Origin of the sequence: Micromonospora humidisoli (assembly GCF_016900955.1) — a bacterium.
GTDB classification, from domain to species: domain Bacteria; phylum Actinomycetota; class Actinomycetes; order Mycobacteriales; family Micromonosporaceae; genus Micromonospora; species Micromonospora wenchangensis.
Genome location: NZ_JAFEUO010000004.1, coordinates 1 through 57,671, shown reverse-complemented (window position 1 = coordinate 57,671; position 57,671 = coordinate 1). Strand labels below are relative to the sequence as shown.

The 57,671-nt window shown below is 73.5% G+C and carries 47 protein-coding genes and 2 pseudogenes (1 of these 49 running past the window's edge); 33 read left to right on the top strand and 16 right to left on the bottom strand.

The window, feature by feature from the left end:
• From JQN84_RS15125 to JQN84_RS15115, 3 genes are all read left to right on the top strand, one after another.
• Positions 1-660 carry the 3' portion of an ABC transporter ATP-binding protein gene (locus JQN84_RS15125; protein ID WP_204959040.1) on the top strand. It extends 1,125 nt beyond the left edge of the window, so only the last 660 of its 1,785 coding nucleotides appear in the window; its start codon lies beyond the left edge, outside the window; its stop codon occupies positions 658-660.
• Positions 661-827: 167 nt separating this feature from the next.
• Entirely contained in the window at positions 828-2,093 is a 1,266-nt protein-coding gene (locus JQN84_RS15120) for a glycosyltransferase (protein WP_204959039.1), read from the top strand.
• A 103-nt stretch (positions 2,094-2,196) separates the two neighbouring features.
• A complete protein-coding gene (locus JQN84_RS15115; RefSeq protein WP_204959038.1) occupies positions 2,197-2,949 on the top strand; it encodes a VOC family protein in 753 nt (250 codons plus the stop codon).
• A 517-nt stretch (positions 2,950-3,466) separates the two neighbouring features.
• Here the strand turns inward: JQN84_RS15115 and JQN84_RS15110 are convergent.
• The 4 genes from JQN84_RS15110 to JQN84_RS15095 form a co-directional block, all read right to left on the bottom strand.
• Entirely contained in the window at positions 3,467-4,132 is a 666-nt protein-coding gene (locus JQN84_RS15110; protein ID WP_204959037.1) for a helix-turn-helix transcriptional regulator, read from the bottom strand.
• Between the two features lie 409 nt (positions 4,133-4,541).
• Entirely contained in the window at positions 4,542-5,255 is a 714-nt protein-coding gene (locus JQN84_RS15105; RefSeq protein WP_204959036.1) for a cyclase family protein, read from the bottom strand.
• Positions 5,252-6,493 carry an argininosuccinate synthase domain-containing protein gene (locus JQN84_RS15100; RefSeq protein WP_204959035.1) on the bottom strand — a complete coding sequence of 414 codons (1,242 nt, stop codon included), beginning with the start codon at positions 6,491-6,493 and terminating at the stop codon, positions 5,252-5,254. Before JQN84_RS15100 ends, JQN84_RS15105 begins: the two co-directional genes overlap by 4 nt.
• A gap of 10 nt (positions 6,494-6,503) precedes the next feature.
• Positions 6,504-7,580 carry a TauD/TfdA family dioxygenase gene (locus JQN84_RS15095; RefSeq protein ID WP_204959034.1) on the bottom strand — a complete coding sequence of 359 codons (1,077 nt, stop codon included), beginning with the start codon at positions 7,578-7,580 and terminating at the stop codon, positions 6,504-6,506.
• A gap of 282 nt (positions 7,581-7,862) precedes the next feature.
• On the opposite strand from JQN84_RS15095, the gene JQN84_RS15090 reads away from it, so the two are divergent.
• The gene (locus JQN84_RS15090; protein ID WP_204959033.1) at positions 7,863-8,708 is read left to right on the top strand and encodes a phytanoyl-CoA dioxygenase family protein; all 846 of its coding nucleotides are present in this window, start codon (positions 7,863-7,865) and stop codon (positions 8,706-8,708) included.
• A 150-nt stretch (positions 8,709-8,858) separates the two neighbouring features.
• On the opposite strand, the gene JQN84_RS15085 is transcribed toward JQN84_RS15090, so the two are convergent.
• Positions 8,859-9,956, bottom strand: a complete 1,098-nt coding sequence (locus JQN84_RS15085; protein ID WP_204959032.1) for an alcohol dehydrogenase catalytic domain-containing protein — start codon at positions 9,954-9,956, stop codon at positions 8,859-8,861.
• Between the two features lie 396 nt (positions 9,957-10,352).
• On the opposite strand from JQN84_RS15085, the gene JQN84_RS15080 reads away from it, so the two are divergent.
• Together JQN84_RS15080 and JQN84_RS15075 are read left to right on the top strand one after the other, a co-directional pair.
• The gene (locus JQN84_RS15080; RefSeq protein WP_204959031.1) at positions 10,353-11,777 is read left to right on the top strand and encodes an amidase family protein; all 1,425 of its coding nucleotides are present in this window, start codon (positions 10,353-10,355) and stop codon (positions 11,775-11,777) included.
• A gap of 13 nt (positions 11,778-11,790) precedes the next feature.
• Complete coding sequence (locus JQN84_RS15075) at positions 11,791-13,149, top strand: preATP grasp domain-containing protein (RefSeq protein ID WP_204959030.1); 1,359 nt, start codon at positions 11,791-11,793, stop codon at positions 13,147-13,149.
• 157 nt (positions 13,150-13,306) lie between these two features.
• On the opposite strand, the gene JQN84_RS15070 is transcribed toward JQN84_RS15075, so the two are convergent.
• Together JQN84_RS15070 and JQN84_RS15065 are read right to left on the bottom strand one after the other, a co-directional pair.
• A complete protein-coding gene (locus tag JQN84_RS15070) occupies positions 13,307-15,223 on the bottom strand; it encodes a PhoX family protein (RefSeq protein WP_204959029.1) in 1,917 nt (638 codons plus the stop codon).
• 43 nt (positions 15,224-15,266) lie between these two features.
• On the bottom strand, positions 15,267-16,661 hold the full coding sequence (locus JQN84_RS15065; protein ID WP_239485552.1) for an aldehyde dehydrogenase family protein: 1,395 nt from the start codon (positions 16,659-16,661) through the stop codon (positions 15,267-15,269).
• A 245-nt stretch (positions 16,662-16,906) separates the two neighbouring features.
• On the opposite strand from JQN84_RS15065, the gene JQN84_RS15060 reads away from it, so the two are divergent.
• The 7 genes from JQN84_RS15060 to JQN84_RS15030 all read left to right on the top strand — a co-directional run bounded on the left by JQN84_RS15060 (position 16,907) and on the right by JQN84_RS15030 (position 23,176).
• Entirely contained in the window at positions 16,907-17,842 is a 936-nt protein-coding gene (locus JQN84_RS15060; RefSeq protein WP_204959027.1) for a 3-oxoacyl-[acyl-carrier-protein] synthase III C-terminal domain-containing protein, read from the top strand.
• Positions 17,843-17,863: 21 nt separating this feature from the next.
• Positions 17,864-19,258 (top strand): preATP grasp domain-containing protein, encoded by a 1,395-nt coding sequence (locus tag JQN84_RS15055; RefSeq protein WP_204959026.1) that lies wholly within the window; start codon positions 17,864-17,866, stop codon positions 19,256-19,258.
• A gap of 120 nt (positions 19,259-19,378) precedes the next feature.
• Complete coding sequence (locus JQN84_RS15050; RefSeq protein ID WP_204959025.1) at positions 19,379-19,669, top strand: acyl carrier protein; 291 nt, start codon at positions 19,379-19,381, stop codon at positions 19,667-19,669.
• Positions 19,669-20,541 (top strand): hypothetical protein, encoded by an 873-nt coding sequence (locus JQN84_RS15045; protein ID WP_204959024.1) that lies wholly within the window; start codon positions 19,669-19,671, stop codon positions 20,539-20,541. The genes JQN84_RS15050 and JQN84_RS15045 overlap by 1 nt, the downstream gene beginning before the upstream one ends.
• The gene (locus JQN84_RS15040) at positions 20,538-21,218 is read left to right on the top strand and encodes an acyl-CoA/acyl-ACP dehydrogenase (RefSeq protein WP_204959023.1); all 681 of its coding nucleotides are present in this window, start codon (positions 20,538-20,540) and stop codon (positions 21,216-21,218) included. Before JQN84_RS15045 ends, JQN84_RS15040 begins: the two co-directional genes overlap by 4 nt.
• Before the next feature lie 6 nt (positions 21,219-21,224).
• Positions 21,225-22,418, top strand: coding sequence for an acyl-CoA dehydrogenase family protein (locus JQN84_RS15035; RefSeq protein WP_204959022.1), 1,194 nt, complete (start codon positions 21,225-21,227; stop codon positions 22,416-22,418).
• A complete protein-coding gene (locus JQN84_RS15030; RefSeq protein WP_204959021.1) occupies positions 22,415-23,176 on the top strand; it encodes a 4'-phosphopantetheinyl transferase family protein in 762 nt (253 codons plus the stop codon). The genes JQN84_RS15035 and JQN84_RS15030 overlap by 4 nt, the downstream gene beginning before the upstream one ends.
• Positions 23,177-23,241: 65 nt before the next feature.
• On the opposite strand, the gene JQN84_RS15025 is transcribed toward JQN84_RS15030, so the two are convergent.
• On the bottom strand, positions 23,242-24,534 hold the full coding sequence (locus JQN84_RS15025) for a type III PLP-dependent enzyme (RefSeq protein WP_204959020.1): 1,293 nt from the start codon (positions 24,532-24,534) through the stop codon (positions 23,242-23,244).
• Between the two features lie 305 nt (positions 24,535-24,839).
• On the opposite strand from JQN84_RS15025, the gene JQN84_RS15020 reads away from it, so the two are divergent.
• The 8 genes from JQN84_RS15020 to JQN84_RS14985 are packed head-to-tail and all read left to right on the top strand — an operon-like array spanning position 24,840 to position 33,389.
• Entirely contained in the window at positions 24,840-25,142 is a 303-nt protein-coding gene (locus tag JQN84_RS15020; protein WP_204959019.1) for an acyl carrier protein, read from the top strand.
• Positions 25,143-25,155: 13 nt separating this feature from the next.
• Positions 25,156-26,622, top strand: coding sequence for a class I adenylate-forming enzyme family protein (locus JQN84_RS15015; RefSeq protein WP_204959018.1), 1,467 nt, complete (start codon positions 25,156-25,158; stop codon positions 26,620-26,622).
• 1 nt (position 26,623) lies between these two features.
• Complete coding sequence (locus tag JQN84_RS15010) at positions 26,624-27,967, top strand: nucleotide sugar dehydrogenase (protein ID WP_204959017.1); 1,344 nt, start codon at positions 26,624-26,626, stop codon at positions 27,965-27,967.
• Positions 27,960-28,955 carry an NAD-dependent epimerase/dehydratase family protein gene (locus tag JQN84_RS15005; RefSeq protein ID WP_204959016.1) on the top strand — a complete coding sequence of 332 codons (996 nt, stop codon included), beginning with the start codon at positions 27,960-27,962 and terminating at the stop codon, positions 28,953-28,955. Before JQN84_RS15010 ends, JQN84_RS15005 begins: the two co-directional genes overlap by 8 nt.
• Positions 28,952-30,829, top strand: coding sequence for a beta-galactosidase trimerization domain-containing protein (locus tag JQN84_RS15000; protein ID WP_204959015.1), 1,878 nt, complete (start codon positions 28,952-28,954; stop codon positions 30,827-30,829). Before JQN84_RS15005 ends, JQN84_RS15000 begins: the two co-directional genes overlap by 4 nt.
• 49 nt (positions 30,830-30,878) lie before the next feature.
• Entirely contained in the window at positions 30,879-31,922 is a 1,044-nt protein-coding gene (locus JQN84_RS14995) for a methyltransferase (protein ID WP_204959014.1), read from the top strand.
• Positions 31,923-31,929: 7 nt separating this feature from the next.
• Entirely contained in the window at positions 31,930-32,883 is a 954-nt protein-coding gene (locus JQN84_RS14990) for a transglutaminase domain-containing protein (protein ID WP_204959013.1), read from the top strand.
• Positions 32,884-32,933: 50 nt separating this feature from the next.
• Positions 32,934-33,389 (top strand): MaoC family dehydratase, encoded by a 456-nt coding sequence (locus tag JQN84_RS14985; protein ID WP_204959012.1) that lies wholly within the window; start codon positions 32,934-32,936, stop codon positions 33,387-33,389.
• 53 nt (positions 33,390-33,442) lie between these two features.
• Here the strand turns inward: JQN84_RS14985 and JQN84_RS14980 are convergent, their stop codons facing one another.
• The 6 genes from JQN84_RS14980 to JQN84_RS14955 all read right to left on the bottom strand — a co-directional run bounded on the left by JQN84_RS14980 (position 33,443) and on the right by JQN84_RS14955 (position 38,806).
• Positions 33,443-33,718, bottom strand: a complete 276-nt coding sequence (locus tag JQN84_RS14980; protein ID WP_204959011.1) for an acyl carrier protein — start codon at positions 33,716-33,718, stop codon at positions 33,443-33,445.
• 80 nt (positions 33,719-33,798) lie between these two features.
• On the bottom strand, positions 33,799-34,959 hold the full coding sequence (locus tag JQN84_RS14975) for a DegT/DnrJ/EryC1/StrS family aminotransferase (RefSeq protein WP_204959010.1): 1,161 nt from the start codon (positions 34,957-34,959) through the stop codon (positions 33,799-33,801).
• Between the two features lie 42 nt (positions 34,960-35,001).
• Positions 35,002-36,099: a glycosyltransferase family 4 protein gene (locus JQN84_RS14970; RefSeq protein WP_204959009.1), complete on the bottom strand. Its 1,098-nt coding sequence runs from the start codon at positions 36,097-36,099 to the stop codon at positions 35,002-35,004.
• On the bottom strand, positions 36,096-36,899 hold the full coding sequence (locus tag JQN84_RS14965) for a sugar phosphate nucleotidyltransferase (RefSeq protein ID WP_204959008.1): 804 nt from the start codon (positions 36,897-36,899) through the stop codon (positions 36,096-36,098). Before JQN84_RS14965 ends, JQN84_RS14970 begins: the two co-directional genes overlap by 4 nt.
• A gap of 72 nt (positions 36,900-36,971) precedes the next feature.
• Positions 36,972-37,874: a YobF C-terminal domain-containing protein gene (locus JQN84_RS14960; RefSeq protein WP_204959007.1), complete on the bottom strand. Its 903-nt coding sequence runs from the start codon at positions 37,872-37,874 to the stop codon at positions 36,972-36,974.
• Between the two features lie 17 nt (positions 37,875-37,891).
• Positions 37,892-38,806 carry a class I SAM-dependent methyltransferase gene (locus tag JQN84_RS14955; protein ID WP_204959006.1) on the bottom strand — a complete coding sequence of 305 codons (915 nt, stop codon included), beginning with the start codon at positions 38,804-38,806 and terminating at the stop codon, positions 37,892-37,894.
• Between the two features lie 166 nt (positions 38,807-38,972).
• Between JQN84_RS14955 and JQN84_RS14950 the strand changes: the two genes are divergently transcribed.
• The 3 genes from JQN84_RS14950 (at position 38,973) to JQN84_RS14940 (ending at position 43,782) form a co-directional block, all read left to right on the top strand.
• The gene (locus JQN84_RS14950) at positions 38,973-39,749 is read left to right on the top strand and encodes a phosphotransferase (RefSeq protein ID WP_204959005.1); all 777 of its coding nucleotides are present in this window, start codon (positions 38,973-38,975) and stop codon (positions 39,747-39,749) included.
• Positions 39,750-40,081: 332 nt separating this feature from the next.
• Positions 40,082-42,010, top strand: a complete 1,929-nt coding sequence (locus JQN84_RS14945; protein ID WP_239485500.1) for an ABC transporter ATP-binding protein — start codon at positions 40,082-40,084, stop codon at positions 42,008-42,010.
• The gene (locus tag JQN84_RS14940; protein ID WP_281896040.1) at positions 42,007-43,782 is read left to right on the top strand and encodes an ABC transporter ATP-binding protein; all 1,776 of its coding nucleotides are present in this window, start codon (positions 42,007-42,009) and stop codon (positions 43,780-43,782) included. The genes JQN84_RS14945 and JQN84_RS14940 overlap by 4 nt, the downstream gene beginning before the upstream one ends.
• A 31-nt stretch (positions 43,783-43,813) precedes the next feature.
• Here the strand turns inward: JQN84_RS14940 and JQN84_RS14935 are convergent, their stop codons facing one another.
• Positions 43,814-44,686, bottom strand: coding sequence for a glycosyltransferase (locus JQN84_RS14935; RefSeq protein ID WP_204959004.1), 873 nt, complete (start codon positions 44,684-44,686; stop codon positions 43,814-43,816).
• A 280-nt stretch (positions 44,687-44,966) separates the two neighbouring features.
• Between JQN84_RS14935 and JQN84_RS14930 the strand changes: the two genes are divergently transcribed.
• The 9 genes and pseudogenes from JQN84_RS14930 (at position 44,967) to JQN84_RS14890 (ending at position 56,637) form a co-directional block, all read left to right on the top strand.
• Positions 44,967-45,437, top strand: a complete 471-nt coding sequence (locus JQN84_RS14930) for a GyrI-like domain-containing protein (protein ID WP_204959003.1) — start codon at positions 44,967-44,969, stop codon at positions 45,435-45,437.
• Positions 45,438-45,886: 449 nt separating this feature from the next.
• Positions 45,887-47,269 carry an aminotransferase family protein gene (locus JQN84_RS14925; RefSeq protein ID WP_204959002.1) on the top strand — a complete coding sequence of 461 codons (1,383 nt, stop codon included), beginning with the start codon at positions 45,887-45,889 and terminating at the stop codon, positions 47,267-47,269.
• Positions 47,270-47,289: 20 nt separating this feature from the next.
• Entirely contained in the window at positions 47,290-48,486 is a 1,197-nt protein-coding gene (locus JQN84_RS14920; RefSeq protein WP_204959598.1) for an epoxide hydrolase family protein, read from the top strand.
• Between the two features lie 50 nt (positions 48,487-48,536).
• Complete coding sequence (locus JQN84_RS14915; protein WP_204959001.1) at positions 48,537-50,171, top strand: GMC family oxidoreductase; 1,635 nt, start codon at positions 48,537-48,539, stop codon at positions 50,169-50,171.
• A 372-nt stretch (positions 50,172-50,543) separates the two neighbouring features.
• A pseudogene (locus JQN84_RS32570) lies at positions 50,544-51,521 on the top strand (FAD-dependent oxidoreductase); the annotation flags it as partial.
• Between the two features lie 384 nt (positions 51,522-51,905).
• Positions 51,906-53,204 (top strand): annotated as a pseudogene (locus JQN84_RS14905) (FAD-dependent oxidoreductase); the annotation flags it as partial.
• 398 nt (positions 53,205-53,602) lie between these two features.
• Positions 53,603-54,754: an epoxide hydrolase family protein gene (locus tag JQN84_RS14900; protein ID WP_204959000.1), complete on the top strand. Its 1,152-nt coding sequence runs from the start codon at positions 53,603-53,605 to the stop codon at positions 54,752-54,754.
• 217 nt (positions 54,755-54,971) lie between these two features.
• Positions 54,972-56,150, top strand: a complete 1,179-nt coding sequence (locus JQN84_RS14895; RefSeq protein ID WP_204959597.1) for an acyl-CoA dehydrogenase family protein — start codon at positions 54,972-54,974, stop codon at positions 56,148-56,150.
• A 64-nt stretch (positions 56,151-56,214) separates the two neighbouring features.
• Positions 56,215-56,637: an SgcJ/EcaC family oxidoreductase gene (locus tag JQN84_RS14890; protein ID WP_204958999.1), complete on the top strand. Its 423-nt coding sequence runs from the start codon at positions 56,215-56,217 to the stop codon at positions 56,635-56,637.
• Between the two features lie 732 nt (positions 56,638-57,369).
• Here the strand turns inward: JQN84_RS14890 and JQN84_RS14885 are convergent.
• A partial coding sequence (locus JQN84_RS14885; RefSeq protein ID WP_239485498.1) for a transposase family protein occupies positions 57,370-57,671 on the bottom strand: 302 nt, incomplete at its 5' end.

The following is a 57,671-nucleotide window of genomic DNA, read 5'->3' as shown; positions in this document are numbered from 1 at the left end:
GAGAACGGAGCCGGCAAGACCACCCTGGTCAAGCTGCTGTGCGGCTTCTACCAGCCGACCCGGGGCCGGCTGCTGGTCGACGGCGTGGACCTGCGCGAGCTGCCCATCGAGGCCTGGCGGCAGCGGATCGCCGCCGGCTTCCAGGACTTCGTCCGCTACGAGCTGCTCGCCCGGCAGGCGGTGGGCGTGGGCGACCTGGCCCAGATCGACGACGCCGCTGCGGTGCGGGCGGCGCTGGACCGCGCCCGGGGCGCCGACCTGCTCGACCACCTGCCGGGCGGGCTGGAGACCCCGCTCGGCAAGAGGTACGCCGACGGCGCGGAACTCTCCGGTGGACAGTGGCAGAAGCTGGCGCTCGGCCGGGCGCTGATGCGCCAGACCCCGCTGCTGCTGGTGCTCGACGAGCCCACCTCGGCGCTGGATCCGGAGGCCGAGCACGGCCTGTTCGAACGGTACGCCGAACAGTCCCGCCGGGTCGCCGCGGTGACCGGTGCGATCACCGTGCTCGTCTCGCACCGGTTCTCCACCGTCCGGATGGCGGACCGGATCATCGTCGTGCGCGACGGCCGGATCGCCGAGGTGGGCAGCCACGCCGAGCTGGTCCGCGCCGGCGGCCAGTACGCCGAGCTGTACGCGCTCCAGGCCAGGGCCTACCAGTGACGGTCCGGCGCGTGCCGGCCCGGCGCCCGGTGGGCGTCGCCGCCCGCCGCCGCGCCGCCGCCGGGGTTCTCCGCCGCCGCGGGTCGGCGCAGGACGGCAAGCTGCGAGATGTGCCGGCGGAGCCCGGTCGACAGACTGGTGACCGGTGAGCCAACTCGGAGGGTGACATGTCGACCTCAATCCGCAACGGCGCGCACCTGTCGGTGGTCATCCCCACCTTCAACCGCAGCCGGATGCTCCGGCAGACCCTGGGAAACCTGGCGCGTCAGCGGCTGCCGACGGACTCGTTCGAAGTCATCGTCGCCGACGACGGGTCGTCCGACGACACCCGTGCGGTGGTGCGGGAGGCGGCGCGGACGCTGCGCATCCGGTACCACTTCCAGCCGGACGAGGGCTACCGGGTGGGTGCGGCGCGTAACGCCGGCGCCGGGTTGGCCACGGCCCCGATCCTGGTGTTCCTGGACACCGGCGCCTTCGTCGGACCGGACTACCTGGCGGGTCACCTCGCCGCGCACGTCGGCGGGGAGCGCACGGCGGTGGCCGGCTACGTCTACGGGTACGACATCGGCGGGGTCACCACGCCCGGCCTGTCGTCGGCGGCCGCCGAGCTGCCGCCCGAGCAGGTCGTCGCCCGGTTTACCGGCGACCCGAGCTTCGCCGACACCCGTCAACCGCAGTTCGTCGACTGTGACTTCGACCTCGGGCGGCTGGCCGCACCGTGGGTGCTCTTCTGGGGGATGAACTGCTCCCTGCGCGCCGACGACTTCCGGCGGCTGGGCGGCTTCGACGAGGACTTCCGCGGCTGGGGCCTGGAGGATCTGGAGTTCGCCTACCGGATGTTCAAGGACGGCGTCGGCATCCGCCTCAGCCGGCAGGCGTGGGCGCTGCACGCCCCGCACGAGCGGGACATGGACGCGCTCATGGCCGACTGCATGGTCAACCTGCGTCGGCTGACGGCGAAGCACCCCGAGCCACCCATCGAGATCGTCTGGCGGCTGATGCAGCGCGCCAGCCCGCTGGACCTGGAGCTCAGCTACCAGGTCCTGCTCTCCTGGACGGATCGCGCGCGCCTGATCGACGTCGCCGACGAGCTGGCAACCGAGCTGCCCCGTCTGGACCTGACCGGCCGGCCGGTCGTCGTCGGCGCGGGTGGCCGGGTGCCGGCGGCCCTGCCCGCCGCGACCCTGCTGGACTTCGACGCGGGCCTGCTGGCCGGGGCGACCGCCGGCACCCCGCACGTGGGGCACCACACGATCGGCCTGCGTACCCCGTTGGACGACGACGCGGCGGACACCGTGGTCCTCACCTCCCGGCTGGCCGGGCTCTGGCCCCGCTGGGGTGAGGCCCTGCTGGCGGAGGCGCACCGCATCGGCCGGTCCGTCCACCTGACCGACGCGCTCGCCCGGCGGACCGGTGCCGCCGCACCGGGTTGAGCCGTCCCGGCCCGCCCCCGCGCAGCGTGGTGCGGCGAGAGCCTTCCGCGTTCGTGTTATAGACGCAGCAGAGGACCACAGGGAACGTCACGAGGAGGAGCACATGGCACGACTTCGGCTCGGCAGCATCCTGCTTGGCACCACCGATCCCGAACGCCTGCGCGCCTGGTACGTCGCCGCCTTCTCCCCGACGGTGACGCCGTCGGGGTTTCTCGACTTCGGCGGGTTCGACATGCTGGTGGACGGTCGTGACGACATCGCCGGCAAGAACGCCGAACCGGGTCGCATGATCCTCAACTTCGAGGTCGACGACGCCCGCGCGGTCGCCGCCCACCTCGACACCATGGGGGTGGTGTGGCTCGCGCCCCTGGAGGAACGCGAGGACGGGCTGTTCGGCACGCTGCTCGACCCGGACGGCAACTACGTCCAGGTCATCCAGCTCAGCGAGGAGTACCTCGCGGCACAGCAGGGTGACCGGCCGCCGGCGGGTGAGGCGTTGGCGCTCTCGCCGGCGTTCAACGGATTCTCCGTCGACGACATCCCGGCGGCGAGGAGGTTCTACGGCGAGACGTTGGGCCTCGACGTCTACGAGGAGTACGGCATGCTCCACCTGCGGCTGGCCGGCGGTCGAGAGGTGCTCGTGTACCCCAAGCCCGAGCACCAGCCCGCCACCTACACGATACTCAACTTCCCGGTCGACGACATCGAGCAGGCGGTGGACATGCTGGTCGGCCGGGGCGTGCGGTTCGAGGCGTACGACCACGTCGACGCCAAGGGGATCTACCGGGGCGAGGGCCCTCCGATCGCCTGGTTCCGCGACCCGGCCGGCAACATCCTGTCCGTGTTGCAGGAGTGACCCGGCGTGACCATCCGCCCGGTCGGGACGGGCGCGACGCGCGCCCGCCCCGACCGGGGTGCCGTCACTCCGCCAGGGCCTTGATGCCGTGCAGGCAGCTCCATGTTGGTGCGTGGCTCGCCGAGACGGGACGCGACGATCGTCTCCTCGTGCTCTGGAGCCTCGTCGATGACCAGGCTCAGCCCGGAGCGGCCGGGGTCGATCCGCACCGAATGGCCCAGCCGGGTGCCGGTCGACTCGGGCGTGAGCGCGAAGAGCTTCCACCCGCTGCAACTCGGGGCTCAGCCGGGGTGGAAGGTGGCTGTCGGTCACCAGCCCCAGAGCTGTGCCGGGCTCGTCTCGACGTAGACCTCGCAGGTCAGGCTCGGTCCATCGGGATACCGCACTGTCGCTGCCACCTGTCCGCCCCCGACCCGTCCTGGTCGGCCTGACCCGGTGGTGGAGGTCGAGCCGGTTCGGCACTACCGGGTGCGGCGCGGATGGTCGCTCGGGTGTCGACCTGGCACGGCGCCGGGCGCTAGTCGCACTGCACCAGGCCGGCCCGGATGGCGTTGATCGCGGCGGTGGTCCGGTTGGGCGAGTCAAGCTTGAGCATGAGGCTCGCCACCAGCCGCTTCGCGCCGTGACTGGAGATGGACAACCGGCGGGCGATCTGCTTGTTGCTCAACCCCTTCACCAGCAGGGTGAGGGCTTCGGTCTCCCGGGCGGTCAGGTTCACCGTCCGGGTACGGGTGCCCGGCCCTGGCTCGTCGGCCCTGGCGAGCAGGGCACGGGTCAGCGCGGGCGGCATCGGCAGCTCCCCGCGACGACTGCGCCGCAGGGTGTCGCTGAGCAGGTCGGCGGTGAGGCGTTGCTGGGACACGAAGCCGTCCACCGGCATCGAGGCGAGCTGGGTGACGTTGGTGGTGGTCGCCTCGTCGACCAGCAGAATGACGTGGGTGCTGCCGCGTACCGCCCGGCCTTCGTTCTCCAGCCAGTGCGCCTCCGGCGGCGCGACGATGAGGAAGTCGATCCCACCGAACCGCGACAGCGTCTCGTAGTCCGCCCGCGACCCGCACCGGTGCACGGTCGACACTTCCGGCACACTGCCGAGCACCGCCTCGATGCCCCTGCCGAAAACCTCGTTGTCCACCAGTACCGCGACGGTCATCGTGTCGTGGTCGACCTCCAGCATGCCGTGCATGTCATTACCTCCACTGTGTCGCCAGAGATGTGCCGAGGCCGGCGGCGGACGTCGTACCCTCGTCGATCGGCTAGGCCCGATCGGCGAGGCGGCGGCGCGGGGACGCCTGGACTAGGGTGGTAGTCGCGTCGCCGAACGCGCCCGCCCCGGCCCGTGCGAGCCGCGGCGGCGGACGAGCCGGGCGTCCGCCGGCCCTCGTGCGTCCGGGTCGCCCCCGCACGTCGACCCCCGCCGGATGGCGTGAGTCGTCTCCGCCGACCTCCATCGGCTACAGACCCATCGTGCTATCGGCAGGCGGGGACGCTCACCTCCTGACTTGCGCAGTGACCGACCAGCGCCCTGCCGCGTACGCGCCGGTGGGCCGCCATCCGTCACGGATGGCGGACCACCGGCGCGTACGCGGTCCGGATCAGACGGGGTCGACCAGCGCGTACGCCCGGACCGGGAAGGTGCCCATGCCGGCCACGGCGACCGGCGCGGCGTGGAAGCGGAAACCCTCCGCCGGCAGCGCCGCCAACCCGCACAGGTGCTCGACGATCGGGATGCCGGTGGCCAGCAGGCCGGTGTGCGCCGGCCGGTGCAGGTCGGCCATGTCGTCGATGTTCACCGAGTCGATGCCGACCACCGCCGGCCCCTGCGACACGAGCCAGGAGACCGCCTCGGCGGTCAGGAACGGATGACCGGGCGCACCGTACGCCTCGGTGCCCCAGTGCCGGTCCCAGCCGGTGCGGATCAGCACGGCCCGGCCGCTGACGGCGCAGCCGGCGAACGCGTCCGCGCCGATGCCCGGCGTCGGCGTGGACCCGACGTCGACGAGCACGCCCGGCACGTCCACCAGCCGCGACAGCGGCACCTGGGACAGGTCGCCGCCGTCGGCGAAGCGATGGAACGGCGCGTCCAGGTACGTCCCGGTGTTCGCCACCAGGGTCATCCGACCGATCTGGAACTCGGTGCCCGGCGCGTACCGGGCCCGGGACTCCTCCCGCGACAGGTGGTCCTCGATGTGCGGGCCGGGCAGACCCGGGTAGGTCGTCATGCCGTGCCGCACCACGTGCGACAGGTCGACCAGCCGGGCGGCGGACCCGGCTGCGGTCGGGGACGGCTGCGGTGCCGGTGTGTTCATCGACGTTCGCTCCGATCGGGTGCGGTGCCGTCGACCGCGGTGCGGGCGGTGTCGGCGAGGGTCATCAGCTGGTGCCAGGAGCCGTACCCGTAGTCGTCCATCCAGTGGTGGAAGTCGACGCCGAGCCGGGCGTAGTGCAACCCGTGCGGCGTGGCCAGCTTCAGCACCGTCACCGCACCCCGGTACAGCCGCAGCTGCACGGTGCCGGTCAACGGCTCGTCCAGCTCGGTCAGGCACCGCCGCAGCGTACGCCCGAGGTGGCTGAACCAGCCGCCCTGCACCGCCGTGGTGGTCCACTCGGTGGAGAGCTGCGCCCGTACCGCGTGTTCGCGCGGGCCGAGGACGGCGTTGGCCAGCGCCCGGTGCGCGGTCGTGATGACCGTCGCCGCCGGTGACTCCCGGACTTCGTGGTTCTTCACCCCGAACGCGGTGTCCTCCAGCCCGGAGTACCGGCCGACGCCGTGCCGGCCGGCCAGCTCGGTGAGCCGGGGCACCAGATCGTGCAACGGCAGCGGGGCCCCGTTCAGGGCCACCGGCAGCCCAGCCGCGAAGGCCAGGGTCAGCTCGGCCGGCTCCGCGGGGCAGTCGACCGCATCCCGGGTGAGGGTGAACACCGACTCGTCGAGCCGGTTCTCCGGGGTCTCCAGGCTGCCGTTCTCGATGACCCGGGCCCACGGGTTGACGTCGACGCTGTGCACGGCGTCGGGCAGGGTGACGCCTGCCTCCGCCAGCCGGGCCTGCTTCTGCGCCCGGGTCACGTTCGAGCCCAGGAACGGCGCGACGACGTGCAGCTCCGGGTCCAGCGCGGCGACCGAGCGCCCGATCCGGGCCGTACTGTTCTGCATGTAGGTCGCGGTGTGCCCGACGGCGTCGCCGCCGACCGTCCGGGCCACCCGGACCGCCGCCCGCGCCATCAGCGGTCGGCTCAACGTGGACCCGACCGGAAACTGGCCCTGGTAGTAGGCGTCGGCGTGGATCGCGGCGGGCAGCGCCTCGGTGAAGAACTCGTCGGTGACGTCGGCTTCCTGGTATGCCGCGCCGAACCGGGCGGCCAGCTCCCGGGCCCGGCCGTCGCCGTCCGGCGCACCGATGCGGACGTTCAGCGCGGTCGTGTCGACCGGCGCGTCCCGGAGCAGGTGCAGCAGGTAGGTGCCGTCCAGACCACCGGAGTACAGCAGCACCAGGTGCCGGGGCGGTCGGGCGGTCAACTCGTCCAGCGTGGTGATGAAACGACGCATCGTGGACCCTTCATGCCGAGATGGTCGAGCCGGTGCCGCCGGACAGCGGCGCCGGCGACTGCACGGGCGACCGGTCAGCCAGGATGGCGGTCAGCGGCGCGAACACCCGCGAGCCGGCTGCCCGGACCGCCCGGGAACGCCGCAGGTCGGCCACCGCGAAGCACCGGCGCAGCCAGCGGTCCGTGCCGTCGTAGCGGGCGGTGAATCCGGTACGTCCGTGCACGGCCCGCCAGTTGTCGACCACCAGCAGGCTGCCGACGTCCAGCGCCACCGAGGTCAGCGACGCGGTCAGCACGGCGTCCAACTCGTCGAGGGCATGGCGGGCCGTCCGGGTCATCGGTTCCATGGCGTGGAAGTCGGCGGTCAGCTCCAGGTCGTCCGCCGGGCCGGACAGCACCGCCACCGGCTCGGAGTAGCCGGTGGAACCGAGCTGGGCGAAGGAACTGCTGAACTGGATCCGGAACAACGGCTGGCGCAGCACGGCCACACAGGACTCGGAGAGCCGGGACCGCACCCGCGTCGCCGCTCCGGTAAGCGTCTGACCGCTGCGGTCGTGGTCGGGGCGCAGGCACAGCAGGCTCAGGAAGTCCGGCTTGAACGGGTGGAAACCGTTCTCGGTGTGCAGCTCCAGGTAGGCCGAGCCGCTGTTCTCCTGCTGGTGTTCCGCCCCGGCGATCGGGGCGACGTCCTGCACGACCCGGCCGCGCTTCTCGTCGGCGTACCCGATGATGTTGCCCAGGTGGGACATGACCATCAGCTGGGCGGCCGTCGCGATGCCGGCCGCACGCCAGTCCGGCAGGTAGCCGTCGGTGGGTGTGGTGGGCAGCCGATCGTCGACCGGCACGTTGCGCACCAGCAGCGCGCCACCCGGGCTGCCGACGCAGCGGAAGGTCACCAGGGCTGCGACCAGGCGTTCGGGCAGCCGGCAACCGAGCAACTCCACGGTGGTCATGGTCGCCTGGGTGCCCAGGTCCGCGTTGCCGATGGCTTCGACGGCCTCGGCGCACAGGCCGCGCATCAGGGCGGCCTCGTCGTCGGTCAGGGTGACCTCGTCGAGGTCGCCGGCTTCGAACTCGGTGCTGCTCATCGGACTCACTCTCCCGGCGAGATCGTTCAGGCATCGGCGGACCGGCAGGCCCCGACGCGGCACGTTTCCACCCTGTGCGTGCCGGCCGCCCAGCGGAAGCGCAGGAGGCGCGCGCAGTCGACCTGCCCAGCTGACCAGGTCGCAATGAGGAGCAGACCCGCCGCGACGATGGAGGTTGACTAGCGGGGATACCGGGGCCCGCCACGCGGTGGCCGGGCCCCGACCAGCCGGACACCGCCGGACACCGGCGGGGTTCCGTTCGCATACGAGAAGGGAGCGCAGATGGCCGGGATCGATGCCGCGCGGCCCAGTGCAGAGCCCACGGCGCTGACCGCCGAGATGGTGGCGGACTATCACCGCGACGGGTTCCTCCTGCTGCCCGCGCACCACCTGCCCGCCGATCTGCTGGCCGAACTGGTCGAGGCCACCCCCCGGATCCTGGCCCAGGAAGGGCCGCAGCGGGTCCTGGAGCGCGACGGGGTCACCGTCCGATCGGTGTACGGACCGCACCGCACCGATCCGGTGGTGGCCCGGGTCAGCCAGTCGGCGCAGCTGGCCGGGGCGGCCCGGCAGTTGCTCGGCGACGAAGTGTACGTGCACCAGTCGAAGGTCAACCTGAAGGCGGCCTTCGCCGGCGACCAGTGGGAGTGGCACCAGGACTACATCAACTGGCGGGACCGTGACGGGATCCCCACGCCGGACCTGGTCAACGTCACGGTGTTCCTGGACGAGGTCAACGAGTTCAACGGCCCGCTGACGTTCATCCCCGGCTCGCACCGGCACGGGCTGCTGGCCGGCACCGACACCGAGGGCATGCCGGCGGGTTACGAGGACGGACCGAACTGGCTGGCGACCCTCACCGCCACCGAGAAGTTCCAGGTCGACCGGGCCGTCATCCGCCGGTTGGCCAACCAGGGCGGGCTGGTCAGCCCGAAGGGGCCGGCGGGGTCCGTGCTGATGTTCCACCCGAACGTGCTGCACGCCTCGTCGCCGAACCTGTCACCGTTCGACCGGGCGATGCTGCTGATGGTCTACAACGGTGTCCGCAACGCGCCCCGGCCGGTGGCGAGCCCGCGGCCGGACTTCCTCGCCGAGCGGGAGGTCGTCCCCATCCCCCTTGCCGCCTGAGGACGGACCGCTGATGGCCGCCACCCGCCCGTGCCCGAGCCCGGTGCGGGCGGCGGCCCCGGCTGGTGCATCGCCTGCGCCTCACCCGGGAGACCCCGGTGCCGTCCCGCCCGCCCGGTCCCCGCCCGGTCCGGCCCGAGCCGGTGGGGGTCAGGCCGGCGGGGTCGGCGGGTCGACGCAGAGCACCACCTTGAACGCCTCCTGCCGGTCGAACAGCCGGTAAGCCGACCCGGCGTCGGTCAGCGACAGCCGGTGTGTGACGATCCGGCTGGGATCCAGCCGACCGGACCGGATCAGCGCCAGCACCGGCGCCCGCATCCGGATCGGATCCCCGACGGCGAAGCGCACCGTCAGCTCCCGGGCGAAGGCGAGCCCGGTGGGGAAGGGCATGGCGGTGGAATGGTGCGCGCCCACCGCGCAGACGGTGGCGTGCGCGGCGGCGGCCCGTACCGCGCAGTCGAGCGCCGCATCGGTGCCCACCGCCTCGATGACCGCGTCCGCGCCGCGGCCACCGCCGGCGCGTACCGCCTCGTCGAGCTGCTCCGGGGCGACCGCGGTGAACCCGAAGTCGGCCGCCCGGTCTCGCCGGGCCGGCGTCGGGTCGGCGACCACCACCCGGGCGGCGCCGGCGGTCACCGCGCAGAGCCCGGCGAGCAGCCCGACCGGGCCCGCGCCGACCACGGCGACCAGGTCACCGGGGGCCACCCGCGCGCCGTGCACCGCCGCCAGCCCGGTCGTCAGCACGTCACCGACGAAGAGGGCCTGCTCGTCGGTGACGTCGTCGGGGGTGGCGGCGAGCACCACGTCGGCGAAGGGCACCCGGACGAACTCGGCCTGCCCGCCGGCCAGCGGCGTGCCCACCACGTCGGCGTACCCGAACAGGGTCACTGCCGGGCACTGGTAGTGCCAACCACGGGCGCACGCCGTGCAGCGCCCGCAGGCCACCACGTCCGAGGCGAAGACCCGGGTGCCGACGGCGAAGGGGGCCTGCGCCCCGGCCTCGTGGACGGTGCCGGCGAACTCGTGCCCGAGCACCGTGCCGGGCGCGAACCCCGGCAGCTCCCCCCGGTACGGGTGCAGGTCGGTGCCGCACACGGCGGTGCGGGTGACCCGGACGATCACGTCGCGCGGGTGCTGCAGCCGCGGCAGTTCCACCTCGTCGACACGTACCGCTCCCGGGCCGTGGTAGACGACCGCCCGCATGGTCGGGCGGCCGGGCTCCGGGGCCCGCGTTCCTGGCATGGTCATCGGCGCACCTTCGCGACTGGGCCGGGACGGGGTGCCGCGCCGGCGCTGGTGGGGTCGCTGCGATCCTGGGCCAGCCGGGCCGTCGCCGACCAACCGCCGACGGCCGCCGTTGCGCCCTGCCCCGACGGGCGGCCCACCGACCCTGCCCCGACGGGCGGCCCACCGACCCTGCCCCGACGGGCGGCCCGGGTTCCGGTCCGGCGGGCAGCCGGTCGTCCGCCGTCCGGCCCCGCTTGGCCATGGCCGATCGGGGGCTGAAGAGAGGGGTGCGCGCGCCCACGACCGGCGCGAAGACTGGGTGGGCGACGACCTGACGACGACAGCGGAACGAGGTGGCGTACGGTGCCCGATGCTGGACAGGCTGGCCCGGATCCGTGCTGGTGGTCGGCGCGGCAGGTGGCCGACGCGATCGCCGCGCGTCGCATCTCGGCCCGGGAGTGCCTCGACGCCCAGCTTGCCCGGATCGACCGGCACAACGCCGGGCTGGGGTTGGTCGTCACCATCGACGAGCGGGCGCGGGAACGCGCCCGACAGGCCGACGAGGCGACCGCCCGGGGGGAGCGGTGGGGCCCCCTGCACGGGGTGGCCGTGACGATCAAGGACTGTCTCGCCACCGCCGGCCTGCGTACCACCGGGGGCCTGGCCGACCTGCGTACCTATCAGCCCCGCGAGGACGCCACGGCGGTGGCCGCGCTGCGGGCCGCCGGGGTGGTCGTGTTCGGCAAGACCAACGTGCCGACCGGCTCGGGTGACCTGCAGTCCTACAACGAGCTGTTCGGCGTGGCCCGCAATCCGTGGCATCCGGGGTACACCACCAGCGGGTCCTCCGGTGGCGCGGCCGGTGCCGTCGCGGCCGGATTCACCCCGCTGGAGCTCGGCTCCGACGTGGCCGGCTCGATCCGGGTGCCGGCCGGCGTCTGCGGCGTGTTCGGCCACAAGCCCAGCTACCGGGCGGTGCCGATGGTCGGCCACGTGCCGCCCTACCCGTTCAAGCCCCGGGAGGCCGACATCGCCGTGGTCGGCCCGATCGCCCGCACCGTGGAGGATCTGGAGACCGCCCTGACGGCGATCGCCGTGGCGCATCCCTGGGACGCCGCGGCGTGGCGGCTGTCGCTGCCGCCGCCGCGTCCGGTGCGCCGGGTCGCGGCCTGGTTCGACGACCCGTACTGCCCGGTGGACACCGAGGTCCGGGCCGCGCTGCGGGACGCCGCCGACCGGCTCGCCGACAGCGGCGTCGTCGTCGAGGAGGCCCGCCCCTCCGGGGTACGGCTCGCCGGCAGCGACGGTGTCTTCCGGCGGTTGCTGGCGTCGGTGGCGATGCCCGAGCACTCCGCCGAGGACGTCGACGAGATCGCCGCCGGGCGGCGTTCGCCCAGCGCGGTCCTCGGCGGCGAGCACGTCGCCCAGCGGTACCGCGACTGGGTGGAGGCCGACGACCAGCGGAACCGGCTGCGGGCCCGGTGGCGGCAGTTCTTCGCCGGCTACGACGCGATCCTGCTGCCGGTGGCGCCGAACCTGGCCGCCCGGCACGACCACCGGCCGTTCGGGGAGCGCACCGTCACCGTCGACGGGGTGATCCGCCCCTACTGGGACCAGATCGTCTGGGCCGGCCTGACCGGGGTCAGCTACCTGCCGTCCACCGTGGTGCCGGTCCGCCGCGACTCGCGGGGCCTGCCGATCGGCATCGCGGTGGCCGGTGACTACCTGCAGGACCGCACGACGCTGGCGGTGGCCCGCCGGCTCGCCGCCGTCCTGCCGCCCATCGGCCACCCCGAACTGACCGCGGTGACCGCCGACGACCTGCCGGTACGGCAGCCCTGACGGGAAGGTGCGCATGACAGAGCCGATCGACGTCGTCGTGCCCAACGTGGCCGAGTTCAACACCCGCAACCCGACCGTACGGCTGGGCCCGGCCGTCACCGACGTGGTCACCCGGGTCGCCGGTCACCTCGGCGACTACGCGGTCTACTGGAGCAGCGGCCGGCGGGTGCTGGTGCTGCCGCAGGGCCACGACCCGCACTGGTACGCCGACGTGCACCGGCTGCTGGACGAGCCGACGCCGCCGGTCGTCTCGCCGGTCCCCGCCAGCGGGATGGTGGCGAGGGACCTGCTGCGCGACGGCGCGGCGCTGGCCCGGCTGCGCGCCCTGTTGACCGGCCACGACGAGGTACGGCTGGTCACCTGGGGGGCGACGCCGGAGGTCTTCCTGCTCGCGGCGGCCCTGCGCGGCTGGGGCCTGACGGTGCGCCTGGACGGGGTGCCGGAGCGGGACTACTGGGTCAGCCGGCACCTGGATTCGAAGCTGAGCTGTCTCGACCTGGCCCGGGACGTGCCCGGGGTGCGGGTGCCGTCCGGGCTGCTGGTGGTCGACGACGTCGAGCTGCGCGGCGCGGTCGAGCACCTGTTGACCCTGCACGACCAGGTCATCGTGCGCAGCCCGTACGGCGTCGGAGGCGACGGCTCGGTGGTGCTGCGCCGCGACGCCCCGGGCGTCGGGGCGCTGTGGACCGCCGTGGAGCGGGACCCCTTCCTGCGCACCTTCCCGCTGCTGGTGCAGCGGTTCGTGCCGCACCGCCCGGGAATCGGCTGCCCGGCGGTGGACCTGCGCATCGACGACGAGGGGGTCCGGGAGATCGTGCCCACCGCGATGGCGGTGGACGTCGCCCGGGTGCAGGGGGTGCACGTCGGACCCGGCTCGGTGCCCCGGGCGGAGGCGGACCGGATGACCCGGATCGGCCGGAGCATCGGGGTCGCCGCGCACGCCCGGGGCTTCCGCGGCTGGATGTGCGTGGACTTCGTCCTGGCCGACGACGGCGCCTACCACGTCACCGAGATCAACGCCCGGCGCAGCGGCGCCATGCCGGCGATCGCCCTGCTGGACCGCTGGGGGCCGGCGGAGCGCGTGGTCTTCTCCCACGACGCGGTCACCCTCGGCACCCGGGGGCCGCTGTCCTACCTCGACGACGTGCGGCCGGTGCTCGCCCGGCTCTGGGCCGACGGGGTGCGGATCTACCCGACGTCGGTACGCGGGCTGGGGTTCCGCCAGCCGGTGCTGTCGTTGCTGGCCCCGGGGGCCGACGCGGCGCACGCGCAGCAGGTCGTGGCGGACGCCGCCCGGGACCTGGCCGCCGCCGTCGGCGGTGGTGGCCGGCCCCGCCGGTCGAAGACCGCCGCCGTGCCGCCGACCGGCTGAGCCGCCCGCTCGTCCGCTGGCCGGTGGCTCGCTGCCCGGTCCACCGGTCCTGCGGCTCTGCGGTCCTGCTGCTCTGCGGTCCACCGGCTCTGCGGTCTGTCGGTGGGCGGCGTCGTGGGCCGGGGAGCGGTGTCCCCCGGCCCACGACGCCGCCGGGTCAGCGACCGATCACCCCACCGTCGCGGCGACGGATCGCCACGGTCGCCGAGCGGGGCCGCCCGTCCGGGTCGGCGTCGGGCCAGTTGCTCACCGCCCGTGGGTTCTGCGGGGTGGGCCGGTCCATGGTGGCCACCGCCTCACCCGGGTGCTGGACGTTGACGAACATGGTCCGGTGGTCCGGGGTGAAGGAGATCCCGGACATCTCGCAACCGCGCGGCCCGACCGCGAAGCGGCGTACCTCCCCGGTGACCGGGTCCGCCGCCAGCACCGCGTTGTTGCCCAGATTGACGTAGTACGTCCGGGGGTTGTTCAGCGACGAGTTGGAGATGTCGCTCTGGATCCACAACCGTCCGTCGCCGTCGAAGGCGAGCCCGTCCGGTGAACCGAACATCCCCGCCGCGTCGAGCGGCACGCTCGGGTCGAAGGCGGGGTCACCGGCCAGCAGGAAGATGTCCCACTCGAAGGTGGTGGCGGTGGCGTCGCCGTGCCGCTCGCGCCACCGCACGATGTGCCCGAACGGGTTGGGCTGCCGGGGATTGGCCGCGTTCGGGAAACCGGGGCCGTTGCTCAGCGTGGCGTACACCTCGTTGGTGTGCGGGTGCACCGCGATCCACTCCGGTCGGTCCATCGGCGTGGCGCCGACCGCGTCGGCGGCCTGCCGGGTCCGGAGCAGCACGTCGGCCTGGTCGCGCCAGCCGTTGGCCACGGTCAGCGGGCCGGTGCCGTGGGCCAGCGCCAGCCAGCGACCGGTGCCGTCGTCGTCGAACCGGGCGACGTAGAGGGTGCCGTGGTCCAGCGGGTGCCGGCCGGTGGCCCGCATCGTCCGCCAGCGGCCGGCGCTGACGAACTTGTAGATGTACTCGCCGACCTGGTCGTCGCCGGTGTAGACGACCACCCGTCCCCGGGACTCGGTCACCGTGGCGGTCTCGTGCTTGATCCGGCCCAGCGCGGTGCGCTTCACCGGCTTCGCCGTGGGGTCACGCGGGTCGATCTCCACCACCCACCCGAACCGGTTGACCTCGTGCGGGGTGGCGGCGAGGTCGAAGCGCGGATCCCCCTGGTGCCACCGGTAGCCGTAGCCTTCCCGGGTCACGCCGTAGCGGGCCTGCTCCGGCGTGGGTACCCAGCTCGGGTCGTCGGTGGCGAAGTACTCGTTCCAGTTCTCCTCGCAGGTGAGGTAGGTGCCCCACGGGGTGGCGCCGCACGAGCAGTTGTTCAGCGTCCCGCGCGGCTCGGCCCCGGTACGCAACGAGGGGTGGTCGCCGGCGACCGGGCCGGCGAAGCGTACCGGGGTGGCCATGGTGACGCGCCGGTTGAGCCGGGAGTCCACCAGCTCCCACCGCCCCCGGCGCAGCGCCACCTCCACCACGCTGACCCCGTGCGCCGCCAACGACTTGGCGACCTTCTCCGCCGTCATCACCGCGTCCCCGTCGGGGAAGAGCAGCAGCTGGTCGGCGTACTCGTGGTTGAGGACCAGCAGGCCACGGTCGGGGCCCAGGGGGAAGAACCGCATGCCGTCGTGGCTCATGCCGATCTGCTGGGCCTGCTCGGCCGCGGTGTTGGCGGCGTCCCGACGCCAGGCCGGCCCGTTCGCGCGGATCGGGGTGCCCCAGGGGATGAGCACCTGCGCGGTGTAGCCGTCGGGAACGGTGAGGGTGTCCGCCGAGCTGATCTCGACCGGCTGGAAACCCAGTAGCCGCCGACGCTGCCGCGCCCCGCCGGCGGCTGCCGCCTCGCCGCCGGCCGCGCCAGCGCCCAGGAAGCCGGCCGCCGCCACCACGCCGCCGGTGAGCGCGGTCCGGCGGGAGAGCCGGACGGTGAGGACGTCGGCGAAGAGCCGGTTGCCCGACGGGTTGGCGCTGATGTCGTCCGGTTCCGGCAGCGGGCCGGGGGACGGGGTGACGGGGCGGGACATGGCTGACCTCCACGAGGATAGGCCGGCGGCGGCACCCGTCGGTTCAGGGCCGCCGCACGGTATGGGTGATCTTGATCTGGGTGTACTCCAACAGCCCCCAGTGGCCGTACTCGACGCCGACGCCGGAGTCGCGCAGGCCACCGAAGGGGACGTCATGGCGCAGGTCGCCGTGGGTGTTGACCCAGGTGGTGCCACAGTCGAGGCGGGCGGCGACGTCCCGGGCGACCGCCGGCTCGCCCCAGACCGAACCGCCCAGGGCGAAGCGGGTGCCGTTGGCGCGGGCCACCGCCTCATCGAGGTCGTCGTAGCCGATGACCGGTACCACCGGCCCGAACTGCTCGTCCTGTTCCAGGTCGGTGCCGGGCGGCAGGTCGGTGACCACGGTCGGTGGGTAGAAGTGTCCGGGCCGGGGCAGGGCCGCCCCGCCGGTCACCACCCGGCCACCGGCCCGCGCCGCGGCGTCCACCAGCCGGTGGACGTGCTCCAGTTGGGCCCGGCTGACCAGCGGGCCGAGGTCGGTCCCGGGGTCGCGCCCGTCGCCGACGGTCACCGCCGCCGCCTCGGCGCGCAGCGCCTCGGTCAGCTCGGCGACCTGGCCCGACGGCGCGTACACCCGCTTGATGGCTGCGCAGAACTGTCCGCTGTTGACGGTCGCCCGGCGGAAGATGTCCCCGGCGACCCGGCCGACCTCCGTGCCGGGCAGCAGGATGCACGGATCGTTGCCGCCGAGCTCCAGGACCACCCGCTTGAACGAGTCCGCCGCGCAGCGCGCGATGGCCCGGCCGGAGCGGATCGACCCGGTGAAGGAGACCATCCGGATCGCCGGGTGCGCCACCAGCGCCGACCCGAGGTCACCGTCGCCGCTGACCGTGCTGAACACCCCCGGCGGCAGCACCTCGGCCAGCAGCTGACCCATCCGCAGACTGGCCAGCGGCGTGACCGGCGACGGTTTGAGCACGACGGTGTTACCGGCCAGCAGCGCCGGCGCGATCTTCGTGACGGCCAGGATGACCGGGTAGTTGCTGGGGGCGATCGCGGCCACCGGGCCCACCGGCGTCCGGTCCAGGGTGACCTCGGTGGCCTCCTCGGCGACCAGCCGCTGCCGGGACAGCGACAGCTCGGCAGTGTGGCCGAACCAGTCGGCGGCGAGCGCCACCTCCGCCCGGGCCTGACGCAACGGCTTGCCCTGCTCGGCGGTGAGTAGTTCGGCCAACTCGTCACCCGCCTGCGCCAGCACCGAACCGCAGGCCAGCAGCGCCGCCCGCCGCCGGTCCGCACTCGACCGGGACCAGGCGTCGAAGGCGTCGACCGCGCCCACGACGGCGTCGTCGAGCTGCGCGGACGTGCAGCGCGGCGCTTCGGCGAAGACGTCGGCCGTGGCCGGATCCTCCACCGGTATCCGCCCGGGGGAGCGCGTGGAACGTCCCGCGATGGTCATCGGCATGAACACGGACCCTCTCCCCACTGACCTGGCCCATCCGGTTGACGGACCAGGTCAGTCTTCGCGCCGACGCCAGGGCCCAGAACCCCCGCTTGCGGGCATGCTCGTCCGGCCAGGGTCTTGGTGCGCCCGTCGGCGGCTCCCGGGTGCGGCCGGGGCGCGGGAGGGTCGTTGGCGCAGGGCGGTCCCGACCCGGGACCGTCGGATCGTCGGACGACCGGTGACGGCGGGAGGGGGCCGAGGTGACCTCGATCGAGGCGGTGCACACCTACCTGCCACCGAACCGGGTGTCGGCGGGTGACTGCCTCGCCGCCTACGGTTTCTCGCCGGCCCAGATCCGGATGCACGAGCGCTTCTACGGCTTCCGTGAGGTCCGGCTCGACCCGCAGGGCAGCCTGGCCGATCTGCTGGTCGGCGGGGGTGCCGGGCTGGTCGCGCTGCGGGGCCGCGAGCAACTGGTCCGCTACGTCCTGCACGCCCGGACCATGCCGGTGGTGGCCCCCTACCCGGTCAACCCGGTGCGGGAGGCGGCCCGCCGGCTGGGCCTGGCCCACGCCACGACGTTCACCGTCAGCCAGCATGCCTGCGCCTCCGGTCTGCTCGCCGTGGACCTGGCCGGCACACTGCTGGCCGACGATCCCGACCCCGCCGCGTTGGCGCTGGTGCTCACCGGTGAGAAGGCGTTCACCGCCTCCGCGCAGGTCATCTCCGGCACCGGGGTGATGGGGGAGGGCTGTTCGGCGCTGCTGGTCAACGCGCACGGCCAGCGCGACCGGGTGCTCTCCTACGCGGCCGGCACCTACGGCCGGTTCTCCGCCGGGCCGTGGATGTCGGAGCAGGACGCGGCGGCCTTCCGTGACGATTACCCGGTCATGGTTGCCGAGGTGGTCCGGGCGGCTGTCGACGAGGCCGGGCTGGACCTGGACCGGATCGTGGCGATCCTGCCGCACAACGTCAACCGGGTGTCCTGGCTGCGGGTACTGCGACTGCTGAACATCCGCAGCGCCGAGCGGCTGGTCCTGGACAACCTTCCCCGTACCGGGCACTGCTTCGCCGCGGACTCCTTCGCCGCCTACGAGCTGGCCCGCGCGCAGGGCCGGCTGAAACCCGGCGACCCGTACCTGATGACGTCGGTGGGGCTCGGCGCCACTGTCTCCGCGATGGTCCTCGTCCATTGATCCCCGAGCCTGGAGCGACACGTGCACCCGCACACACTCACCGGTGACGTCCTGGCGTCGCTGCGTACCGCGCTGACCGGCGCGGCCGACCGCCCCCTCGTCCTGCTCGGCAACTTCGAGGTCGAGGAGCACTGGGCGCGGGGCGAGCCGGGCCTGCCGGGAATCGTCATGCCGGCCAGCCGGGCCATCGTCAACCGGATGGACGAGTGCGCGCTGCTGCTGGCCGGCCCGGACGACCACGTCGTGCTCAAGTCGCCCCCCGACGAGGAGTACCTGCGCTACCTCGGTGACCTGGGCGTGGCCCTGCCCCGGGTGCTGACCGTCCGGGACCAGCAGCCGCAGCGCACGGTCAGCGAGGACGCGGTGGCCGATCCGCAGCTGGTCGCCGCGCTGGGCCGGTTGGCCGGCCTCGGCGCGCGGCTGTGGCCGCACGGCGTGTCGGCGGTCGAGGAACGGCTGGCGGAGCTGGCCGGCCTGCCCCTGGCCGCACCGGCGGCGGCCGTCTGCAAGCAGGTCAACAGCAAAATCTACAGTCGGTTGCTCGCCGACGAGGTGGGGCTGCCGCAGGCCGAGGGCATGGTCTGCCGCGACGTCGACGAACTGGACCGGGCCGTCCGCCGGGCCGGCGGCTGGCTCGACACCGGACGCCCGATCGTGCTCAAGGACGCCTACGGTGTCTCCGGCCGGGGCATCATGGTCGTCCGCGACCGGCGACGCCTCGCCCAGTTGCATACCCTGATCGCGCGCCGGGCCCGGCGCAGCGGTGGCCGGGTCGGCGTGATCATGGAGGAGTGGCTGCCCAAACGCCACGACCTCAACTACCAGATGACCGTCGACCGCACCGGCGACGTGCACTTCGACGTGGTCAAGGAGGCGATCACCAGCGACGGCGTGCACCAGGGCCACCGGATGCCGGCGCGTCTGACGCCGGGGCAGCACCGGCAGGTGCGCTCCGCCGCCGAGGCGATCGGCCGCCGGCTCGCCACCGATGGGTACTTCGGGGTGGTCGGGGTGGATGCCCTGACCACCACCGACGACCGGCTCTACCCGATCGTCGAGATCAACGCGCGCAACAACATGTCCACGTACCAGGAGCGGCTGCGCCGGACCTGGTACGGCCCCGGGACGGTCGCGCTCGCCCGGCAGTACCCGCTGCGGCTGACCAGGCCGCTGCCCTTCGGTGAGCTGCGGGCGCTGCTGGACGGCGTGCTCGCCGACCGGCCGGACCGACCAGGCCTGGTGATCAACAACTTTGCCACCGTGAACGCCGCCGGGACCGCCGGCGGCGAGGGCGGCAGCTTCGGCGGCCGGCTCTACGCCATGGTGGCCGCCGAGTCGGACCGGCAGGTCGTCGCCATCGACCGGGAGGTCACCGCCCGGCTGCGGGACTGCCCCGCGACCGTCGGGCAGCCCTAGCCGCGACCCCGGCCGGCCCGCCCCGGGCCGGCCGCGCACCGCCCGGCCGGTGCCCCCCGCACCGGCCCACGCCACCGGCCCCACCCGCCCGGGGGGACCGTGACCAGACAGGGAGACGACATGAGCGACACGACCGTCGGCGGTGCCCCGCCGGCCGCCACCAGCGACATCACCGGTGTGGTGGTCGGCGCCCTCGGGCAGATGCTGGGCCGCGACCCGGCGGGCATCTCGCCGCAGCTACGCCTCTTCGAGGACCTCTCCTTCGACTCGACCAGCGTGCTGGAACTGCTCATCCAGCTGGAGGCGGAGCTGGGCGTCGAGTTCGACACCGACACCCTGGAGCCGACCGACTTCGAGACCGTCGGCGCGCTCGTCACCTACGTCACCGGCCAGGTCGAGGAGAACGCCTGATGTACGTCACCGCCCCGGGGCGTCGGTCGGCGACCGACGCCCCGGCGGGGGAACCCGCGCCGCTCGGCCTGGCTCGGGCGGTGCACCAGGTGTTCGGCCCCGGCCGGCCGTTCGGCAACGACGACCACGTCTACTACCCGGACCTGATGCGCTCCTACGGCACGACCTGCCCACCCGGCGCGTTCGAGGGGCGACGCAACTCCTTCACCGACATGGTCGTCGCGGTGCTGCCCCAACTGCGCCCCCACGCCGACCGGTTCGACCTGGCGGTGCTCGCCGCCGCCACCCCCGACTCGCAGCCGGGGTTCCCGATGTGCCACCTGAGCACCCTGGTGCCCGACGCCGGGCTCGCCTTCGCCGTGCTCGACCAGGGCCTGATCACCGCGTTCACCGCCCTGCAGGTACTGGCGAACCGGGCCCGCCGGGACGCCGCCGGCCGGCTGCTGCTCATCGCGGTCGACCAGTCGGCGCTGTTGCACGAGCTGCCGGTGCCGCAGCGGCTGCGGGTGGCGCGCGACGCGGTGGCGGCGCTGGCGTTCGACCCGGCCGCCGACGGCGGCCGGCTGTACCCGCCGCGCAGCGTCCCGACCGTCTCCCGGCCACCGGAGGCGGCCCTCGTCGAGGCGCTGGCCGAGTACGGCCCGCAGGTGCTGGTGACCGGCGCGGGCCTGGCCGGGCGGGTGCCCCCGGTACCGGCCGGCACGCGGGTGCTGGCGGCGCAGCCCGGCCAGCCGGTCACCGGAGTGTGGCGGGAGGTGGCCGCCCGGCTACCCCGGTGGCAGGTCGACGGGGCCCGCGTGCTGATCGCCGACCACGACCAGCAACGACTCGCTACCTGCCTGCTCGACGTCCCGGCGGCGGGGCAGCGGTGACCACCGCCACCGACGGCTGGACCCGGCCGTACGACACCGCCCGGTCCGGGGGCGTCGAGGCCGCCCTCACCGCCCTGTACGACCAGGTCGCCGTAGGGGCGCTGGTCGCCGGTCCCGCCGGGCAGGCGCTGGCGCCCGGCGACGTCGGCCGCGCCGCCGACCGGGTGTGGCCCGGCGGGACGCCCCTGCGGCAACTCACCGGGGTCACCGCCGTGACCCTGCCCGCGCCGGTACGCGACGCCGACCTGCTGGCCGTACGCGGCCTGCCTGGCCCGGACGGATCCGGGTGGGAGCCGTACCGGACCTGGCTGCTCGGCCTGGCCTGGCTGCGGTTGGGCAGCTCGGCGGGGCTGCTGGACCGGGCCCGCTCCCAGCTGGCCGGCCGGCGGGCCGCCGGTGGACCGTTACTGCGCCAGCAACTCGTCCAGGCCACCCTCGCCGAGGCGGTCACCGACCAGCTGACCGTCCGGGCGCTGCTGACCGACCCGGACCCGGCCGTCGACCTGGTGCAGGCACACCACCAGCTGACCGCCTCGGATCACGTGCTGCTGCCGGTGCTCGGTGCCGCCGGTTACACCGAGGACGGCCCCGGGCGGGCGGTGTACCTGTCCCACCTGCTCGCCGACGTCTACCTGCCGGCCCGCCACGAGGTGCGGCGCTCCGGCGTGCGGAGGTGACCGGCCGTGCCCGAACTCGACGACCGGCTGCGGCTGCTCCGCCGGCAGGCCCGTGGCTGGGCCGCCGAGCTGCGCCCGTACGCCCTCGACCTGGACCGCGACCCCGACGTGGTGCTACGGCTGCTGGACGCCCCAGCGGTGACCTGCGCGGCGCACCTGCAGATCCCCGCCGCGTTCAACCCGACGCCGCTGGTGCTGGCCGGTGAGCGTTTCCACCTCACCGCCGCGCGGGAACGGGTGGTGTTCTGCGAGGAGATCGCCCGCGGTGACCTGGGCATGATGCTGGCGCTGCCCGGCGCGTCGATGTCCGGGGTGCTGGTGGCCGCCATCGGTGACCGTGCCCAGCAGGAGTGGTTCTACGGCCGGCTCCTGGAGCGGCCCACCTGGACGTTCTTCGCCCTCACCGAACCCGGCGGCGGGACCGACGCCGCCGGCCTGCGCACCCGCGCCACCGAGTCGGCCGACGGCTCCGGGTGGCGCCTGACCGGTCGCAAGCGCTACATCAGCAACGCCCTGCGCGCCTCCGTCGGGGTGGTGTTCCACCGCACCGGCGACGGGCCGCTCGGCCTCGGCGCGGCGCTTGTCGACACGTCCAGCGCCGGTTTCACCGCCGTCGCGGTGCCGACCCTCGGCGTACGCGGCGCGCAGCTCGGCGCGCTCACCCTCGACGCGGTGCCGATCACCGACGGGCAACTCCTCGGTCGACACCTCTCCCCGATGCGCCGGGGCAGTTGGGGTTGGCAGCGGACGTTCAACCTGCTGCGCCCCACGGTGGCGGCGATGGCCGTGGGTCTCGCCCAGGCCGCCTGCGATTACGTCCGGGAGCACCGCCGCGCGCTGCGCCCGGCCGAGCGCGACGCGCTGGCCCGCACCCAGGGGGAGATCGAGGGGGTACGCCGGCTGACCCGACTGGCGGCCGTCGCGGTCGACTCCGACAGCGGCAGCGGGCACCTCGCCTCGGCCGCGAAGCTGCGGGCCACCCGGCTGGCCGCCGACGTCTCCCGCTGGGCGCTGCGCTGCTTCGGGCCCGGCGCCCGCCTGGACCAGCCGCTGCTGGACAAGTTCGCCCGCGACGCCGCGGCGTTGGAGTTCATGGAGGGCACCGGCAACGTCCAGCGGCTGGCGGTGGCCGCCGCGCTGGACCGGGGCGCCTTCGCCGGATATCCCCCCGGCGTCGACGGGCCGGCGGTCGACCGGTGATCGGCCCCGGGGTGGTCCACGTCTGGCGGCTGGGGCTGGCCCTGCCGCCGCCGCTGGCCCGGGTCCTCGACGAGGTCCTGACCCCGGCGGAACGCGCCCGCCGGGACAGCTACGCCGATCGGGCCGTACGGCGTCGGTTCCTGGCCGTATACGGGTCGCTGCGGGTGATCCTCGGCAGCTACCGGGGGGAGCCGCCCGCGCGGGTGCCGCTGCGTACCGGTCGCTGGGGCAAGCCGCTGCTCGGCGACGGCACGCTGCGTTTCAACATCTCGCACTCCGGCCGGTGCGCGCTGCTGGCGGTGAGCGCCGGACGTGACGTGGGCGTCGACGTCGAACAGGCCCCCGCCGGCCGGTCGGTCGAGGTGTTCTCCCGGCGCTACTTCCCGCCGGCCGAGGCGCGGCTGGTCGCCACCGCGCCGCCCGCCGACCGGGCCGCCGTCCACCTGACGCTCTGGACCCGTAAGGAGGCCTGCGTCAAGGCGGCGGGGGACCGGCTGCTCAACGGGCTCGACCTGCCGGTGGCCGGCCCGGACGGGCTGCTCGTGCACCGGCCCGGCGGCCGGATCCCGGGCCCGTGGCGGGTACGTGACCTGCGGGTTCCGCCCGGCTACCGGGGTGCTGTGGCGCTGGCCGGCACCGAGGCGTTCGACGTCGGGTACCACGTTTGCCGCCCGGTGGACCTCGCCCGCGCGGCGGCCGGTTCCCGGCCGCTGTCACTCGGCCGCCCGTTCGACCCGGGCGGACCGGTCGCTGGCTGATGCCGCCGGCGCCACCGTGGTCGGTGGCGTCCGGCGGCGTCGACCCGGTCGACCGGGGCCCGCCCTCAGCGGGCCGGCACGGACGTCCGGGCCCGCAGCGCGCCCGGCAGGTGCTGGCGGCGCATCATGTCCTCGGGCCGGTCGCGTTCGCGCACCAGATACGGCCGGCCGTCGTGGACGAGCACCTCCGCCGGGTAGCCGTGGCTGAGGAACTGCACGGGGGAGGCGGTCGGCCCGTACGCCCCGGACCGCAGCACACCGAGCAGATCGCCGGTACGCAGCGGTGGGAGCAGGACGTTCTTGCCCAGCGTGTCGTTCGGGGTGCAGAGCGGGCCGGTCACGTGCCACGGCTCCACCGCTCCGGTCGCCGCGCGCAGTAGCCGCATCGGGAAGTTGCGTTTGACGTAGGAGCCGATGCCGACGGCCGCCATGTGGTGGTGGGTGCCGCCGTCGGTGACCGCGAACCGTTGACCGAGGGAGGTCTTGAGGTAGCGGACCCGGACCACGTAGATGCCGCCCGGGGCGGTCAGGTAGCGCCCCAGCTCCATCACCAGCCGGGTGCGCGGGTGCCGGGCCCGGAACTCGCCGAGGATCGGGTTGAGCAGCCCGGCGAGGGCGTCGACGTCGAGGTCCTGCTCGTTGTCGAAGTACGCCACGCCCAGCCCACCGCCGACGTCGACCAGCTCCAGCGGAAACCCGAGCCGGGTGGAGACCCGCTCGGCCAGGTCCAGGACGCGCCGGCTGTTGTCGGCGACTACCCGGGCGTCGAGGATGCGGGTGCCCAGGTAGACGTGCACCCCCATCAGCCGGACCCCGGGGTGGCGGCTGCCCAACCCGGTCTGGCTCATCAGCTCGTCCTCGTCGATGCCGAACTGCCGGGGCCGGCCCCCCATCGTCAGGCCCGAACCCTTGACCGTGAAGTTCGGGTTGACCCGCAGCGCCACCGGTGCGACGGTGCCCGCCGCGCGGGCCAGGCTGTCGATGAGCCGCAGCTCGCCCAGGGACTCGCAGACGATCGCGTAGATCCGTTGGGCCAGGCAGGCCTGCAACTCCTCGGCGCTCTTTCCCGGGCCGAGGAAGATGATGTCCTCCGGGCGTACCCCGGCCCGGCGGGCGGTGAGCAGCTCCGTCAGGGACGACACCTCGGCGCGGGCGCCGAGGCCGGCGAGCCGGGCGCAGACCGCCACGTTGGGGTTCGCCTTCAGCGAGAAGAAGAACTCGAGCCGCCGATCCAGTGCCTCCCGGAGCCGGTCGAACTGGGCGCCCAGCACCGCCGAGTCGTACACGTACAGCGGGGTGCCGTACCGCGCCGCGAGTTCCTCGAACCGCACTCCCTGCACGCCGACGTCGTCTGTCATGCCATCGCCTCCCGGTTCTGCCGTCCCTGGTCAGTCTGGGCGCTGCACGGCGCGGGACAAGCCGCCAACGGGCGCTCCGACGGTCAGGGCGGGCAGCTACCGGAACACCGGTCGACGCACTGCGCCATACCCGTTCGCGCAGGGCACTGGGGCGCTCGGTCGCGCCTTCTGCCCGGGGCCGGCACCGGGTGAACCTTGGTGGCACGGCGGCCGGGGTGAGTCCGGCACCCGCCCGGCGGCGCGGCGTGCCCGCCCGGCCAGCGGCGTCAGCCGCATCCACCCGCCACGAGCTGATCGGGGACGACATGGGCAACGGGCTTTCCGACGTCAGCGCCACGATCGGTGAGCTGATGGGCACGGCGCTGATGCGCGGCCCGCTCGCACCGGACGAGGACTTCTTCGACTGCGGCGGCGACTCGGTCCGCGCCGTCGACGTGCTCCAGCGACTCATCGACGTCTACCGGCCAGCCGGGGGGCAGAGCGCCGAGGCGCTGCGGTCCACCCTGCTGGAGACCATCTTCGAGGACGCGACCCCGGCCGGGTTGGCGGCGGTCTGCGCCGCGCACGCGGCGGTGCCGGCCGTGATCGACGGAGGGCCGCGTCATTGACGGGACCGGCCCGGTGCCCGGCGGGCTGCTGACCGAGCTGCGCCGCCGCCGCGACGAGCGCCCCGACGCGGCGGCGCTGCGGACCGCGACGTCGACCGGCGGACACCTGGCCACCTGGGCGCAGCTGCACGACACCGCCCGCGCCGTGGCGGCCGGCGCGGCGGCCCTGCCCCGGGGCGCCCCGGTGCTGGTGATCGTGGACAACACCCCGGACAGTGTCGCGGCGCTGATCGGGTTGACCGGCGCGGGTGTGGACGTGCTGCCGGTCGAGCAGGGCAGTTCAGCGCTGACCGACCTGCTCGCGCCGGCCCGTAACCCGGGGGTGCGGACCGTCGTCGGCCCGGCCCGCGCCGCCCGCGCCGCGCCGGCGGGAGTCGACTTCCTCAGCTACGAGCGTTGCCGCGTCCATCCCGTCGGGGCCGCCGGAACCCCCGCGCACCGGGCCGGCGAGGTGCTCCAACTGACCTCCGGCTCGGCCGGCGAACCCAAGATCGTCCGCCACTCGTCGGCGAACGTGTGGCACGGCGGACACACCTACCGCCAGCTGCTCGGGCTGACCCCGGCCGACGTGGTCGTCGCCGCGGTGCCGCTGGCGCACTCGTTCGGCTTGGTCGGTGCGCTCACCGCCGCGGTCGTCTCCGGCGCCGAACTCCGTACGACGCGGCGGTTCCAGCCGGGCCGCGTCGCCGACGCGCTCGTCGCCGACGGGACCGTCCTGTTCGGCACCCCGCTGGTGTACCGGCTGCTCACCCCGGTGCTGCGCAACCGCGCGACGCCGGCCCGGCTGCGGGCCGCCGTGTCGTCGGGTGGGCCGCTGCCGGCCGAACTCGGCCACCAGGCGCGCGCCGTGCTCGGGGTGTCGGTGCGCCAGTTCTACGGCAGCACCGAAACCGGACTGATCAGCTACCAGCCCGACCCCGGCGACGAGCCCGACACGTCGGTGGGGGTGCCGGCACCCGGGGTGCACCTGCGGCTGACCCGCGCCGACCCGGACGACCCCGCCGGAACCGGCCACCTGTCGGTGCGCACGCCGACGCTGTTCCACGGCTACCTGGGCGCGTCCGGCCCGGTGAGCACCCCGGACGGCTTCTACGACACCGGCGACCTGGCCCGCGTCGACGAGGCCGGCCGGCTGCACCTGCTCGGCCGCAAGGACACCTTCGTCAACGTCGGCGGTCGCAAGGTCAACCCGACCCGGGTGGCCCGGGTCCTCGACGAGCACCCCGGGGTTCGGGAGGTCTTCGTCTTCGGCGCGACCGACGCCGACGGCGAGCAGCGGGTGCACGCGGCGGTGGTGCTCGCGCCAGGTACCGGGCCGGCGGAACTCGCCGCGCACTGCCGGGCGCGGGGTCTCGCGCCGTACGAGGTGCCACACGAACTGCACCCGCTGGCCCGGCTGCCCCGTACCGCGATGGGCAAGGTCGACCGGCAGGCCGTCATCGCCACCGTGACCACCGTTCCGATCGGAAGCGAGGCTTGAGATGACCGACCCCACACCCCCGCCGACGCGGGCTCCCGCCGACGGACCGGGCGGTCCCGTCGCCGTCATCGGGCTCGGGTACGTGGGCCTGACGCTGGCGGTGAGCCTGGCGCAGGCCGGCGTGCCCGTCGTCGGGGTGGAAGCCGACGCGGGCACCCGGGCGGCGCTGCGGGCCGGCACCCCGACCCTGTTCGAACCCGGTGTCGACGAGCTGCTCCGCAGCCTGCCGGCGGATCGGCTGACCATCACCGACACGTTGGACGGCGTCACGCCGGCCGCGGTCGTGATCTGTGTCGGCACCCCGCTCGACGACGGCACCGGCCGGCCGGACCTGCGCCACTTCACGCTGGCCGCGCAGACCGCGGCGGCCGCCGCCACCGCGGACACCCTCGTGGTGGTGCGCAGCACCGTCCCGGTCGGGACGACCCGGCGGACCCTGCTGCCCCTGCTGCGCGAGCGGGTCGACGAGCCGTTGCTGGCCTGCTGCCCCGAACGCACCATCCAGGGCCGCGCGCTGGCCGAGCTCGCCAGCCTCCCGCAGGTCGTCGGCGGGCTGGACGACCGCTCCGCCGACCGGGCCCGGCGACTGTTCGCCCGGCTCACCCCCGAGCAGGTCGTCACCGCCGACCTGGAGACGGCCGAGCTGGTGAAGCTGGCCTGCAACGCCCACACCGACCTGCTGTACGGCTTCGGCAACGAGCTGGCGATGATCGCCGAAGCGGTCGGCGTGGACGCCACGGAGGTCATCGCCGCCGCGAACCGGGGCTACCCTCGGCCCGACCTGGCCCGACCGGGATTCGTCGGCGGGAGCTGCCTGACCAAGGACCCGTACCTGTTGGTGTACTCGGCGGGGACGGCCGGATATCATCCACCGCTGGTGGCTGCCGCCCGCGCCGTCAACGAGCAGGTCCCGCACCTGGTGACCGAACGGGTGCTCAAGGCGCTGGCCGCCACCGGTCGGGCCCCGGCCGACGCGAAGGTCCTGGTCTGCGGGATGGCCTACAAGGGCCGGCCGGAGACCGACGACGTGCGGGGTTCCGCCGCCACCGTCGTCGCCGACGTCCTGCGCGAGCGGGTCCGGCTGTTGGCCGGCCACGACTACCTGGTCCCCGACGACGTCACCGCCCGGCTCGGGTACGCCCCGGCGTCCCTCGCCGACGGTCTGGCCGACGCCGACGTGCTGGTGCTGCTGGTGGACCATCCGCGTTACCGCGCCGACCTCGACGCCGCGCTGCTGCGCCGCAGTATGAACCGCCCCGCCCTGGTCGTCGACGTCTGGGGCGACCTGGCGTCGGCGCTGTCCGGGGCGGCCGACGTGGACTACCGGAGGCTGGGCCGTGGCTGACCGGATCCTGATCACCGGTGGCGCCGGGTTCGTGGGCCTGCACCTCGCCCGCCGGCTGCTGCGCGACGGCGCGGACGTGACCCTGCTCGACGACCTGTCCCGTGGCCGGGCCGACCGGGACCTCGACGAGGTTCGTGCCGAGGCCCGGCTGGTACGCCACGACCTGACCACCCCGCTTCCGGTGGACCTGCTCGCGGGGGACTTCGACGAGGTCTACCACCTGGCCGCGGTCGTCGGGGTGCGGCAGAACAACGAGAACCCGTCCCGGGCGCTCAACGTGAACCTGCGTGCGGTGCTGAACCTGCTGGACTGGTGCCGACGCCGCCCGCCGGGGCGGGTCTACCTGAGTTCCACCAGCGAGGTCGCCGACGGTGCCACCCGCCTGGGTCTGGCGCCGTTCCCGGTGCCGGAGGACGTGCCCTTCGTGCTGCCCGAACCGACGCTGCCCCGGGCGTCCTACGGGCTCAGCAAGATCGTCGCCGAGACGCTGCTGCGCCAGTGCGCCGACCTGTTTCCGGTGCGCATCGGCCGCTACCACAATATCTACGGCCCGCGGATGGGCCACGACCACGTGATACCCCACTTCGTGGCCCGGGCGCTGGTCCGCCAGGACCCCTTCCCCATCTACGGGGCCACCCAGACCCGCGCGTTCTGCCACATCGACGACGCCGTCGACGCGACAGTCGGGCTGACCCGGCTGCCCGGCGTCGAACCGGTCGTGGCCAACATCGGCAACGACACCGAGGAGATCGTGATCCGGGAACTTGCCGAGCGGGTCTGCCGGCTGGCCGGCTACACCCCCACCTTCGAGGTCTTCGACCCCCCACCCGGTTCACCGGACCGCCGGCTGCCCGACCTCGGCCGGCTGCGGCGCACGATCGGGTACGCACCCCGCGTCGACCTGCTCCGGGGGCTGCGACAGACCTTCGACTGGTACGCCGCAGACCAGGCGGCCGCCCCGCCCGCGACCACCGGGGAACGGGCATGACGTTCGAGATCCGCGACGGCACACTGTGCCGCGACGGGACGCCGTTCGTCGTCGCCGGAGTGGACTACCACCCGTCGGCGGCCGGCTGCCGGATCTGGACCGACTGGGATCCGCAAGCGCTGCGCCGCGACTTCCGGGCGATGGCCGACGCGGGCCTGAACACCGTCCGGATCTTTATGTTCTGGCGGGACTTCGAGCCGACACCCGGGCACCACGACCCGGTCGTGTTCGACCGGCTGCGTACCGCCGTGGACCTGGCCGACGCCGCGGGGCTGGCCTGCGTGCTGTCCCTGCTGACGATCTGGATGAACGGGCAGCGGCTGGATCTGCCCTGGCGACGGGGGCGCAGCCTCATCGACGACCCGGAGCTGCTCGACCGGCAGCGGGCCTACGCCCGACGGGCGGCGATCGCGCTCCACGGCGCCGGCAACGTGCTCGCCGTCGACCTCGGTGACGAGATCGCCAACGTCGACCCGACCGCCGCCCGGCTGCCCCCCGAGACCGTCGCGGCCTGGCAGACCAGCCTGGCCGAGACGTTGCGCGCGCACCTCCCCGGGCTGTTGGTGACCCAGGCCAACGACCCCTCCGGGGTGCTCGGCGCCGCGCCGTTCGGCCCGGACAACGCCGCCGGGCTGGACCTGATCGCGCTGCACGGCTTCCCCACCTGGGCGCCGGTGTCGATCGAGTCGACCAGTTCCTACAAGGCGAGCAACCTGGTGCCGTTCCTGGTCCGCTACGCGCGGGCGTTCGGGGTGCCGCTGGTCGACGAGTTGACCAGCTACGGCACCGACGAGGCCACCACGGCGGCCTACCTGCGGGCCGCCACCGCCGCGGCCCTGGGCAACGGCGCCGCCGGTGTGCTGGCCTGGTGCTGGCAGGACATCGCCTCCGCCGAGGAGCCCTACCAGCAGCGCCCCGGCGAGCGTTTCGTGGGCCTGCACCGTCTCGACGGGACACCCCGTCCGGCGCTGGCCGGGCTGCGGGAGACGTTGCGCGCCGCCCCCCGGATGCGGCCCGGCCCCGGTCGGGCCCCGGTCGCGCTCTACCTGCCGCAACGCGTCCGGGCAGACGGCGGTTCCTACCTCGACACCGGGGTCGGCACGGCGGCCACGTTCTACGCCTACCTGCTGCTCAAGCGCGCGCACCTGGACGTCGACATCGTCGCCGGCGACCCGACCGGCTACCGGCTGGTGGTCTGTCCCTCGGTCGGCCACGTCACCCTGACCGACCTGACGCGGCTGGGTCGCGCGGCCCGCCACGGGGCGACGGTCTACTACTCGATGGCCGACCACCTGCACGGATTTCCGGGGCCGGAGCTGGCCGGCGTGGAGCTGGTCGACTACACCCTGCTCACCGCCGGGCACGACCGGGTCGAGTGGGACACCGACCGGTGGCCGCTGGACTGGGCGGGCGCCGGGGTCCGCCCGTCGGTGCTGGCGGCGACCACCGGGCAGGTCCTCGGCCGGTACCCGAACGGCACCCCGGCCCTGGTACGCAACCCGCTCGGCCTCGGCCAGGTGGTGTTCTGCGCGGCCCCGTTCGAGCGTCAGCTCGACGTGCCCGGACGGCTCACCGCCGCCACCTGGGAGCGCCTCTACCGGCGGGTCGCCGCCCTGGCAGGGCTGTTCCCCGAGGTGGACTGCGCCGACCCGGACGTGGAGATCCTGCCGGGCCGGGCCGCCGGCCCGCACGAGGTACTGCTGGTCAACCACGCGCCGACTGCGCGCCGCGTCCACCTGCGCTGGCGTACGCCCGACGGCGCGCGCCTGCGGTGCCAGGTGGCCCTGGACGGCAAGGACTGGCGGCTGGTCACCCGCCCGAGCCCCGCCGGGGTGCGCCGCCGCGCCGTCCCGAGCACCCGCGCCCTGCCCTGACCCCCGCCCAGCCTCGCCGAACGGCGGGGCACATCGATTGGAGAGCAGTATGCCCATCACGCTTCCGGGTGCCGAGCGGTCCCTGAGCGGAGCCGACAACGCGGTGCCGGCCTTCATGTTCGACATGCTCTCGGCCTGGGGGTTCCGGGCCGTCACCCTGGCCTTCCGCACCGGCGTGCTGGCGGCCCTGGCCGAGGAGGAACTGACCAGCGAGCAGGTGGCCGAGAAGACGGAGCTGGATCCCCGTGGCATCGCGTTCCTGCTCGACTGCCTGGACTGCGTCGGCTACGTCCGCCGCGCCGGGGACCGGTACGGGGTCACCGACACCACCCGGGAACTGCTGCCGATGATCTCGATGGGCATCCCGTACTTCGAGAAGATCGTCTTCACCGACTGGGCGAACCTGGAAGGCCGGCTGCGCGGCGAGCTGCCCCTGCCGTTCGGGCCGGACCAACCGCGTACCCCGCGCTGGCTGGCCCGGCAGTGGCGGGTGTTCCAGGACGGCATGGTCGCCCTCACCAACATGAACATCGACGAGGTGCTGGAGCGGGTGCCGGTGCCCGACCCGGCCGGGCACCTGCTGGACCTCGGCGGCGGCTACGGCCTCTACAGCATCGCGCTGTGCCGCCGGCATCCGCAGCTGCGGGCGACCATCTTCGAGATCCCGGAGATGCAGCGGCTCGCCGACCGGGCCATCGCCGAGAACGGCATGGCCGACCGGGTCGACTTCCGGGCCGGCGACTTCTTCACCGACGAGCTGGGCAGCCCGTCGATGGCGTTGCTGTTCAACGTCATCCACTCCAAGAGCGCGGTCCAGAACCGGGAACTGGTCGCCCGGACCGCCGCCGCCCTGCGGCCCGGCGGCTCGCTGGTGATCCTCGACCAGTTCCCCGCCCCCGAACTGGGTCCGATCGGCCGCAGCTTCGGCGCCATGATGGCGCTGAGCATGTTCAACAGCGTCGGTCAGCAGACGTACCCGCTCGACGAGGTGCGCGACTGGCTGACCGACGCCGGGCTGGTCGACGTGGACTTCCAGCCGGTGCGCAGCGCTCCGGGCAACGGGTTGTTCCTGGCCCGTAAGCCGGGCCGGTAGGCCGGCGGTGTCCACACCCGTGCCGGCGTCCGCGCCGGCGACCCCCGAGGCGGTGGTCGGCCAGGTCCGCCTGGTACCCGACGGCCACCGCGACTTCGACACGTCGCTGGAGCACGCGACCCGGTTCCACCGGCTGTCCCGGGCCTGCCTGGAGCAACTGGTGGAGCAGGGTCTGCCGCACTCCTCGGACGCCACCGGCCTGCTGTTCGACCGCTACGACCTGCGCAACGTGGCGCTGCTGCTGGGCGTACGGTCACCCCAGCGGGCGACGTACGAGGCGATGGCGGCTGCCCTGCGCGCCGGCGGGGCCGGGGCGGCGGTCCGGCGCACCGTGGTCGTGCGCGCGTACTGCCCGGACCGGGAGCACTGCGCCGGCTGCGCCTTCGTCCTCGACCCGGCGGTGACCTCCGCGCCGGAGGTCGTGGCGGTCCGTCGCCCCGAGGCGTCCCGGTTCGAGGTGGACGTCCTGCTCGCCGCCGCCGACGCCACCCCGCCGCCGACCCCCGAGCAGCGGCGTCTCCTCGACGAGGCCGCGGGACTGCGGTTCCACCTGCTGCCGCCGGGCCTCACCGCGGACCTCGGCTTCCTGCGGGAGACCGGCCTGGCCGACTGCACCCTGGCCGTACGCCATCTGGTGGCGTGGGCTGGTGAGCTCGGCGTGCCGGCCCGACCGGCCACCGGCCTGTGCCTGTCGCGCCCCTTCGCCAACCGGCACCACTGGCTGGAGCTGCGTGACGTCGAGGGCCGGTGGTGGCCGGCCGATCCGTTCTTCCTCCGGACGCTGGCCGGTTGGGGGCTGCTCGCCGACGGCGACTGGCCGGCGCACCGCCGCCCCGTCGGCGCGTACTGGCGGGTCGACCTGGACCTGGACGTGCCGATGCTGCGCCACCGGGGCGCGGGTGGGGCCGCCGGCGGGTCGCCGCCGGAGCGGCTGGGGCCGGCGTACTTCCTCGTCCAATGAGCCCGCCGCCCGAACCCGTCGCCCCCGCACCCGCGCCAGGAGAGGTCGGCATGGTCGTCGTCGGTACCGAGGTCGAGCCCCTGCGCGCACTGGTGGGGCAGCACCTCGGCTTCAGCGACTGGATGCTGATCAGTCAGGAGCAGGTGGACTGCTTCGCCGCGGCGATCGGTGACCACCAGTGGATCCACGTGGACCCGAAGCGGGCAGCCGACGGCCCGTTCGGTGGCACGGTCGTCCACGGCTTCCTCGTCCTCGCGCTGACCTCCCGGGTCCTGGAGCAGGTGCTCGTCGCCGAGGGCGTTCGCCTCAAGGTGAACTACGGTTGCGACCGGGTCCGCTTTCTGGCCCCGGTGCCGGTCGGGTCCCGCATCCGGGCCGGGGTGGTGTTGCGCGGGGTCCAGCCGTTACGCCGCGGCGTCCAGCTCGCCCTGAGCCTGCGGTACCAGGTGGAGGGGAGTCTGATGCCGGTCTGCGTCGCTCAGGTGCTGGTGCACAACTACGCGTGAGTGGCGTCGGCCCCGGCAGACGACGCTGCCGGGGTCGACGCCGCGGGCGGCGCTCAGGACCGGGGCGCGAGCCCGGCCGACCGGTCGGCGACGGCCACCGCGAGGTCGTCGACGGTCTCCATGTGCAACCAGTCCACGTGACCGACCATCCGCAGGTCGAACTCGTCCTCCAGCCGCATCAACAGCTCCAGGATCCGGGACGAGGTCAGGCCCAGCTCCATGAAGATCCTGGTGTCGCCGGTCAGCGACGCCGGTTCGTGGCCGGTCATCTCGGCCAGCAGTCGGACGATGGTCGCAGTGGCCGTGGCGGCGGATGGTGGGGAGGTCATGACGTGCTCCGTCCAGTCGGTGCGGGGATGGTGGGGTCGGGTCGGGCGACGGCGGTGGCGTTCGCCGTGGGCCCCGACATTCAGCGCTGCCGCAGGCAGCGCAGGAGCGCCGCGGCGGCCAGTGCGGCGTCGTCGTCGGACATGCGGCTGTGCAGCGGCAGGGAGAGCAGGCGTGCAGCCACCGCGTTGGTGACGGTCAGCGCCGAACGGCCCGCGCCCGGGCTGCTCCGGTAGGCCGACAGGTGATGCACCGGGGGATAGTGCACCGAGGTCTGCACGCCGGCGGCGGCGAGGCCCTCGCGCACCGCGCCCCGGTCGGTCCCCGCCGGCAGCACGACCGGCATCAGGTGCAGCGCGGAGTCGCCGGTCCGCCCGGCGAACGGCAGCACCAGCTCGGGCGCGGCGGCGAGCACCTCCCGGTACGTGGCGACCAGCGACCGGCGTCGCTCCCGGTCCAGCGGGAGCTTGCCCAGCTGGACCCGACCCAACGCGGCGGCCACCTCCGTCGGCCGGTAGTTCAAGCCGAAGCCCGCGACGTCGTAGCTGGCGTCACCCGAGCGGAGCCGGTCCCAGGTGGACGTGGTCAGGTGGTGCGAGCGGGCCAGCCGGATCCGGTCGCGCACCGCGTCGTCGCGGGCGACCACCATGCCGCCCTCACCGGCGGTGACGTTCTTGGTCGCGAAGAAGCTGAAGCAGCCGATGTCGCCGTGCGTGCCGAGCATCCGCCCGTCGTGCTCGACCATCGGCGCGTGCGCGGCGTCCTCGACCAGGACCGCGCCGTGCCGGTCGGTGACCGCACGCAGCGCGGCCAGGTCCGCCGGGTATCCGGCGTAGTGCATCGCGACCACCGCCCGGGTCTGTCCGGTTACCAACCGCGCCACGTCCACCGGATCCACGGTGAGGTCGTCCGGGGCGCGCACATCGGCCAGGACCGGGATGGCGCCGGCCAACGCCACCACCGCGGCACCGGCCACGAAGGTCAGCGCCGGCATGATCACCTCGTCGCCGGGCCGCAGGTCGAGCGCCATCATCGCCAGGTGCAGCGCGGCCGTGCCGCTGCTGACCGCGACCGCGTCGTCGGTGCCGATCCGGTCGGCGAACTCCCGCTCGAAGGCGGCGGTCTGCGCGCCGGCCGAGAGCCAGCGCGAGCGCAGCACCTCGGTGACCGCGGCGATCTCGTGCTCGTCGACGGTGTTGTCGGCCAGGGTGATCCGCCAGTGCCGGGCGGGCGGTGCGCTCATCGGTGTGTCCTTCCTCGATCTGGGCAGGGATCGGTGGGCCGTTCACCGTGCCGGCGCGGGCGGCGGGGCCAGGCCGGGCGAGGAGGCGTAACCGGACTCGTAGGCGTCGACGACCCGTTCCCAGCCGAACGACCGCTCGGCCCGCCGCCGCCCCGCCACACCGAGTTGCCCCCGGCGGACGTCATCGCTGAGCAGCTCGATCAGCGCGGCGGCCAGGGGCGCTGGACCAGGCGGGACGACCAGCCCGTCCACGCCCTGCCGCACCACCTCGTACGCGCCGGCGAACGCCCCGCTGACCACCGGCTTCCCGCACGTCCACGCCTCGACGAAGACCAACGGGAACACGTCCGCGACACTGGGCAGGCAGAGCAGCTCGCAGGCGGCCAGGGCGTCGTGTTTGGTCTGTTCGTCGACCGTGCCCAGGTCGTGCAGGCGCGGGTCGGCCCGGGCGGTGAGGTGCCCGGCGACCTCCGGGTCGACGTCCGGGCCGACGAAGACGAACCGGGTGTCGGGCAGTTGCCGCCACACCGGGTCCATCGCCGCCAGCAGCGTCTGGTACCCCTTGCTGACCGTGCGACGCCCGACGAAGAGCACGAACGGCCCGTGGATGCCGTACCGGCGTCGGAAACCTGGGGTGTCGACCGGGCCGGTGAGGTCCGAGGCGGACGGGAGACGCCGGATTCGGGTGGCCGGCACGCCCACGTTGCGCAGCGCGGCCACCTCCGCGGCGGACAGGGCGAAGACCACCTCGGCGGCGCGGCAGACCTCGCCGGCCCGAACCGGGTCGGGCCACACCTGCGGCGACGAGCAGGGGGTCAGCACCAGGCGGGCGCCGTAGCGGCGGGCCAGCCGTACCGCCTCGACCGGTGCGTCGGGGCGGGCCAGGTCGAAGGTGTGCACCACTGACGGGGCGAAGTCCGGGCGGGCCCGGTGCAGCTGCCCGACGTCGGTGAAGAGCGGCACGCCGGCCGTGCGCAGGCCCGCGACGGTGTCCGGATGTGCGGCGGTGACCAGCGCGGTCACCCGCCGGGACCGGGCCGCCAGGCCCTGCGTCGCGCGCAGCGCCATCCGCTCCGCCCCTGCCTGTGTTTCCCCGTAGCCGGCGAAGACCACCAGGACGTCGCCCACCTCGCCCCTCACGTCCACATCTCGATCGTGGCACCGCCCGGTACGGGCTCGTCGAGGAAGAAGACGTCGAGTTCCGGGCGGCAGCGCTGCGCCTCGTGCGGGGACGGCGTCAACCGCAGGTACCGGTCCGGATCCGCCAGGAAGTCGGCCCGCGCCTGCTCGTAGTGGGCCGGTGTGCCCACGTCGTGCCAGGACTCGGTGAAGGCGTAGCCGTTCACCGGTCTGCCGGCATCGGTCAGCGCATTGATGAGGGTCGGCATATCGGTCGGTGTGCTGCGCGGGATGTGCGCGCGGACGTCCGGGTCCGCGACGTAGATCCCGCAGCAGACGTTCCACTCGAAGGTCGGCTTCTCGTGCACCCGCCGGATCCGGTCGCCGTCGGCGCGCAGCAGCCCGACCCCGGTGGAGACCCAGTGACGCTGGAACGCCACGGTCAACCCGGCGTCGCCGGCCACGTGCCGGCGGTGCAGGTCGCCGAAGTCGATTGAGGTGAGCAGGTCGCCGTTCATCACCACGGCGGGTTCGGTCCAGTCCGGGACGAGCAGCAGCGGCGCGGCGGTCCCCATCGGACGCTCGTCGACGCAGTAGTCGACCTGCAGACCGAGCTGGGATCCGTCGCCGAACGCGGACCGGATCATCGAGCCCAGGTGCGAGACGCACAGCGTCGCCCGGGTGAAGCCGCAGGCCCGCAGCCGACGCAGGCTGATCTCCAGCAAGGAGTGCTCACCCATCGGCACCAGCGCCTTCGGGCGGTTGCTGGTGTGCGGCATCAGGCGGGTGCCCCGGCCCCCCACCAGCAGGATCGCGTGCATCGGATCAGTCTCCCGTCCCTCGGACGACGACCGCGCCCGCCCGCGGACGCGGCCCTGCCGTACCGCCGTTTCTCACGACCGGACCGCCGCCCGCAGTTCGGCCTCCAACCGGGCGAACGTCGGGGCGAGCTGGCGCATCGTCGCCGCCGCGGCGGCGTAGTCCCCGGCCACCAGCGGGTACTCCATCGATCCGATCAACCGGGCCTGCTGATCCAGCACCTCCGCCACCCCGGTGTAGCCGTGCCGGGCCAGCACCACGGCCGCGTCGTTGCGGCGTCGTGCCCCCACGCACACCATGAAGTCGGCGAGGTGGAAGAAGAGGAAGGTGGTCAGTCCGCCGTCGAGCACCTTCGCCGCGCCCTCGGCCGCCGCCGCGGACGCCTCCGGGGCCACCATGTCGGCGGCGATCGGCAGCAGCCGGCGCACCGCCTCGGCGGTGTCCACCGCGCGGACCCGCTGGAAACCGGTCCGCAGGTTGAAGTCCGGCACCCGGTAGGACAGCGTCTCGGTACGCCAGGCGGCCAGCAGCTTCTCCAGCGGCAGCACGGTGTACGGGTGGGCGCGCGGGTCGTGGATCACCACGTTCCCCCCGTCGAAGCCGACGACCACCAGGTAGTGGTCGGCGCCGATGGGCTGACCCAGCCCGGGGTGGTGCGGCAACAGTCCCATCTCCACCGGGCCGGCCACCGCGCGGTGCTGGTCGTCCACCTTCTCCAGCGCGGCGGCCACCTCGTCCGGGGAGCCGCCGGTCTGCTCGCACGTCCAGCCGAGCAGGTCCAGCATCATGTTGATGCCCTTCTCGGGGTTCCAGCCGGCCGGGGCGAAGAACGGGCGGCCGTCATGGTGCAGGTACATGCCGAAGGCAGAGCCGGTCAGCACCTCGACCACGGTCTCACCGGGGCCCTCGTCGCCGAAGGCCATCTGGAGGGAGTCGGAGAAACAGCCATGCGTCTCTCCGGAGAACTGAACGGGCATCGGGGCCAACTCCTGTCTCAGCGATGGTCGCCCGACGCCGCGGGGGCGTCGTCGGGCGGTGGTCCGGGCCGGCCGGTGGGCAGGCCGGCGGTGGCGAGATAGCTGCGGGGCAGGTTCGGGAAGTCCGCCGGCACCCCGCCCTGCGGCCAGCGGCCGTAGTTGGCCCCGGCCGCGCCGGGCTCGGTGATCCGCTCGACCGCCCAGCCGGCCTGCCGGAGGAACTCCGCCGGGGTGTCCGTGCCGAACCGCCACGGGCTGCCGGCCCGCGCCAGTTTGTCGAGGAAGGGTCGCATGTAGCGCAGCCGGAAGATCCCCGTGCCGATGAGGTCCACCGCGATCCGGCTACCCGCCGCGGAGAGCCGGGCGGCCTGGCGTGCCGCGGCGGCGGCCCGCGCCGCAGGCAGGTAGAACAGCAGCCCCTCGGCGAACCACACGGTCCGCGCCGCCGGGTCGAAACCGGCGTCGAGCAGGGCCGGTTCCCACTCACCGGTCAGGTCGGTGGCGACCGTCCGGCACTCGCAACGGGGCACGGTGCCGACCCGGGCGAGCCGCCGCCGCTTGTACGTCAGCACGCTGGCCTGGTCCACCTCGAACAGCACGGTGCCCGCCGGCCAGTCCAGCCGGTACGCCCGGGTGTCCAGTCCGGCGCCGAGCCCGACCACCTGGCATCCCTCGGTCACGCTGTCGCGCAGGACGTCGTCGAACCAGCGGGTGCGGATGGGCAGCACCGGGTTGCCGTCGGCGGCGGCCCGTCCGGTGTGGAAGTGCCGCAGCAGCGCCTCGCCGTCCGCGCCGGCCAGCAGGGCGGCGTACGGGTCGTCGAAGAGCCGGTCCGGTCGTGCCGTCTCCCGTGCCCGCGCCGCCGCTGTCCACCGGGCGGTCCGGGCGACGCCGGACAGGTCGTCGTCCGTGGCAGCCACCTCAACCCTCATGCCCCTCAGTGTTTCCATCGACGCGGGTCGGGGACAGCTCACCGTGCGGGCGTACCCATGCGGCCAGCACCAGCGTCGCCCCAACCGGTGGGGTCGCGTCCGGACCTCCCGTCGGTCCGGCCGGTTAGCCTGGGTTGGTACGGCCGGCGACGACGGGGGTGGCGGTGTGGACGAACCAGCTCGCGGCGACGGGTGGGCCGCGCTCGCGGCGTGGGCCGGGGTGAAGCTGGTCCGTCCGTTGCCCGGCGGGCACCGCAACGAGGTGCTGCTGGCCGAGCGGGCGGGGGTGCCGCTGGTGGTCCGCCGGTCGGTGCGCCCCCGTGCCGCCCTGGAGTGGGAGCTGGACCTGTTGGACCATCTGCGCGGCTGCGGGGTGGCGGTGCCCGAGCCGGTGCCCGCCGACGACGGCCGCCGGCACGTGGACGGGGTGCTGGTCACCGGCTTCGTCCCCGGCCGGTATCCGGCCGACCCCACCGACTGGCGGCGGGTGGCCGACCAGCTCGCGGTGCTGCACGCGGCGACGACCGGCTGGCCGCAGCGCCCCGGCTTCGCCGCCAGCGGGGCGCTGCTCGCCGCGGACCGGGGCGGGGACGTGCGGCTGGACGCGATGCCCGCCCCGGTGGCCCGGATGGTGCGCGCCGCCTGGCTGCCGGTGCAGCACGGGCCGCGCTGCGTGGTGCACGGCGATGTCGGCCCCACCAACGTGCTCGTCGACGGATCCCGGGTCACGCTGCTGGACTGGGACGAGGCGCGGGTGGACGTGCCCTGGTTCGACTACGCCTTCCTGCCCGACGGGGTGCCCACGCCGTGGCCGGGTGGGCGGGCGTCGTTGCACGCCGCCGGCCTGGCCTGGGAGACGGCGACCTGCTGGCGGGCCGAGCCGGTGTACGCGCGCCGCCGGCTGGCCGAGCTGCGCCGCCACCGGCGGGACACCGGAGCCTGACGTCGGGTCGCCTGGGTCAGGGCACGCTGGGAGATGCGCCCCTGGTCCCCCGCGTCGAGCATGGACGGGGAGCCTGCCGCGACCCGCTCCGAGCGCCCCCGGCGGCCGACATCGTCGGCGGGGCTGGGCGATCGGCATGGTCGGGGTGGTCGGGCTCGTGTCGAGGCCGACCCGGTGACGACGGCCGGGGCGGGTCCGGGTTCGGCCGGCCCCGCCCCGGCGCATGAGGGCGGCAGGTGGAGCGGCGTGCCGTAGTCCGGCGCATGACGCACGTGCCGCCGGAGCGCGGGTGGACCAGGACCGACGCGGGAGGTGTGGTGGGCGATCACCGGATGGATCTTCCGGTCGAGGTGCCGTTGGACGAGAGCGCCGACACGATGGCCAGCAGCCCGGCCAATCTGCTGCGCGCCCGATGGCAGACCGTGCGGCTGCTGCGCCGGGGCGGGGCCGGCCTGGTCACCGCGCTGGTGGTGGCCAACCTGCTGCTGGGCCTACTGCCGGTGCTGTTCGTCGTGGCGACCAGCATCCTGCTCGGCCGGGTGCCGGCGGCGGTCGCCGGGGGCCTGAGCTCCCCGGCCTGGGACTCGCTGGTGAGCGCCTTCGTCGCGGCGGCGCTGGCGTTCGTCGCACCACAGGTGATCGCGCCCCTGCGGGCGTCGCTCGGGGACCTGGCGGGCCGCCGCATCGACCAGCAGGTGCACGACGAGTTGATGGCCGCGTCCCTGTCCCCGGTCGGTGTCGCGCCGCTGGAGGACGAGGAGAACCAGGACCGGCTGCGGGTGGCGGCGCTGAAGTTGCAGTTCGCCGTCCAGACCCCGGGCGACGCCTGCGCCGGCCTGCTCGCCCTGCTGGCCCGCTACACCCAGCTCCTGGCGTATGCCGTGCTGATCGGGGTGGCGTTCTCCTGGCTCGCGGCGGCCGGTCTGGTCCTGTCGGTGCTGCTGGTGCGGCACAGCACCCGGGGCGGCCTGAGCCGGTACGCCGAGGCGCGGCAGCGGTTGAGCCGGGCCGAGCGGCGGGTGCACTACCTGCGGGCGCTCGCGGTGGAACCCGCCGCCGGCAAGGAAATCCGGGTGTTCGGGCTCGCCGGCTGGCTGACCGCCACGTACCGCCGGGTGCACCTGATGTGGCTGCGACCGTTGTGGGCCTACCGTCGGCGGATCCTGCTCTGGCGGTACCTGGTCTTCGCCGGGCCGAGCCTGGTGATGGCCGTCGCGGTGTTCGCGGCGGTGGGCGTGGCCGCCCCGGCGACGTTGACGCTGACGGAGTTCGCCCTGGTGGTGCAGGCGACCCTGGGCGCGATCGCGCTGGGTGGCTACTACGCCGAGGCCGACATGCAGACCGCCGTCGGCATCTCCGCGTACGACGACGTACGCCGGTTCGTCAGCCGCCTGGCGGCGACCGCGCCCACGTCCGGGCCGGTGCCGCCGCGCCCGCTGCCGCCGCTGCGCGAGGAGCTGCACTTCGACCGGGTGAGCTTCCACTACCCCGGCCAGGACCGCACCGTCCTCGACGAGCTCGACCTGCGGATTCCGGTCGGCAAGTGCACGGCGATCGTCGGCGTCAACGGTGCCGGCAAGACCACCCTGGTCAAGCTCCTGGCCCGGCTCTACGAGCCGACCGGCGGCGTGGTCCGGGCCGACGGGGTGGACATCCGCGCGTTCCCCGTCGCCGAGTGGCGGGCCGCGATCGGCATCATCTTCCAGGACTTCCTGCGGTACGAGACCTCGGTCGCCGACAACATCGCCTTCGGCGCGGTCGACCACCGCGCCGACCGGGCCGGGTTGCGGACGGCCGTCGCGTCCGTGGGGCTGACCGAGCCCCTGGACCGGCTGCCCGCCGGCCTCGACACCCCGCTGGCCCGTCACCTCACCGGTGGCGCGGAACTCTCCGGTGGCCAGTGGCAGCGGGTGGCGCTGGCGCGGGCGCTGTTCGCGGTGCAGCACGGCGCGCCGATAGTGGTCCTGGACGAGCCCACCGCGAATCTCGACGTGCGCGCCGAGGCCCGCTTCTTCGACCAGTTCGCCGAGCTGACCAGGGGCGTCACCAGCCTGCTGATCTCCCACCGGTTCTCCACCGTCCGGCATGCCGACGTGATCGTCGTCCTGGAGCAGGGCCGGGTGGTCGAGCGGGGCAGCCACGAGGAGCTGATGGCGACCGGCGGCCGGTACGCGCGATTGTTCCGGATGCAGGCCGACCGGGTGCTGGGCCCGCAGGACAACCCGTCGGACGACGTCGACCCCCAGGAGGTGCTCAGGTGAGTGCGACGTTCGCCGGCTGCGGGAAGATGCTCGTCACGGCGTGGCGGGTGAACCGCGGCAGGACGGTCACCGCGATCTTCTTCGTCGTGGCGGGCGCGGCGGCGGCCCCGCTGCTCGCACTGTCGCTGGGCCTGATGACGGACGCGGTGGTCGCCGGGCACCGGGGTGTGGTGCTGCTGACCGGACTGTTCGTCGGGGTCCTCGCGTTCGCCACCGTCACCTTCGGCCATTTCGGTCACCTCGCCTACTTCGAGCTGGCCGAGCTGGCCGAACTCGACTTCGACGAGCAGCTCATCGGGCTCTCCAACGGCTCGGTCGGCATCGCCCACCACGAGCAGGCGGCGACCAGCGACACGGTGACCGTGCTGCAGCGCGAGATCCGGCAGTTCGGTCGGGGACTGGAGGCGCTGCTCAACGGTCTCGGTCTGCTGATCGCGGTGGGCATCACCGTGGTGCTGCTGGTACGGCTGCACCCGCTGTTGCTGTTGCTGCCGTTGGCGGCGGTGCCGTCGTTGTATCTCAGCCGGCGGGCCGAGCACCTGGTGGACGCCGCCAAGACGGACACCGCGGAGACCACCCGCACGGCGCTGCACCTGTTCGACCTGACCACCCGACTGCCCGCCGCGGCCGAGTTGCGGGTGTTCGGGCTCGCCGACGAGCTGCGCCGCCGGCACGCCGGGCTGTGGTCGGACGTGACGGCCCGACTCCTGCGGGCCGACCTGCGAGCGGCCGCGCTGCGTACCGCCGGTCAGGTGACGTTCGCCCTGGCCTACGTCGGCTCGGTGCTGCTGCTGGTCCGGGCGGCCGTCGACGGCCGGCGCGGGGTCGGCGACGTGATCCTGGTCGTGGTCCTCGCCGCGCAGATCAGCGCGCAGGTGACCGCCACCGTCACCCTGCTGCGCGACCTGCAACGGATGGCCGCGCTGTACGGGCGGATGGCGCAGTTGCGTGCCGTCGTCGTGGACGACGACCCCGGCGACCTGGACCCGCCGGACCGGCTGCGACACGGGATCACCCTGCGGGACGTGTCGTTCTGCTATCCCGGCACCGACACCCCGGCGCTGCGTGACGTCACCGTGACGCTGCCGGCCGGCAGCACGGTGGCCGTGGTGGGGGAGAACGGCGCCGGCAAGTCGACGCTGGTGAAGTTGCTCTGCGGGCTGTACCGCCCGAGCAGTGGCCGCATCCTGCTCGACCACCTCGACCTGCACCGGCTCCGGCCGGATAGCTGGCGCGCACGTATCTCCGTCGCCTTCCAGGACGCGGTGCGCTACGAGTTCCGGACCCGGCACGCCGTCGGGATGGGCGACCTGGACAGCGGCTTCGCCGACCAGCCGGTGCGTGACGCGCTGCGCCTGGCGCGGGCCGACGACGTGCTGCGCCAACTGCCCGACGGCCTGGAAACGGTGCTCGGCAAGGGTGGCAGCGGCGCGGAGCTGTCCGGTGGGCAGTGGCAGAAGGTGGCCCTCGCCCGCGGGCTGGTGCGCCCGGCGCCGATGCTGTTGGTGCTCGACGAGCCGACGACGGCCCTGGATCCGGAGGCAGAGCTGGCCATGTTCGAGCACTACGCGGAGCAGGCGGCCCGGGTGGGCCGGCAGACCGGGGCGATCACCGTGCTGGTCTCCCACCGGTTCTCCACCGTCCGCACGGCCGACCTCATCGTCGTGGTCCGCGACGGGAGGGTTGTCGAGGCCGGCGACCACGCGACGCTCAGCGCCGGTTCCGGCCCGTACGCCGAACTGGTCGCCGTCAACACCCGGGCGTACCGGTGACCGGGCACCGCGGCGGTTTCGGGTCAGCCGCTCAGGTCGCCGCGGTGGCCAGCTCGTTGAAGTCGAGGAACCGCTTGGGCGGCAGTTCGGCCAGGAGCCGCATCAGCGCCGTGCCGTACTTCTCGGCCATGTAGCGGTAGTTCTGCGTGGCGCTTTTCATCAACTCATCGAAGGGCTTCGCGTGCGGCACGTGCACGGCCTTGGCCTGTCGGTTGAGGACGAAGCGCGCGCCGGCGCGGTGCAGTCGGTAGCCGAGGTCGATGTCCTCGCCGCCCCAGGTGCGGAACTTCTCGTCGAAGCTGCCGACGGCGCGGAGCTGGCGGGTGTCGGCGGAGACGTTGGCGGTCCAGAAGATTTGCCAGGGGGCGGGGACGCGGGTGAGGTCCTCGCCGTAGCGGTCGTAGAAGAGTTCGCGGATGTCGCGGCACTCCCGTTTGGCCTGCATCCGTTCGATGCTGGCGTCGATGTCGTCGAGGTCGAGGCGTTCGGTGACCACCTCGATGTTCGTGTCGTCGCCGGAGAAGCCGTACAGGTACGGCAGCACGGCGGTCGGACCGGGTGTCGCCTCGTGGCTGGCGACGTGCTGGATCAGGTTGTCGGCGTGCAGCATGACGCCGTCGTCGGCGAAGACGCAGATGGGGGCGCGGGCGTCGGCGATGCCGATGTTGCGGGCGGCGGCGGCGCGGAATCCCTCGTCGGACTGGTAGTGGTAGCGCAGGTTCAGCCGGCTCTGGAAGCTTGCGGCGACGTCGGCGGTGTCGTCACAGGAGCCGTCGTCGACGACGACCACCTCGAACTCGTCGGCGGGCATCCGTTGCCGGGTCAGTGACTCCAGGCTGTGCCGCAGCAGGTCCGATCGGTTGTAGGTCGGTATGACGACGGTGCATCTCGGCACGTCGGACACGATGCCTCCCTGTGGGGTCGGGGCGCGGTTCGCGTCACGACGCGCGACGCGTGGGACGGGCCGCGGCGGGGGCCGGGTGCACGACGGGACCGGCCCCGCTGAAGGCATCGTGGCACCGGCTCGGCGACCCGGCATCTCGGTGCTTGCGCTTCCTGACGCGCGCTCCGACCGGATCTTCCACCGAATCCGAAGCAATTGAACCTAGACTATGATTGTCGATTTGACGACGGCCTGGTGAGGCATGTGCCGGCGATCTCGTACCACAGCAGCGGAGGTTCGGATGTTTCTGATTGAGCGGCGTGAGGTGGCGGATCAGGTGGTGCTCTGCGAACGCCATGAGCAGGTGCGCCAGGATGATCTGGCCGATCATCTGCGCGCGGCGATGGGCCGGTTGACGCAATTGGCCGAACAGCACGGTGGGGTGGCCGGCCCGACGTTCACGATCTACCGGGGTGAGGATTTCGACCCGGAGAACATCACGGTGGAGACCTGCGTGCCGATTCATCAGGAGCCGGCGGGGCCGGTGGCCGCGCTGGTGCGCCGGGAGCCGGCGCACCACGAGGTCTTCGTGCGGGTGACGAAGTCGCAGTCGGTGCCGCCGCAGGTGGGCGAGGCGTTCGCGGCGGTGGCCGCCCACCTGGAGCAGCACGGTCTGGTCGAAGCGGACGCGGCACGCGAGGTGTACTTCACCGACTTCACCACCGCCGGGCCGGACGACCCGGTGATGGACGTCGCGTTCGTTGTGAAGTAGGTGGCCGGACCGGTGGCGCCGGATCCGGTCCGGCGCCACCGGTCCGGCCCCGGAAACCGCCGCGCGGCTGACGACGTCGGCCGCGCGGCGCAGGAACCGTCGGCGCGTCTCGGCGCGCCGGACACGACCTCTCCCTCGTAGACGCACGGTGCGGCCCCCCGGTAGCGCGGCCCCCGCGGCGCGGCCGTCGTTGGTGCGGCCCCGTTGGTACGGACCGGTGGTGTGCCCCGTGCCGCGGTCCCCTGCGGCATCTCCCCGATCACGCGCGCCGGCACCGCAACATGAGAGGTGCGACCGGTGCGAGGCACGGCCAAGGATGGACCTGCCGGCACGCGCACTCCGCCCACGCCCCGGCCGACGGCGGTGTACCGCGACGTCCCAGGTGGTCCGCGCCGCGTCGTTCGGCGAACCCCCGTGCCGATGGCTGCCCCGTCCCGAAGGAGAGCTCTATGCCGATCGTCAACGATGTCCCGGCGGTGACCCGGTCCGCCGGTGACCTGGAGGAGCTGGATCGCCGGGTGCTCCTGCACCCGCATCAGAGCGGGGCCCGCCGGGAACGCTGCGTCATCGTGCGGGGATCCGGCTGCACGGTGTGGGACGCGTACGGCACGGAACTGCTCGACCTCATGGGTGGCGGCAACTGGGTGGCGCAGGTGGGGCACGGCCGCAGCGAGTTGGCCGACGCGGCGGCCCGGCAGCTCGGCAGGCTGGAGTACTTCACCGGCTTCGACATCTTCTCCAACGACCGGTCGCTGGAGCTGGCCGAGCGCCTCGTCCGGCGCTCGGCCGACGGACTGGACCGGGTGTTCTTCACCAACGGCGGCTCCGAGGGGGTGGAGAGCGCTATCAAGTTCGCCCGGCTCTTCCACCACCACCGGGGCGAGCCCGACCGCACCTGGATCCTCTCCCGACACGCCGCCTACCACGGCAGCACGTACGGCAGCGGCACCACGACCGGCATCCCGGGCATGCACGCCGGCATCGGACCGGGGCTGCCGCACGTGGAGAAGGTCTCGCCGCCGTACCCCTACCGGGCCGCCGAGCTGTACGGCGGGGCGGAGATCACCGACTTCCTGCTGCGGGAACTCGCCGAGACGATCGACCGGATCGGCGCGGGCAACATCGCGGCGATGATCGGTGAGCCGGTGATGGGCGGAGCCGGCATCCTCATCCCGCCGGACGACTACTGGCCCCGGGTACGCGAACTGCTGACCCGGCACGGCATCCTGCTGATCGCCGACGAGGTGGTGACCGCGTTCGGCCGTACCGGCGCGTGGTTCGACTCGGCGGCGCGGGGGATGGGGGCTGACCTGGTGGTCGTGGCGAAGGGACTCACCAGCGGGTACGCGCCGCTGGGCGCGGTGCTGCTGCGGGACGAGATCGGCGAGACGATCGCCGGCGGCAGCAGCTACCTCTTCCACGGGCACACCTACTCGGGTCATCCCACCGCGTGCGCGATCGCGCTGGCCAACCTGGACCTGCTGGAACAGGAGGAACTGGTGGCCCGCGCCGGCACCGTCGGCCAGTGGTTCCGGGCCGCCCTGGCCCCGCTGTCCGGGCTGCCCCGGGTCGGTGAGGTGCGGGTGGCGGGCGCCACCGTCGGCGTGGAACTGGTCACCGACCGGGGCACCCGGGCGCCGCTGCTGGCCGGGGCGGTCGCCACCGAGCTCCGCGAGGCGCACCGGATGGTGGCCCGGGACTACGGCAACACCCTGGTGATGGCCCCGCCCCTGGTCATCGCCGAGGAGCAGGTGGGCCGGGCCGCCGAGGCGCTGTACGAGGTGGTCTCCCGGCTCGACGCGGACGGTGGGCTGGCCGGGCGGCCCCGGTGAACCCGCCGACGGACGAGTCGATGCGGCCGTTCCGCGTCGAGATTCCCCAGCGGAGCCTCGACGACCTGCACCGCCGGATCGCGGCCACCCGCTGGCCGGCGGAGCCGTACGGGGGCGGGTGGGCGCGCGGCGTGCCGGGGGCGTACCTGCGGGAACTGGCCGACTACTGGCGTACCGGCTTCGACTGGCGGGCGGCCGAGGCCCGGCTCAACCGGTACCCGCAGTTCACCACAACCATCGACGGGGCGACCCTGCACTTCCTGCACGTACGCTCGCCGGAGCCGGACGCGCTGCCGCTGGTGCTGACGCACGGCTGGCCCGGCTCGGTGGCGGAGTTCCTTCAGGTGATCGGCCCGCTGACCGATCCCTGCGCGCACGGCGGCGACCCGGCCGACGCCTTCCACCTGGTCATTCCGTCACTGCCCGGGTACGGGTTCTCCACCCCGCTGCCCGGGACCGGCTGGGACATCACGCGCATCGCGCGGGCCTGGGCCGAGCTGATGCGCCGCCTCGGCTACGACCGGTACGTCGCGCAGGGCGGCGACTTCGGCTCCGCAGTCTCCCTCGACCTCGGTGAGGTCGACCCGGAGCACGTGCTGGGGGTGCACGTCAACATGCTGCTCACCGGCCCGTCCGAGCCGGGTGAGGTGGCCGAGTTGGACGAGGCGGACCAGGCCCGGATGGCGCTGGTGCCGCGGTTCAACGCCGACCTCGTCGGCTACATGGCGGTCCAGGCCACCCGGCCGCAGACCCTGGCGTACGCGTTGACCGACTCGCCGGTCGGGCAACTGGCCTGGATCGTCGAGAAGTACCGGGAGTGGACCGACTCGACCGACGTGCCCGAGGATGCGGTCGACCGTGACCAGATGCTGACCACGGTGACCATCTACTGGTTCACCGCGACGGCGGGCTCCTCCGCCCAGCTCTACCGGGAGGTGGTCGAGCTGCTGCCCTGCACGGTGGTCGGTGCCCGGCCGTACCCGAACCCGGTGCCGTTGGCGGTCGCGGCGTTCGGGCGTGACATGTTCCTGCCGGTACGCCGCTTCGCCGACCGGGACTTCCCGAACATCCAGCAGTGGACCGAGTACGACCGCGGCGGTCACTTCGCCGCGATGGAACAGCCGGACCTGCTGGTGGCCGACATCCGCCGGTTCTGTCGGGGCAGCCGGGTCCGGCCGGCGACCGTTCGGACCCCGGACGCCGCCGGCCTGCGCTGAGGGTCACCCACCCGCCGGCCACCGGCACGTCCCGCCAGAAAGGAAACGAGATGGACGGCGACGAGCGCCTGCCTTCACCGGGGCCCGACGGCCCCGATCGGGCGACCTACGACTACGTCATCGTCGGCGCCGGTACGGCGGGTTGCGTCCTCGCGGCGCGGCTCACCGAGGATCCTGACGTCACGGTCTGCCTGGTCGAGGCCGGCCCCACCGACGACGTGGAGAACATCCGGGTCCCGGCCTTGGGCGGCAAGTTGTGCCGCACCCGGTACGACTGGGACTACGACAGCCACGACGAGCCGCAGCTCAACGGCCGGCGGCTCTACCTGCCGCGGGGCCGGGTGCTCGGTGGCACCAGCGCGATGAACGGCATGGTGCACATCCGGGGCCACCGGACCGACTTCGACGACTGGAACCAGCCGGGCTGGACCGGTCCGGAGCTGCTGCCGTACTTCCTGCGGTGCGAGGACAACGAGCGCGGCGCGTCGCCGTACCACGGGGCCGGCGGTCCGCTGCCGGTGTCGGAGAACCGGTCGCGTAACCCGATGTCGACCGCGTTCGTCCAGGCCGCGATCGAGGCGGGCTTCGCCGCCAACGACGACTTCAACGGCGCCGAGCAGGACGGCTTCGGCTACTACCAGGTCAACCAGCGTGACGGCCGGCGGTGCAGCTCCGCGGCGGCGTACCTGCATCCGGTACGCGGGCGGGCGAATCTGACCGTGCGGACCCACCTGCAGGTCCACCGGGTCCTGGTGGAGCGCAGGGTGGCCACCGGGGTGCTCTGCCGGCAACTGGACCGACGGGTCGAGCTGCGCGCCGCACGGGAGGTGATCGTCGCGGCCGGGGCGTACAACTCCCCGCAGTTGCTGATGCTCTCCGGTATCGGACCGGCCGACCAGCTCACCGGCCTCGGTATCCCGGTGCTGGTCGACCAGCCCGAGGTCGGGCGCAACCTGCAGGACCACCCGTCGACCTACCTGGTGTTCACCCACGACCAGCCGGTGAGCCTGCTCAGCGCCAACGAGGAACGGTACGTGCGGCAGTTCGAGCAGGAGGGCACCGGGCCGCTCAGCTCGAACGTCCCCGAGGTGGGCGGCTTCGTCCGGACCCGGGACGGGTTGGCCGCGCCGGACGTGCAGTTCCACGCGCTGCCGGTGACGTTCGTCGACTGCGCGCTCGGCGTGCCACCCGGGCACGGCATCTCCTTCGGGCCGTGCGTGCTGCGGCCGGCCAGCCGGGGTGAGGTCAGCCTGGCCTCCGACGACCCCACCGCCAAGCCCAGGATCCGGCACCGCTACTACGACGACCCCGACGACGTCCGGGTGATGCTGGCCGGGCTGCGGATCGCGCTGGCCATCGCCAGGCAGGCCGCCCTGCGCCCGTACACCCAGGGGCGGTTCACCCACCCGGCGTCGGACTCCGACGCCGACCTGCGCGCCTTCGTCCGGGCGACCACGCAGTCGATCTTCCATCCGGCGGGCACCTGCGCGATCGGTACGGTGCTCGACCCGGAGTTGCGGGTGCGGGGGGTCGACGGCCTGCGGGTGGTGGACGCCTCGGTGCTGCCGCTCATCCCCCGGGGCAACACGAACGCGCCGACCGTCGCCGTCGCGGAGCGGGCGGCCGACCTGATCCGGGGCCGCAGCGTCGGGTCGGAACCGGCCACGGCGGCCGGGGTCCGGTAGGTCGGCGTCCGCACCCCCGGCGGGGAGCGACCCCGGGCCCGCGCGGGGTGCGCGGCTCCGGCCCCGCCCGGCGTAGTGGGCCGTCCGGGTGGAGTGGGCCGTCCGGGTGGAGTGGGCCGTCCGTGGCCGGGTCGGCTCTGTCCGGTGGCCGGGTCGGCTCCCGTCCCGTCCCCGGAGGTCGGCGGCACGGCCACCGCCGCGATGTCGAGCTGCGGCGCGGAACGCACGACAGGAGGTGCGGTGCCCGGAGCCGCTGCCGACCATAGGAGACACACGCCGGGCCCGCCGATCGAGCGGTTTCTCGCCCGCGACGTCGTTGGTGCCCTGTCCGATCGGACAGGCGTTCCCGTTGCACAGTGGAGGTAACCCCGGATGCGTGAACACCTTGGCGCGCGAGCCGTCGTGCTCGGCGGTGGAATGGCCGGGCTGCTCGCGGCTCGGGTACTGGCCGATCGGTACGGCGAGGTCGTGCTGGTCGAACGAGACGCGATCGTCGACGTCACCGAGGCCCGGCGGGGGGTGCCGCAGGCCCATCACGCCCACGCGTTGCTGGCCCGGGGACACGAGGTGATCGAAGGGCTCCTACCCGGTCTGCAGGCCGAGCTGACCGCGCACGGGGTGCAGACCTGCGACCTGTCCGGGAACCTGCGGTGGTACTTCAACGGGCGACCGTTGCAGCAGGCCTACTCCGGCCTGCTCAGCGTCAACGCGAACCGGCCGACGCTGGAGGCGCACGTGCGGGCCCGGGTCCTGGGCCTGCCCAACGTGCGGCTGCGCGAACGCACCAGCGTGCAGGGCCTGACCGCCACCCCGGACCGCAGCCGGGTCACCGGCGTGCAGCTCAGCGGTGAGCCGGGGCAGCCGCAACCGGATCCGCTCACCGCCGACCTGGTCGTCGACGCGACCGGGCGCGGGAGCCGTACCCCGCTCTGGTTGGCGGAGTTGGGATACCAGCGGCCGGAGGAGGAGAAGGTCAAGATCGACCTGGCGTACGTGTCGCGTTACTTCCGGCTCGATAGCGACCCGTTCGGCACCGACCTGGCGATCAACTCGGTCGCCTCGCCGGCCAACCCCCGGGGGGCGTTCTTCGGCAGGTTCCCGGACAACGTCGCCCTGCTCTCGCTGACCGGGATGCTCGGCGACCACCCCCCACGGGACCCGGAGGGTTTCCTCGCGTACGCCCGGAGCCTCGACGCGCCGGAGATCTACCAGGCGGTGCGTACCGCCGAACCGTTGGGCGAGATCGCCGGTTTCAAGATCCCTGCCAGCGTCCGTCGCCGCTACGACAAGCTGGCCCGGTTCCCGCAGGGGCTCCTGGTCATCGGCGACGGCGTCTGCGCGTTCAACCCGGTCTACGGCCAGGGCATGACGGTGGCCGCGATGGAGGCCGCCGCCCTCGGCGAGCACCTGGACGCCGGCCAGGTACGACCGATCGAGTACTTCAAGGCGATCCGTCCCGTCATCGACGGCCCCTGGGAGACGTCGGTCGGCGCCGACCTGGCCTTTCCCGGCGTCGAGGGGCCGCGCACGGTCAAGGACAAGCTCGGGGGCGCGTTCATGGGACGCCTGCACACCGCGGCTCAGCGCGACGGACGGTTCACCAGCGCGTTCTTCCGGGTCGCCGGCCTGGTCGACCCGCCGACGGCACTCATGAAGCCCGGTCTCGTTCTCGGCGCGCTGCGTACCGCCCGCAAGGCCGACGCCGACGCGGTGCCCGCGACCGGTGACGGTCCGCTGGTCGGCCAGCGTGCGGTGGTGCTCGGCGGCAGCATGGCGGGCACCCTCGCGGCCCGGGTCCTCGCCGACCACTACCGCGAGGTCGTCGTGGTGGAGCGCGACGAGGTGCTCGGCGTCGCCGTGCCACGGCGCGGTGCCCCGCACACCGGGCACGCCCACGGCCTGCACGGTCGCGGCTACCTGATCCTGGCCGAACTCTTCCCCGGGCTGCGGGGTGACCTCCAGGCCCGGGGGTTCCCGGTGGGTGACATGGGGGAGATGCGCTGGTTCTTCGACGGCCGTCGACTCCAACCGGCCCGTACCGGCCTGCTCTCGATCACCCCGCCCCGCCCGGTGCTGGAGGACTACCTGCGGACCCGGGTCGAGGCACTGCCCAACGTCACCTACCGGCAGCTCACCGAGCTGACCGGGCTGCGCGCCGCTCCCGACAACAGCCGGGTCACCGGGGTCTCGCTGCGGGACGTGACATCGGGTCAGGAGAGCATCCTCGACGCGGACCTCGTGGTGGACGCCACTGGGCGCGGCTCCCGTACTCCGGTCTGGCTGCAACAGTTGGGCTACGACCGGCCGGTCGAGGAGAAGATGAAGATCGGCCTGACGTACACCACCCGGATGTACCGCAGCCGGCCGGAGATGTTCGACGGTGCGCAGTCGATCAACCCGGTGGCCTCTCCCGCGCACCCCCGGGGCGCGTTCTTCGGGCAGGTCGGCCCCGACGAGTGCATCGTGTCGCTGACCGGCATCCTGGGTGACCAGCCGCCGACCGACCCGGACGGCTTCGTCGACTTCGTCCGCTCGCTGCCGGTGCCGGACGTCTACGACGGCATCCGCGACGCCGAGCCGCTCACCGACCCGGTGAGCTTCACCTTCCCCGCCAGCGTGCGTCGCCACTACGAACGGTTGACCCGGTTCCCGGAACGGCTGCTCGTGCTCGGGGACGCGGTGTGCAGCTTCAACCCGGTCTACGGCCAGGGCATGTCGGTCGCGGCGATCGAGGTGATGGCGCTGCGGCGGCTGCTGCTGCGCGGTACCCCGCCGGACGCCCGGGTCTTCCTGCGTGACATCGCGCGGGTCGTCGACACGCCCTGGCAGATCTCCACCAGCGGTGACCTCGACTTCCCCGAGGTGCCCGGTGACCGGCCGGCGAAGGTCCGGCTGGGCAACGCCTACCTCAACCGGGTGCAGTACGCGGCCACCAAGGACGCGGCGGTGACCACGGCGTTCATGCGGGTGGCCGGTCTCATCGAACCGCCGACCGCGCTGATGCGCCCGAGCATGGTGCGCCGGGTGCTGCGACTCTCCCGCGACCGGCGCGCGGCCCGCCCGCCGGCCCAGCCCGCCACCCCGACCGACCCGCCCGCCACCCCGGCGACCCCCGCCCCGACCTCGGCGGCCACCACTGCGGGAAACCTGACGCCGGCGACGCCGGCCGCCGGCCGCCGGCCGCGGCGCAGGGCCCCCGGCCGCGACGGCGTCTGAGTCCACGTCGGCGGCCCGGCATCGTGGGCGGGCCGCCGGCGTCGGGACGTGCCACGACGCGCCGCTGAGCGCGGAGCCGCTGATCGGTCCCGCCCCGACCGCCGCCACCTCGGGCGGGGTGCGCCGCGCTGCCCGCCGCCGGTCGGGCGGCCCCGGACCGGGTGCCCGCGCGACGGCGTCGACTCCGACCTGCCAACCCCAGAAAGGGCCAGCCCATGCGACCGTACCGAATCGACATCCCCCAGGCCGACCTCGACGACCTGCAGCACCGGCTGGCCGAGACCCGCTGGCCGGCCCCGCTCGCCGACGACGGGTGGGACCGCGGCGTACCGGTGGGGTACCTGCGCGAGCTGGCCGAGTACTGGCGTACGACGTACGACTGGCGGGCCGCCGAGGCCCACCTCAACCGGTACCCGCAGTTCGTCACCGAGATCGACGGCGCGACCGTGCACTTCCTGCACGTGCGTTCGCCCGAGCCGGACGCCCGTCCCATGATCATTTCCCACGGCTGGCCCGGTTCGGTCGTCGAGTTCCTGGACGTCATCGGCCCGCTGACCGATCCCCGCTCGCACGGTGGCGATCCGGCCGATGCCTTCCACCTGGTCATTCCCAGCCTGCCCGGCTTCGGTTTCTCCGGGCCCGCAGCCCCCGGCTGGCGGCCCGCCCGGATCGCCCGGGCCTGGGCGGAGCTGATGCGCCAGCTGGGCTACGACCGCTACCTGGCCCAGGGCGGCGACGCCGGTGCCGTCATCTCGATGGAGCTGGGCCGGGTCGACCCGGAACACGTCGCCGGCGTGCACGTCAACATGCTCATGACGTTCCCCTCCGGCGACCCGGCCGAGCTGGTCGACCTCACCGCCTCCGACCAGGAGCGGCTGGGCCGGATGGCGCGCTTCGACGCCGAGCTCTCCGGCTACATGAAGTTGCAGGCGACCAGGCCACAGACGCTCGCGTACGGGCTCACCGACTCCCCGGTCGGGCAGCTCGCCTGGATCGTGGAGAAGTTCAAGGAATGGACCGACGCCGCCAAGGTACCCGAGGACGCCGTGGCGCGGGACCGGCTGCTGACCCTGGTCTCAATCTACTGGCTGACCGCCACGGCCGGCACCTCGGCCGCGCTGTACTACGAGGACGCCGCCGGGCTGCGTGACATGACCGCCGGCGTCGCACCGGCCCCGGTGACGGTGCCGATAGGGGTGGCGGTCTTCCCGCAGGACATCTTCCTGCCGCTGCGCCGCCTGGCCGACCGGGACCTGCCGACCATCGTGCACTGGAAGGAGTTCGACCGGGGCGGGCACTTCGCGGCACTGGAGGAGCCGGACCTCTACACCGCCGCCGTACGGGCGTTCGCCCGCGTCGTCGGCTGACCGCGCCGACCCGTCGGTCCCGCGCCGGCGCCGCAATCCCGAAGGTGCGCCGCCGTGGGGGCGGCTGCGATCGTCGGTGGAGCGCGGTGACCGCCCGCCCCCTGGTGCCCCGTCCGATCACCCCGACCACCGCCGGCGTCGCCGGCGTCCGTGCCCATCGGCTCCGACCCGGGCCGCGGCTGCGGTCCCGGCCGATCCCCCGGAGGAGACCATCGTGTTGCAGACCGCCGTTCCCACCCGGGAACAACTCGTCCAGCGGGCAGCCGATCTGTTGCCGGTGCTGCGCCGCAACGCGGAGTGGGCCGAGCAGCACCGGCGGCTGCCCGACGAGACGATCGAGGCGCTGGCCGCGGCCGGCTTCTTCAAGCTCCGGACGCCGCTGCGCTACGGCGGATACGAGGCCGACACCCGGACCCTGGTGGAGGTGGCCGCCGAGCTGGGGCGCGGCGACGGCGCCAGTTCCTGGACCACCTCGGTGTTCTGGATTCCCACCTGGATGGCCTGCCAGTTCCCCGACGAGGTGCAGGACGAGGTCTTCGCCACCCCCGACGTGCGGATCTGCGGCACGCTGAGCCCGACCGCGATGGCCACCCCCACCGCCGGTGGGATCGTCGTCAACGGCAAGTGGGGTTTCATCAGCGGCGCCCTGCACAGCCACTGGCAGGAGATCATCGCCGTGCTGGTCGACGGCGACAACGAACCGATGCCGATCATGGCCCTGGTGCCGATGGCGGACCTGCACGTGGTCGATGACTGGCACACCTCCGGCCTGCGGGGCACCGGCAGCGTCAGCACCGTCGCGGAGGAGCTCTTCGTCCCCGCCGCGCGGGTGCTGCCCCTCGGTGCCGTCCTGCAGGGCCAGTCCGCGTCCCACCACAACGCCGACTCGGCCATCTACCGGCCGCCGCTGCTGCCGGTGGCGTCGGCCTCGTCGGTGGGCACCGTACTCGGCCTGGCCCGAGCAGCCCAAGAGACCTTCCTGGAGCGGTTGCCGGACCGGAAGATCACCTACACCGACTACGCCAGCCAGGGCGAGGCCCCGTTGACCCACCTGCAACTGGCCGATGCCACCATGCGCGCCGACGAGGCGGAGTTCCACGCCCTGCGGCTGGCCGACCTGGTCGACGCCAAGGCGGTCGACGGCAGCGACTGGAGCCTGCTGGAGCGGACCCGGGCCCGAGCCGACCTCGGCGCGGCCGGCCGCCGGGCCCGGGAATCGGTGGAGATCCTCGCCGCCGCCTCCGGTGGATCCTCCATCTACAGCTCGGTGCCGATGCGGCGAATCCTGCACGACGTGCAGGCGGTCGGCCTGCACGCGCTGATGAACCCGGACACCAACGCCGAGCTGCACGGGCGGGTGCTGGCCGGGCTCGCCCCCAACACGCTCTACCTCTGACCCACCCGGACCGTCGGGCCGCCCGCCCGGGTGGCCCGCCCGCCATCGCAGAAGGAGCACCCGAATGACTCCGCCCCGCACGTCGGCCGCTGTCGCGCCCACCGCCGAGGAGCAGGCGGCCGTCGCCGCCGTCCCCCTCCAGATCGTCGCTGCCTGGCAGCGGCACGACGCCGACGCCTTCGCCGACGTGTTCACCCCGGACGGCACCATGATCCTGCCCGGCCTCTACCGCAGCGGGCGCGACGAGATCCGGGATTTCATGGCCACCGCGTTCGCCGGGCCCTACCAGGGCACTCAGGTCACCGGTGAACCCTTCCACCTGACCTTCCTCGGTGCGGACACCGCCCTGCTGCTGACCAAGGGCGGTGTGCTGGCGCCCGGTGCGGAGACCGTCGCCGAGGATCAGCAGATCCGGGCCTCCTGGCTGCTCACCAAGCGGGACGGTCGTTGGCTGCTCGCGGCGTACCAGAACACCCCCGCGCACTGACGCAGTCGGTGGCCGGACGCCCGCGCCCGGCCACCGACTGCCAGAACATCCAGTTCATGCAGACCATTCATTGGCGGGGGCCGCCGTGGACAACACGGTCTGTCATGAGGTTCGAGACGCCGACATCTCACGCGTCTTCCATTCGACAACCAGCTACCTGGACCGGACTCCCTGCTCGACCAGGCTGCGGCTCGTCTCGTCCCGCTCGAACGAATGAAGCAGGTCACGCCCCGGCCCATCCGGCTACCGAAACCCCATCGATGAACCCCGCCCAATGCCGAGGTGAGACCGGGTTCGATGCAAGGGCACAGACGGCTATGCCGAGGGTTCAAAATCTACGAATATCGCTGCTTCGGAAACCGCCCCACCTGGGGCTATGGTATCGATTCCCCCTCGGACACAAGTACGTTTCATCTGTGCACCGTATGACGTAGCGGTGGTCAAGTATGCTTGACCACCGCCTAAGCTCCCACGACACCGCCGCTGGCGCTGCCCCTCGTGGTAGGCCCTTTGGGGCGAGAGCTGCGACAGCACACGCCAGCTCGGCTGTCATCCCCGCTGTGGCCTTGCCTGGTCAGCAGATCAGCGCACGTGGTGCTCCTGGTTCTCCTGCCGCAGCGATGAGGCGATCTCCGCTGCCGCTTCCAGCCCTCGCCGCCACTCGCAGTCGCCTGGCTGTCTAAAGGGTGTCTCGTAATTCGGTGATGGCGTTGCCGGCCAACGGTGTCGGTGTCATCCGAGCAGGATGATGTTGTGGAGGTGGGCGATGCCGGAAGCGGTGTCGGTCAATGTGCTGGCGGCGCGTCGGTAGTCCCGGAGGATCTTGAAGGTCTTCATGCGGGCCAGGGCGTGTTCGACCTGCGCGCGGACGGTGCGGTGGTGCTTGTTCAGGTTCTTCTTCCAGTCGGGTAGTTCGCTGCCGTCGGTGGGTTTGCGGTACGGGATGATCACGTCGGGGTTGCCGCGGGAGGCGCCGTCGGCCATGACCGGCCGTCCGGCCAGCTTCTGGTCGATGCCGGAAGTGCGATAGACGA

What these genes read in the sequence shown, in the direction of transcription:
- JQN84_RS15120 (WP_204959039.1), top strand. Translation starts at nt 828, where the DNA reads ATGTCGACCTCAATCCGCAACGGCGCGCACCTGTCGGTGGTCATCCCC.
- JQN84_RS15115 (WP_204959038.1), top strand. Translation starts at nt 2,197, where the DNA reads ATGGCACGACTTCGGCTCGGCAGCATCCTGCTTGGCACCACCGATCCC.
- JQN84_RS15110 (WP_204959037.1), bottom strand. Translation starts at nt 4,132, where the DNA reads ATGCACGGCATGCTGGAGGTCGACCACGACACGATGACCGTCGCGGTA.
- JQN84_RS15105 (WP_204959036.1), bottom strand. Translation starts at nt 5,255, where the DNA reads ATGAACACACCGGCACCGCAGCCGTCCCCGACCGCAGCCGGGTCCGCC.
- JQN84_RS15100 (WP_204959035.1), bottom strand. Translation starts at nt 6,493, where the DNA reads ATGCGTCGTTTCATCACCACGCTGGACGAGTTGACCGCCCGACCGCCC.
- JQN84_RS15095 (WP_204959034.1), bottom strand. Translation starts at nt 7,580, where the DNA reads ATGAGCAGCACCGAGTTCGAAGCCGGCGACCTCGACGAGGTCACCCTG.
- JQN84_RS15090 (WP_204959033.1), top strand. Translation starts at nt 7,863, where the DNA reads ATGGCCGGGATCGATGCCGCGCGGCCCAGTGCAGAGCCCACGGCGCTG.
- JQN84_RS15085 (WP_204959032.1), bottom strand. Translation starts at nt 9,956, where the DNA reads ATGACCATGCCAGGAACGCGGGCCCCGGAGCCCGGCCGCCCGACCATG.
- JQN84_RS15075 (WP_204959030.1), top strand. Translation starts at nt 11,791, where the DNA reads ATGACAGAGCCGATCGACGTCGTCGTGCCCAACGTGGCCGAGTTCAAC.
- JQN84_RS15070 (WP_204959029.1), bottom strand. Translation starts at nt 15,223, where the DNA reads ATGTCCCGCCCCGTCACCCCGTCCCCCGGCCCGCTGCCGGAACCGGAC.
- JQN84_RS15065 (WP_239485552.1), bottom strand. Translation starts at nt 16,661, where the DNA reads ATGACCATCGCGGGACGTTCCACGCGCTCCCCCGGGCGGATACCGGTG.
- JQN84_RS15050 (WP_204959025.1), top strand. Translation starts at nt 19,379, where the DNA reads ATGAGCGACACGACCGTCGGCGGTGCCCCGCCGGCCGCCACCAGCGAC.
- JQN84_RS15045 (WP_204959024.1), top strand. Translation starts at nt 19,669, where the DNA reads ATGTACGTCACCGCCCCGGGGCGTCGGTCGGCGACCGACGCCCCGGCG.
- JQN84_RS15025 (WP_204959020.1), bottom strand. Translation starts at nt 24,534, where the DNA reads ATGACAGACGACGTCGGCGTGCAGGGAGTGCGGTTCGAGGAACTCGCG.
- JQN84_RS15020 (WP_204959019.1), top strand. Translation starts at nt 24,840, where the DNA reads ATGGGCAACGGGCTTTCCGACGTCAGCGCCACGATCGGTGAGCTGATG.
- JQN84_RS15010 (WP_204959017.1), top strand. Translation starts at nt 26,624, where the DNA reads ATGACCGACCCCACACCCCCGCCGACGCGGGCTCCCGCCGACGGACCG.
- JQN84_RS15000 (WP_204959015.1), top strand. Translation starts at nt 28,952, where the DNA reads ATGACGTTCGAGATCCGCGACGGCACACTGTGCCGCGACGGGACGCCG.
- JQN84_RS14995 (WP_204959014.1), top strand. Translation starts at nt 30,879, where the DNA reads ATGCCCATCACGCTTCCGGGTGCCGAGCGGTCCCTGAGCGGAGCCGAC.
- JQN84_RS14985 (WP_204959012.1), top strand. Translation starts at nt 32,934, where the DNA reads ATGGTCGTCGTCGGTACCGAGGTCGAGCCCCTGCGCGCACTGGTGGGG.
- JQN84_RS14980 (WP_204959011.1), bottom strand. Translation starts at nt 33,718, where the DNA reads ATGACCTCCCCACCATCCGCCGCCACGGCCACTGCGACCATCGTCCGA.
- JQN84_RS14975 (WP_204959010.1), bottom strand. Translation starts at nt 34,959, where the DNA reads ATGAGCGCACCGCCCGCCCGGCACTGGCGGATCACCCTGGCCGACAAC.
- JQN84_RS14965 (WP_204959008.1), bottom strand. Translation starts at nt 36,899, where the DNA reads ATGCACGCGATCCTGCTGGTGGGGGGCCGGGGCACCCGCCTGATGCCG.
- JQN84_RS14960 (WP_204959007.1), bottom strand. Translation starts at nt 37,874, where the DNA reads ATGCCCGTTCAGTTCTCCGGAGAGACGCATGGCTGTTTCTCCGACTCC.
- JQN84_RS14955 (WP_204959006.1), bottom strand. Translation starts at nt 38,806, where the DNA reads ATGAGGGTTGAGGTGGCTGCCACGGACGACGACCTGTCCGGCGTCGCC.
- JQN84_RS14945 (WP_239485500.1), top strand. Translation starts at nt 40,082, where the DNA reads ATGGATCTTCCGGTCGAGGTGCCGTTGGACGAGAGCGCCGACACGATG.
- JQN84_RS14930 (WP_204959003.1), top strand. Translation starts at nt 44,967, where the DNA reads ATGTTTCTGATTGAGCGGCGTGAGGTGGCGGATCAGGTGGTGCTCTGC.
- JQN84_RS14925 (WP_204959002.1), top strand. Translation starts at nt 45,887, where the DNA reads ATGCCGATCGTCAACGATGTCCCGGCGGTGACCCGGTCCGCCGGTGAC.
- JQN84_RS14920 (WP_204959598.1), top strand. Translation starts at nt 47,290, where the DNA reads ATGCGGCCGTTCCGCGTCGAGATTCCCCAGCGGAGCCTCGACGACCTG.
- JQN84_RS14915 (WP_204959001.1), top strand. Translation starts at nt 48,537, where the DNA reads ATGGACGGCGACGAGCGCCTGCCTTCACCGGGGCCCGACGGCCCCGAT.
- JQN84_RS14900 (WP_204959000.1), top strand. Translation starts at nt 53,603, where the DNA reads ATGCGACCGTACCGAATCGACATCCCCCAGGCCGACCTCGACGACCTG.
- JQN84_RS14890 (WP_204958999.1), top strand. Translation starts at nt 56,215, where the DNA reads ATGACTCCGCCCCGCACGTCGGCCGCTGTCGCGCCCACCGCCGAGGAG.